General features: G+C 30.3%; 48 protein-coding genes, 1 pseudogene and 2 other annotated features (1 of these 51 running past the window's edge). Of the genes and pseudogenes, 9 read left to right on the top strand and 40 right to left on the bottom strand.

Translation table 11 applies throughout. The annotated features are described in order from the left end of the window. Positions 1–623: the 3' portion of an MGDG synthase family glycosyltransferase gene (locus tag CLCOS_RS00790; RefSeq protein WP_013236906.1), read on the top strand. Its footprint begins 616 nt before the window's first position; the window shows 623 of its 1,239 coding nt (coding positions 617–1,239); its start codon lies beyond the left edge, outside the window; the stop codon is at positions 621–623. A 116-nt stretch (positions 624–739) separates the two neighbouring features. Here the strand turns inward: CLCOS_RS00790 and spoIIR are convergent, their stop codons facing one another. The 11 genes from spoIIR to CLCOS_RS00735 all read right to left on the bottom strand — a co-directional run bounded on the left by spoIIR (position 740) and on the right by CLCOS_RS00735 (position 15,561). Continuing rightward, entirely contained in the window at positions 740–1,384 is a 645-nt protein-coding gene (gene spoIIR / locus CLCOS_RS00785) for a stage II sporulation protein R (RefSeq protein ID WP_013236905.1), read from the bottom strand. A gap of 84 nt (positions 1,385–1,468) precedes the next feature. After that, a complete protein-coding gene (locus CLCOS_RS00780) occupies positions 1,469–3,727 on the bottom strand; it encodes a Ger(x)C family spore germination protein (protein WP_063601735.1) in 2,259 nt (752 codons plus the stop codon). Between the two features lie 216 nt (positions 3,728–3,943). Next, the gene (locus CLCOS_RS00775; protein WP_063601734.1) at positions 3,944–5,401 is read right to left on the bottom strand and encodes a spore germination protein; all 1,458 of its coding nucleotides are present in this window, start codon (positions 5,399–5,401) and stop codon (positions 3,944–3,946) included. Between the two features lie 13 nt (positions 5,402–5,414). After that, positions 5,415–5,609, bottom strand: coding sequence for a CLC_0170 family protein (locus CLCOS_RS23055; RefSeq protein ID WP_063601733.1), 195 nt, complete (start codon positions 5,607–5,609; stop codon positions 5,415–5,417). A gap of 390 nt (positions 5,610–5,999) precedes the next feature. Further along, the gene (gene ispE / locus CLCOS_RS00765; protein WP_063601732.1) at positions 6,000–6,842 is read right to left on the bottom strand and encodes a 4-(cytidine 5'-diphospho)-2-C-methyl-D-erythritol kinase; all 843 of its coding nucleotides are present in this window, start codon (positions 6,840–6,842) and stop codon (positions 6,000–6,002) included. 104 nt (positions 6,843–6,946) lie between these two features. Then, positions 6,947–9,571 (bottom strand): cyanophycin synthetase, encoded by a 2,625-nt coding sequence (cphA, locus tag CLCOS_RS00760; RefSeq protein ID WP_063601731.1) that lies wholly within the window; start codon positions 9,569–9,571, stop codon positions 6,947–6,949. 309 nt (positions 9,572–9,880) lie between these two features. Continuing rightward, complete coding sequence (locus CLCOS_RS00755; protein WP_063601730.1) at positions 9,881–10,687, bottom strand: cyanophycinase; 807 nt, start codon at positions 10,685–10,687, stop codon at positions 9,881–9,883. 477 nt (positions 10,688–11,164) lie between these two features. Continuing rightward, positions 11,165–12,718 (bottom strand): DUF3794 and LysM peptidoglycan-binding domain-containing protein, encoded by a 1,554-nt coding sequence (locus CLCOS_RS00750; protein WP_063601729.1) that lies wholly within the window; start codon positions 12,716–12,718, stop codon positions 11,165–11,167. Positions 12,719–13,112: 394 nt separating this feature from the next. Then, entirely contained in the window at positions 13,113–13,349 is a 237-nt protein-coding gene (locus tag CLCOS_RS00745; RefSeq protein WP_029170030.1) for a Veg family protein, read from the bottom strand. A 208-nt stretch (positions 13,350–13,557) separates the two neighbouring features. Continuing rightward, on the bottom strand, positions 13,558–14,427 hold the full coding sequence (yabG, locus tag CLCOS_RS00740; protein ID WP_013236896.1) for a sporulation peptidase YabG: 870 nt from the start codon (positions 14,425–14,427) through the stop codon (positions 13,558–13,560). A 132-nt stretch (positions 14,428–14,559) separates the two neighbouring features. Continuing rightward, complete coding sequence (locus CLCOS_RS00735; protein WP_063601728.1) at positions 14,560–15,561, bottom strand: CotS family spore coat protein; 1,002 nt, start codon at positions 15,559–15,561, stop codon at positions 14,560–14,562. Positions 15,562–15,674: 113 nt separating this feature from the next. Here CLCOS_RS00735 and CLCOS_RS00730 point away from each other — a divergent pair, with 113 nt between their 5' ends. Then, on the top strand, positions 15,675–16,799 hold the full coding sequence (locus CLCOS_RS00730; RefSeq protein ID WP_063601727.1) for a glycosyltransferase family 4 protein: 1,125 nt from the start codon (positions 15,675–15,677) through the stop codon (positions 16,797–16,799). A gap of 106 nt (positions 16,800–16,905) precedes the next feature. On the opposite strand, the gene CLCOS_RS00725 is transcribed toward CLCOS_RS00730, so the two are convergent. From CLCOS_RS00725 to CLCOS_RS00710, 4 genes are read right to left on the bottom strand one after another with little or no spacing between them, the layout of a single operon-like run. Then, positions 16,906–17,928: a CotS family spore coat protein gene (locus CLCOS_RS00725; RefSeq protein WP_013236893.1), complete on the bottom strand. Its 1,023-nt coding sequence runs from the start codon at positions 17,926–17,928 to the stop codon at positions 16,906–16,908. A 20-nt stretch (positions 17,929–17,948) separates the two neighbouring features. Further along, a complete protein-coding gene (locus CLCOS_RS00720; protein WP_063601726.1) occupies positions 17,949–18,716 on the bottom strand; it encodes a hypothetical protein in 768 nt (255 codons plus the stop codon). Between the two features lie 37 nt (positions 18,717–18,753). Continuing rightward, on the bottom strand, positions 18,754–18,963 hold the full coding sequence (locus CLCOS_RS00715) for a hypothetical protein (protein WP_013236891.1): 210 nt from the start codon (positions 18,961–18,963) through the stop codon (positions 18,754–18,756). A 23-nt stretch (positions 18,964–18,986) separates the two neighbouring features. After that, positions 18,987–19,994, bottom strand: a complete 1,008-nt coding sequence (locus CLCOS_RS00710) for a CotS family spore coat protein (RefSeq protein ID WP_013236890.1) — start codon at positions 19,992–19,994, stop codon at positions 18,987–18,989. A gap of 187 nt (positions 19,995–20,181) precedes the next feature. Here CLCOS_RS00710 and CLCOS_RS00705 point away from each other — a divergent pair, with 187 nt between their 5' ends. Beyond that, positions 20,182–21,300: a glycosyltransferase family 4 protein gene (locus CLCOS_RS00705; RefSeq protein ID WP_063601725.1), complete on the top strand. Its 1,119-nt coding sequence runs from the start codon at positions 20,182–20,184 to the stop codon at positions 21,298–21,300. A gap of 148 nt (positions 21,301–21,448) precedes the next feature. On the opposite strand, the gene CLCOS_RS00700 is transcribed toward CLCOS_RS00705, so the two are convergent. The 3 genes from CLCOS_RS00700 to larC form a co-directional block, all read right to left on the bottom strand. Continuing rightward, positions 21,449–22,714, bottom strand: coding sequence for an ABC transporter substrate-binding protein (locus tag CLCOS_RS00700; protein WP_063601724.1), 1,266 nt, complete (start codon positions 22,712–22,714; stop codon positions 21,449–21,451). Between the two features lie 139 nt (positions 22,715–22,853). Then, positions 22,854–24,236, bottom strand: a complete 1,383-nt coding sequence (locus CLCOS_RS00695) for a radical SAM protein (protein WP_063601723.1) — start codon at positions 24,234–24,236, stop codon at positions 22,854–22,856. 330 nt (positions 24,237–24,566) lie between these two features. Continuing rightward, the gene (gene larC / locus CLCOS_RS00690) at positions 24,567–25,844 is read right to left on the bottom strand and encodes a nickel pincer cofactor biosynthesis protein LarC (protein WP_063601722.1); all 1,278 of its coding nucleotides are present in this window, start codon (positions 25,842–25,844) and stop codon (positions 24,567–24,569) included. A gap of 113 nt (positions 25,845–25,957) precedes the next feature. Between larC and CLCOS_RS00685 the strand changes: the two genes are divergently transcribed. Both CLCOS_RS00685 and CLCOS_RS00680 read left to right on the top strand, forming a co-directional pair. Further along, a complete protein-coding gene (locus CLCOS_RS00685; RefSeq protein ID WP_063601721.1) occupies positions 25,958–26,572 on the top strand; it encodes a DNA-3-methyladenine glycosylase in 615 nt (204 codons plus the stop codon). A gap of 21 nt (positions 26,573–26,593) precedes the next feature. Continuing rightward, on the top strand, positions 26,594–26,845 hold the full coding sequence (locus tag CLCOS_RS00680) for a GIY-YIG nuclease family protein (RefSeq protein WP_013236884.1): 252 nt from the start codon (positions 26,594–26,596) through the stop codon (positions 26,843–26,845). A 72-nt stretch (positions 26,846–26,917) separates the two neighbouring features. Here CLCOS_RS00680 and CLCOS_RS00675 read toward each other — a convergent pair whose 3' ends face one another. The 6 genes from CLCOS_RS00675 to CLCOS_RS00650 all read right to left on the bottom strand — a co-directional run bounded on the left by CLCOS_RS00675 (position 26,918) and on the right by CLCOS_RS00650 (position 39,637). Further along, positions 26,918–27,985, bottom strand: coding sequence for a mannose-1-phosphate guanylyltransferase (locus tag CLCOS_RS00675; RefSeq protein ID WP_063601720.1), 1,068 nt, complete (start codon positions 27,983–27,985; stop codon positions 26,918–26,920). 137 nt (positions 27,986–28,122) lie between these two features. Continuing rightward, a complete protein-coding gene (locus CLCOS_RS00670) occupies positions 28,123–32,208 on the bottom strand; it encodes an AAA domain-containing protein (RefSeq protein WP_063601719.1) in 4,086 nt (1,361 codons plus the stop codon). Positions 32,209–32,428: 220 nt separating this feature from the next. Next, on the bottom strand, positions 32,429–33,037 hold the full coding sequence (locus tag CLCOS_RS00665) for a DedA family protein (RefSeq protein ID WP_063601718.1): 609 nt from the start codon (positions 33,035–33,037) through the stop codon (positions 32,429–32,431). A 107-nt stretch (positions 33,038–33,144) separates the two neighbouring features. Continuing rightward, positions 33,145–34,143, bottom strand: coding sequence for a LacI family DNA-binding transcriptional regulator (locus tag CLCOS_RS00660; RefSeq protein WP_013236880.1), 999 nt, complete (start codon positions 34,141–34,143; stop codon positions 33,145–33,147). A 156-nt stretch (positions 34,144–34,299) separates the two neighbouring features. Beyond that, positions 34,300–37,407 (bottom strand): isoleucine--tRNA ligase, encoded by a 3,108-nt coding sequence (ileS, locus tag CLCOS_RS00655; RefSeq protein ID WP_063601717.1) that lies wholly within the window; start codon positions 37,405–37,407, stop codon positions 34,300–34,302. A 106-nt stretch (positions 37,408–37,513) separates the two neighbouring features. After that, positions 37,514–37,748: a binding site (T-box leader), on the bottom strand. Positions 37,749–37,825: 77 nt separating this feature from the next. Then, positions 37,826–39,637: an N-acetylmuramoyl-L-alanine amidase gene (locus tag CLCOS_RS00650; RefSeq protein WP_063601716.1), complete on the bottom strand. Its 1,812-nt coding sequence runs from the start codon at positions 39,635–39,637 to the stop codon at positions 37,826–37,828. A 153-nt stretch (positions 39,638–39,790) separates the two neighbouring features. Between CLCOS_RS00650 and CLCOS_RS00645 the strand changes: the two genes are divergently transcribed. Next, complete coding sequence (locus CLCOS_RS00645) at positions 39,791–40,423, top strand: MBL fold metallo-hydrolase (protein WP_063601715.1); 633 nt, start codon at positions 39,791–39,793, stop codon at positions 40,421–40,423. 487 nt (positions 40,424–40,910) lie between these two features. Here CLCOS_RS00645 and CLCOS_RS00640 read toward each other — a convergent pair whose 3' ends face one another. Genes CLCOS_RS00640 through CLCOS_RS00630 form a run of 3 tightly spaced genes read right to left on the bottom strand, consistent with a single transcriptional unit; the run spans position 40,911 to position 43,987 of the window. Next, a complete protein-coding gene (locus CLCOS_RS00640; protein ID WP_063601714.1) occupies positions 40,911–41,276 on the bottom strand; it encodes an ArsR/SmtB family transcription factor in 366 nt (121 codons plus the stop codon). 50 nt (positions 41,277–41,326) lie between these two features. Next, entirely contained in the window at positions 41,327–41,836 is a 510-nt protein-coding gene (gene nrdG / locus CLCOS_RS00635; protein ID WP_063601713.1) for an anaerobic ribonucleoside-triphosphate reductase activating protein, read from the bottom strand. Between the two features lie 45 nt (positions 41,837–41,881). Next, a complete protein-coding gene (locus CLCOS_RS00630; protein WP_063601712.1) occupies positions 41,882–43,987 on the bottom strand; it encodes an anaerobic ribonucleoside triphosphate reductase in 2,106 nt (701 codons plus the stop codon). Between the two features lie 235 nt (positions 43,988–44,222). Between CLCOS_RS00630 and CLCOS_RS00625 the strand changes: the two genes are divergently transcribed. Then, complete coding sequence (locus tag CLCOS_RS00625) at positions 44,223–44,408, top strand: hypothetical protein (RefSeq protein WP_063601711.1); 186 nt, start codon at positions 44,223–44,225, stop codon at positions 44,406–44,408. Positions 44,409–44,509: 101 nt separating this feature from the next. On the opposite strand, the gene CLCOS_RS00620 is transcribed toward CLCOS_RS00625, so the two are convergent. From CLCOS_RS00620 to CLCOS_RS00560, 13 genes and pseudogenes are all read right to left on the bottom strand, one after another. Then, on the bottom strand, positions 44,510–44,698 hold the full coding sequence (locus tag CLCOS_RS00620; RefSeq protein WP_013236872.1) for a ferredoxin: 189 nt from the start codon (positions 44,696–44,698) through the stop codon (positions 44,510–44,512). A 106-nt stretch (positions 44,699–44,804) separates the two neighbouring features. Then, positions 44,805–45,653: an Mrp/NBP35 family ATP-binding protein gene (locus CLCOS_RS00615; RefSeq protein ID WP_063601710.1), complete on the bottom strand. Its 849-nt coding sequence runs from the start codon at positions 45,651–45,653 to the stop codon at positions 44,805–44,807. A gap of 63 nt (positions 45,654–45,716) precedes the next feature. Beyond that, on the bottom strand, positions 45,717–46,574 hold the full coding sequence (locus tag CLCOS_RS00610; RefSeq protein ID WP_242866949.1) for a hypothetical protein: 858 nt from the start codon (positions 46,572–46,574) through the stop codon (positions 45,717–45,719). Positions 46,575–46,754: 180 nt separating this feature from the next. Then, positions 46,755–47,327, bottom strand: coding sequence for a hypothetical protein (locus tag CLCOS_RS00605; RefSeq protein WP_242866948.1), 573 nt, complete (start codon positions 47,325–47,327; stop codon positions 46,755–46,757). 27 nt (positions 47,328–47,354) lie between these two features. Continuing rightward, positions 47,355–48,659: a hypothetical protein gene (locus tag CLCOS_RS00600; protein ID WP_063601708.1), complete on the bottom strand. Its 1,305-nt coding sequence runs from the start codon at positions 48,657–48,659 to the stop codon at positions 47,355–47,357. Between the two features lie 98 nt (positions 48,660–48,757). Next, a complete protein-coding gene (gene rsmA / locus CLCOS_RS00595; protein ID WP_013236867.1) occupies positions 48,758–49,600 on the bottom strand; it encodes a 16S rRNA (adenine(1518)-N(6)/adenine(1519)-N(6))-dimethyltransferase RsmA in 843 nt (280 codons plus the stop codon). After that, complete coding sequence (gene rnmV / locus CLCOS_RS00590) at positions 49,593–50,156, bottom strand: ribonuclease M5 (RefSeq protein WP_063601707.1); 564 nt, start codon at positions 50,154–50,156, stop codon at positions 49,593–49,595. The genes rsmA and rnmV overlap by 8 nt, the downstream gene beginning before the upstream one ends. Positions 50,157–50,426: 270 nt before the next feature. Continuing rightward, positions 50,427–51,467, bottom strand: a complete 1,041-nt coding sequence (locus tag CLCOS_RS00585) for a 3D domain-containing protein (protein ID WP_013236865.1) — start codon at positions 51,465–51,467, stop codon at positions 50,427–50,429. Between the two features lie 325 nt (positions 51,468–51,792). Beyond that, the gene (locus tag CLCOS_RS00580; RefSeq protein ID WP_063601706.1) at positions 51,793–52,569 is read right to left on the bottom strand and encodes a TatD family hydrolase; all 777 of its coding nucleotides are present in this window, start codon (positions 52,567–52,569) and stop codon (positions 51,793–51,795) included. A 250-nt stretch (positions 52,570–52,819) separates the two neighbouring features. Continuing rightward, a pseudogene (gene metG / locus CLCOS_RS00575) lies at positions 52,820–54,757 on the bottom strand (methionine--tRNA ligase); the annotation flags it as partial. 85 nt (positions 54,758–54,842) lie between these two features. Then, positions 54,843–55,081: a binding site (T-box leader), on the bottom strand. Between the two features lie 22 nt (positions 55,082–55,103). After that, the gene (locus tag CLCOS_RS00570; protein WP_013236862.1) at positions 55,104–55,682 is read right to left on the bottom strand and encodes a uracil-DNA glycosylase; all 579 of its coding nucleotides are present in this window, start codon (positions 55,680–55,682) and stop codon (positions 55,104–55,106) included. Positions 55,683–55,775: 93 nt separating this feature from the next. Beyond that, the gene (locus CLCOS_RS00565; protein ID WP_013236861.1) at positions 55,776–56,294 is read right to left on the bottom strand and encodes a spore maturation protein; all 519 of its coding nucleotides are present in this window, start codon (positions 56,292–56,294) and stop codon (positions 55,776–55,778) included. A 25-nt stretch (positions 56,295–56,319) separates the two neighbouring features. Next, positions 56,320–56,895 carry a nucleoside recognition domain-containing protein gene (locus CLCOS_RS00560; protein WP_013236860.1) on the bottom strand — a complete coding sequence of 192 codons (576 nt, stop codon included), beginning with the start codon at positions 56,893–56,895 and terminating at the stop codon, positions 56,320–56,322. A 180-nt stretch (positions 56,896–57,075) separates the two neighbouring features. On the opposite strand from CLCOS_RS00560, the gene CLCOS_RS00555 reads away from it, so the two are divergent. Next, the gene (locus CLCOS_RS00555) at positions 57,076–57,318 is read left to right on the top strand and encodes a hypothetical protein (RefSeq protein ID WP_013236859.1); all 243 of its coding nucleotides are present in this window, start codon (positions 57,076–57,078) and stop codon (positions 57,316–57,318) included. A 12-nt stretch (positions 57,319–57,330) separates the two neighbouring features. Further along, positions 57,331–57,516, top strand: coding sequence for a hypothetical protein (locus CLCOS_RS00550; RefSeq protein WP_013236858.1), 186 nt, complete (start codon positions 57,331–57,333; stop codon positions 57,514–57,516). Positions 57,517–57,671: the final 155 nt, after the last annotated feature.

Raw genomic sequence — 57,671 nt, 5'->3', positions numbered from 1 at the left:
TACTAGTTATGGGTGGAAGTCTAGGACTTGGAAAAATAGTAGATATATATAAACAGCTAGCTAACATAAATGAAGATATTCAAATAATCATAATAACAGGGAAAAATAAAAAACTTTATGCAGAGCTTTCAAAGATTAAAGATTCTTCTTCAAAGGAAACTAGAATTATAGGTTTTACTGACCATGTAAATAAGTACATGCAAGCTTGCGACCTTCTTTTAACAAAACCAGGAGGACTTACTATTACTGAAGCCTTAATATGCAAAATACCACTTGGTATATTTTCTCCAATACCAGGTCAAGAAGAAAAAAATGCTCAATTTCTGCTAAGGCATAACTTGGCTGTAAACTTAACTGACATAGAAAAGTGTGGTGAAAACATAGAAAAACTTCTTCACTCTAAAGATGCACTAAAAAGCATGGTAGAAAATTGCAGTAAATTTTCTAAACCTTATGCTGGAAATGATATATTTAATTTAATAAATTGGCTTGTACAAAATAAATCAAATAAAAGTTCCTTTACAGAAGAAGATAAAATTTATGAAAAGAATAGTCCTAAAACTTTTTTTAAATCTGCAGAAAAATACTTTTTGAAAACAGCTTTAAAATTATTTGAATTATAAATTAACTTGTGTTAAATATAGATTTCGATTCATATATTACAAGTTAGGGCTAATTAAAGGTATGAAATTCTCAAGTTTTGAGAACTTACCATATTCAGCCCCCTTGTACACTAGATTTATATTCCCAACTTATTTAACACTTCTATTATTTTAAATCTAACTTTTATATTATTTTTGTCACTTATGTCAAATTTATTATTATTTACCATCTTATACTCCTCCGGTGTCAAAACCTTTTTCATTTCTTGCTCTGTCTTTTTGTATGATACTTGTCCTTTTGTAATATCTACGAAACATAATGGAGGAAACATAACACACCACCAGTTTTGACCTCGTCCTTTGCCTATAATCACCCTATAAGCCTCATACCTTCCCTGAGGAAGAGTTATATTTCCATAAGTCTTTATAGGAAAATTTACTTTGGATAAGGTACTTTTAACTTCATAGTTATAACCCTGTTCACTTATTACTCTACGGGCTACTTTTAATACATCCTTATCATTTTCCATTAAAACTTTTCTTGATTCGTCTATATTTTTACAGTCCTTTAGTTTAGGTTGTATATATTTCAATATTTCGTCTCTTACTTTTAGTTTAAGTGCCTGATCACTTTTTGAATCACTATTTGCTATAACATGAAATCTTATAATCCTAGATGCCATATCATCTTGTATATTGTCACTTTTTACTTTACATAAATAGGAACATACAGTAAATATACTTAAAACACATATACTAAATACTAATAAAAATTTCTTCATAATCTCATCCCCACTTTTTAATACCTATTGAATATTTCATTAGTAATTATTTACATATATCTCAATTATATTCACTGTATTTTATTATTTTACTACACCAATTCTCCTTATCTTAGTATCTACATTTACATTTACAACTGCATCCTTATAAGAATCCTCCCATTTATCTTTTACTTGCCTCCACATGAGAGGATGATATCTTTTTATATAATCCTTAAATCCTATAGGATCAATCTTAAGATCCCTTTGAGTAACTTTTATAGCGTCTTTACACTCCTGTGATATGGCCTTATTAAAACTTTGTTCAATATAGCTCAGTTTATCTACTGATAAAACCTTACCATTAGTATAATAATTTTTTATCTCACCTTCAATATTTAACTTTATATTAAATACCAAATTGCCTTTTTCTTGAGACACCTTTATTCTTCTATTGCTATCATTTATCCTTATATCTACAGGATGGCCTTCTAAATATATCATTCTTTTACCACTTTTTAATTTACCTTGTAATAATTGTATATTAGAAGTCTGAACTTGATTTAAATCACCCTCATATTTAAAATTTTTTATAGCTGCAGTACCTGCTATTTTTATATTCTTTTTGTCCTTATCCATTTCAACTTTTGGTATTATGCTATTTCCATTTTCACTCATACTAACTAGAAAATCATTTAAAGTTACAGTCTTAACTTCATTGTCCTTGGCATCTCCTTCAACTAATCCCAATATATAACCTTCTGTACTTTTTCCCATAGGTGTTTTAATTTTTATATATTTGTCTGAGCTGCCACTAGCTAAAACTATATACATATTTCTATTTAAAGAAGGCTCTCTTTGCAAATAATCTATGACTTCTTTTACTACATCAGGATATTCCATTAAACCTTTACCTAAAACAAGCAGCTTAGTTTGACTAAACTTCACAGTTCTACTGCTTTTAGACATTGCTGTATTTACAGCATCCTCCATTGAATATCCATCTACATCAACATATTTGTCTCCAGATATACCTCCTTTACCGGGTTCTAATTTACTCAAATCCGGTGTTCCAAAAGTTACATGAATTTTTTTTAGGTTTACAGACGTTAGAGGATCTGTTGACTTTACATTTTTTAATTCTTTAACCTTACCTATATCTTCTCCTGCATCCACTCCTATTACAGATACCAACTGAGTTCTTTCTATTTCAACTTTATCCCAACATCCAGTTAACACAGTACAAACTAAAAATATGCATATAAACTTACTTGCATTTAAGTTTCTTTTAGGTTTGCTGAACAAAAATATAATTAAAGGAAGCAATATTAAGCTGTACGCAGCTGCCACAGGCATTACTGTGTTAATTATATGATATAGCTCTGCTATATTTTCAGGATACATAGCTGTCAAATATATAAAGGGAGCTATTAAAGCTGAAGAGATCTTTATATCACCTAATCTAAACACGTCCTTCACTATATCTGAAGACAAGTAATATACATTAGAAAAATTGCAAAAGTAAAACATGATCCATACAGCCATTGCTATACCTTCCCATCTCTCTATAAAAGCTCCTCTTATATCTACAGATTTTATCATTGTTATAGTAGGCCATAATAAAGCTTTAGTTTGTTCTTCAGAAAAAATAGCTAGAGACAGTATAACTGTAACAACATAAAATAGCGTTACAAACAAGATGCTTTTTAAAGCTATTTTTTTTATACTTACTTTATTTTTTGCAAAAGGACCAACTAAATATATTATCTCTATGCCAATAAAACTATATATTGTATTTTTAAATGCTTTTAAATAATCATAAACATCACTGTTAATAAAGTTAGGGATACTATTGTTAAAATGTGCTTTATTTAAAGTGAACAAAAATATTAATCCCATTGATACGAACATTATCCAAAAAGAAACTTCATTAAATTTTATTAAATCTCCTAATTCATTTCTTATAAGATAGATTCCTGTAAATATCATTATAATTATTAGAAATTCCGAAGGAGTTTTTTCAAGTAAATACATTTTTATAACTTCTATAAATATCCTCATACCCATGGATATAAAAAATATATTATATGCAACAAATATAAGTGCCAAAATACTTCCAAATATCTTTCCAAAGCTATTTTGCAGTATTATACATAGCTTGTTATATCCATTTAACTTTATAACTTTATAGGCAATGTAAATTAAGAAATAAGCTACTATTCCTTCTACTATGGTTCCAATCCATCCATTTGAGCCTAAATAGTTTACCACTTCTTCGGGATATGAAAATGCTCCTACACCTATCATAGTTATTACTATAGTACTGAACATTCCAAATTCAGTTATAAAATTTTTTTGTGTCATGTAATAACCATCTCCTTACCAATTCACAGTTCGCAATTCATAATTTGCAGTACATATAAATTTCAATCTTCAAGTCTATATTTATCCGATGGCTACCATCCGTAATACCCCCCATCTTCTCATAAAGTGGGGGATAACGGCTGCTACACCCCTGGATAACGATTTCTTCTAAGTTTCAGATGGATAAAAAACTCCACCTGAACCCAAGAACTCTGTTTATCTTTGTCTTATTTTGTCTTGAGTTTTCATATATCGTGGTCTTCTTTTAAAAAAGCTAAAAGGCAATCTTAAGTACATATCCTTAAAATCATTAATGTTTTCATTTACCATTGGAGACAGATATGGTACTCCAAAACTCTTAAGTTTAACTAAATGTATCAATGTTAATATAAGTCCAATCATAATTCCATAAAGTCCAGCAATTGCGGATGCAATTATGAGTAAAAATCTAATCAACCTAAATGCAGCTGTCATCTCATAATTAGGAGTAGTAAAACTTGTTATAGCTGTGATTGCTACTATTATTATCATTATTGGGCTCACTATTCCAGCCTGAACTGCTGCCTGCCCTATAATAAGGCCTCCTACTATACCCGTAGTTGCACCTATGGCCTTTGGCAACCTGGCTATAGATTCTAAAAGCAATGCCAAACTTACCTCCATAATTATGGCCTCTACAAAAGCTGGAAAGGGTACTCCTTCTCTTGAAGCTGCAATAAAATATGCTAGTTTAGTAGGTATTATTCCTGTATGAAAAGAAGTAACAGCAACATAAAGAGCAGGCAATATAAGTGAAAGAATAATAGACATAAACCTTATTATTCTAATAGTAGATCCGTATATCCATCTTTCATAATAATCATCTGGTGACTGAAACAAATTGGGCATCGTAGTTGGAACTATAATTACAAAAGGGGAATTATCTACTATAATAGCAATTCTACCTTCATAAAGTGCAGATGCTACTACATCCGGTCTCTCAGTACTCTGAATTTGTGGAAAAAGGGACCACTTATTGTCTTCAATAAACTGTTCAACATATCCACTATCTAAAATTGCATCTATTTCAATCTTAGATAACCTTTCTTTAAGTTCCTTTAAAGCATTTGTATTTACTATGTCGCTTATGTACATTATTGCCAGATCAGTTTTAGATCTCACTCCAAATTCTTTCACCTCAATTTTAAATCTAGTATCTCGTATTCTTCTTCTTACAAGAGCTGTATTAAATCTTAAAGTTTCTGTAAATCCATCTCTTGATCCTCTTATTGCAGTTTCTCCGGAAGGTTCCGTTACTGATCTTGCAGGCCATAACCTGGTAGATATTATATAAAAATTTTTTAATTCTTCAACGAACATTATGGTTTCTCCAGATAAAACCAAATCAATTCCTTTTTTTAAGTCATCTAAATCTTTCATATCAGATACACTCATCATTTTATCTTTTATATTATCTACGCACTTTACATACCTTATTCTCGTCATTAACCCTCTGAGTAAATCATTTAGGAGCATTTTATCTGCCATTCCGTCTATATATACTATTGCACATTTCACAGCTCCTATATAAAATTTTCTAAAAATTATATCCGCATCATCTTTAAATAGGTCTTTTAAATATTTTATATTCTCATCTACACTAGTAGATATCTTACTTCTTACCTCTTCTTTCACTTTTATCACTTCCTTAAAAAGAATATATAGAAAAGGCGTATAAAACAACTGAAAAGACTATTAAAATTACGCCAATTATTTTAGATTTAAAAGCAGTTTTTATTAATCTATTTCTTTTAAACTTTTTTGAATCAATGAATGTCAAAATGATTCCTTCAATTACCATAAGTATAAAAAAATATTTGTCAAACAGATGAACTATTCTCACATTTTTCCCTCTTCTCTTTTGTCAACTTTGTATGAAGTAATTTTAAGTTATTTTTCGCCTAACAAAACTTATTTATTCATAAAATTGTTTTTGCTAATTTATTTAAAATCTATATAAAAATTCCTGTTTAGTTATAAGTTTTGTAACCAAACAGGAACTTTTTAAGTTAATGATTAAAAATGAATAGTAAATAAGAATTTTTCTCCACTACGATTTGAAAAATCTTAGGTTTAAAGCTTATTGAATCAAAGCTTCAATAGCACTATACTTTAGATTTTCTGGAGTTTTAACGGAAGAAAATCATCCATAACTCTTAATTATACTTTATCAATTATCAGCAAAATATCTAGAATATAAATCCAACTTCCAAATTATAGATTCTATATACCTTTAAATGGTTCTTGTAATAAACACCTCTCTATACCTAGTTTTCATATTATCATAACATTTCTGTGCTTTTAACATATCATCAAAAAAAGCAAAAATGCTTGGACCGCTTCCACTCATAAGTGAACCAACTGCTCCAAAATCTATCAAATCAGTTTTTATTTTTCTAAGCACGGGATATTTTTTTAAAGTTACATTTTCCAAAACATTTTTCATGTTTTTACTCAGCATCTCCAATTTTGATTCATTAACCGCATCTATTAAAATTTCTGTATTAGGATGCCTTTTTATTTTACTTATGTCTAAACTCTTATATACCTCTGCTGTGCTCACTCCAAAAGGTGGTTTAATTAATATGAGTATATGGTTTCTAAACGGCATGAGTGGTGTAACTTTCTCTCCTATCCCCTCACACAGGGCTGTACCTCCTATTATACAATAAGGAACATCTGCCCCTATATTTAAGCCTAATTGACTCAATTCTTTATCACTTACTTCAGGAGTATAAATATTTCTCATAGTCTTTAGTATAGCTGCAGCATCCGCACTTCCACCAGCAAGTCCAGCTGATACAGGTATATTTTTGCCTATGTTTATACTAATTCCATTCTTTATATTATATTTATCAATAAATAATTTTGCTGCTCTGTAAACCAAATTTCTCCTGTCACAGGGAATATATCTATTATTAGAGCATATCTGTATTCCAGTTTTGATCTCATCTATTTTTAAAACATCATATAAGTCTATATTCTGCATTATCATTTTCAAAAGATGATACCCATCTTTTCTTTTTCCCACCACGTCTAATGAGAGATTTATTTTAGCATAAGCTTTTACTAACATTTCAATCCTCCAAAGTAACTTAATAATATTAATGTATTTAAGATAGTATAATACTATTTTAAAATTAAAGCTATACTTTTAAAATTTAAAAGTATAGCTTTTTCCTATATCATAGCTAGTGAATTTAAATTTGATTTTTCTTTATTTAGCTTCTGATTTAACAGCTTTATTAGAGGATCTATTTCTTCAAAGAATATTATTATGAGATCTCCTTGTTTTGCAGTATCTATTGCTTTTTCTAATGCCTCTTTTTCATCTAAAATAACTTCTACCTTGTTCATGTCAAAGCCTGACTTCATGACGCCTACCTTTAGTATTTTTGCTATAGCTCCAATTTCTCTACCTCTTCTATCTTTATCTTCTTTAATGTATACATAATCAAAGTTCTTTCCCACAATACTTCCTATTTTTTCAACACTCTCATCTGTTCTATCACCTGGTACTCCAATTACTCCAACTAATCTATTATATTTTAAATTTTTAGCACCTCTTATAACAGCTTTATAACCTTCTATATTGTGTCCATAATCTAAAACTACTTTTATCCCATTTAAATCATACATATTAAACCTACCGGGGTTAAAAGAAAAATCTCCATAAAAAGTTTTAAACCCTTTCCTTATAATAGAATAGTCTATATTAAGCCCTACTGCAGCCGCACAAGCAGCCATAGCATTTTCTACATTATAGGTTAATTTTCCATCTAATGATATTCTTATATCTTCCACTTTAGCAATAGGTACTATTTTTTCTGTTTTTTCTACATACATAATATTATCTTTAATATATACTCCATACCCTCCACTATTTATGTTCTTTCTCAAAACTGGATTATCCTTATTTTTCGAAAACATAATTATAGTACTTTTTATTCTATTAATTATACTTATACTTACTAAGTCATCTGCATTTAAGACTACATATCCATCTTTTTTTACAGCTTCTCCTACAAGAGATTTCACATAAGCTAAATCCTTCATGGTATGTATTCCATCTATCCCTAGATGATCTTCAGTTATATTAGTTATAACTGCTACATCTGCCAGGTCATAAGCAAGACCCCTTTTTATTATGCCACCTCTTGCCGTTTCTAGCACTGCTGCCTCTACATCCCTATTTGCCAGAATCGTTTTAGCACTATAATATCCTGTAGTATCACCTTTACATATACACTTATTATTTACATATATTCCACCTGTAGTAGTCATTCCAACATTATATCCAGACTTTTCTAAAATATGTGCTATAAGTCTTGTAGTTGTAGTTTTCCCATTAGTTCCCGTAACTGAAACTACAGGTATTGGCTTATATTTATCAAACATCATATCTACTATAGCACTTGCTACATTTCTGCTCTTACCTTGGCTAGGATAATGGTGCATTCTAATACCTGGTGCTGCATTAACTTCTAATATAGCACCTCCACTTTTGTCTATAGGTTTACCTATGTCTTCACAGCATATATCTATACCACACACATCAAGTCCTATAGCCTTTGCTGCTCTTTCACAAATATTTATGTTATCTTGACATATTATATCAGTGCAATCTACTGCCTTCCCTCCTGTAGATAAATTTCCATTTTCTCTTATTATCAACTTTTTACCTTTAGGTAATATACTATCTAACTTATAGCTGTGTTTACTTACACAAGACCTTAATTCTTCATCTATTTTTATTGTAGTCAAAGGCTTCTCATGTCCATCTCCTCGCTTTGTGTCTTTATTTACATTTTTTATTAATTCAACTACAGTGCTTACTCCATCTCCTACAACGTAGGGAGGTATTTTTTCCGAAACAGCTATTACCTTTCCATTTATCACACATATCCTAAAATCTTTTCCCGTTATATTTTTTTCTATCATTATGTTATCATATTTTTTTGATAATATATGATAAGCATTTATAGCTTCCTTTTCACTTTTTATATTTATAAATACACCTTTTCCTTGATTACCATAACAGGGTTTTAAAACTATAGGATATCCTATCTCTTTAGCTTCTATAAGCAACTCTAAAGGGCTTCTTACAATTCCACCTTCTGCTACGGGAAGACATTGATTTTTAAGTATTTCTTTAGTCAATATTTTGTCACAGGATATATCTACAGCTACAGCTTTTGTATTATATGATATGGTGGCTTCTATAATTTTACTATGCTTTCCATACCCCAATTGAAATATACTATTGTCTCCAATTCTAGTTACAGGTATTCCTCTCTTTTTAGCTTCTGATATTACAGCTAAAGTACTTGATCCTATTTCTTCTCGTTTTAATACTTTCTTTAGATTTTCTATAGCTTCATTGAAATTATAATATGTTCCTTTTATAAGAGAATTTATTAAATTTACAGCTATCTTTCCCGCTGCTACTCCTGTATTTTTATATAAATACTCATATATTATATAATATTTGTCACCACTTATTTCCCTAGCTTTTCCATAGCAAGCATCTACTCCTAAATTATTTTCAATGGAAAGTATAATATGTTCGCATACATGAGCTAAGTAAGTGCCCTCTTCTAATCTTTTTCTAAAACCATGTTCTTCGTCAATTCCACACCTGTGTTCATTTAACTCAGGTATGATCTTTAACAATTTGTGATTAAACCCAGATATATCTTTAGTAGGGATTTCGCTGTACCCTTCTAAATCTACAGACATTTTTATGCATTTTTTATGAGCAAATATATTTCTTCCCTGAAAAATTCTAAAATTATCTATTCTCATCTTCGTATATATTGCCCGTTATGCAAGCATAGAACTTTTAAATTCATTTAAAGACTCTGCTTACTTCCCTATTCATAGTATCCGATTTTGCTTATTTGCTACTTTCGTTTGGTCCGATACTCCAAGGGCTTAAAATCCCGTTTAACTATAACGGTATCATCAGCACTTATCTTTACGTTAGGCATTGTTATTTTCTTTCGAATGCCCTATTTGCTGATTTAACGGTCTATTCGGACTCCTCCCTTTATATCTATTTGACCTTTTATTGGTTTTTATTATTTCATTAGTAGTGACAAAAATCAAAATTTACTAGATATTATAGGCTGATTTATTTAGTAAATTAAAATTATCTCCACATTTAAGAACATGCAATTTTACATCAAACATGGATAACACTTCATCTGGATGTTGTTCTGAAACATTACTGTAAGTTATATTAGAACCATCTATTATATATACTGCTCCAGAACCAACTACTGTAAATTCCCCATTTTCCTTGACTATAATGGCTGTGTCCTCATCGATTCCTATGCCTAAACTTTGAGGATTCTCTGCTATTCCTACAAGCAGTCTCCCTATCCTGCCTCTCTGTGCAAAATGTTGGTCTATAATAACCCCTTTCATAAATCCAAGTCCCGGAGCCATTTTTAGAGTACACTTTTTAGGAGACTCCTCATCAGGACCTGTTATTATCATAGTATCACTCATAACAGAAGCACCTGCGGAAGTTCCCACAAAAGTACATCCATTTTTATATAGCTCTTGGATTTTAGAATACAGTGGTGTTCCTCCTATTAAACTGGTTATTCTAAGCTGGTCACCTCCAGTAAAAAATATCATGGAAGCATCTTCTATTACAGTTATATTGCTTATATTAAATGCATCCTTTCTATCCTTAATATTTAATATTCTTATATTCTTTATACCTAATTCTTCGAATATTTTCTGATACTCATATCCTAATTCCTCTGGAATTTCAGAAGCAATAGTTGCAATTACAAGTATATCTTTACTTTTTTCCAATATCCCACAAACTTCTTTTAATATTTTTTTATCACCTTTTTTATCCTCTGCCCCTCCTATTATTATCAACTTTTCCTCTACTTTTTCTTTCAAACTTATACACCTTCTCCTGTGGATATTCTATATCTTTTCCTTATTTTTAATTATTATGCGTAAGGCAAAAAACTTCAGTACTTTGCTACTGAAGCATGTAAATTAAATTATTCATTTTTAACTTAGCTTTCACCTATACGGAACTTTGACTTAATATAAAAAAATTACGAAGCAACTTTTTTGAGAGGACAATTGACAGAGAACAGTGGACAATGAAGGTAAGTTTTCCTCCTTACATCAGAAAACTAATTTATTTTTAAGCTTGTTTTGCTAATGCAAAACATCGCTTAAGCAGGCTTTAAAATCTGTGATTTTCAGATAATTGCTTGCTCAGAAAGTACTTCTTAGAAACAAAAAAACGTGAGTTTCTTTTAAATTAAAGATTTTTCGTAGTGCAACGGAGAAAAATCCTCCTTCACTGTCCTCTGTCAATTGTCATCTGTCCTCTCAAAAATATTGCGACGCAATTTTTTTATATTATATAACAGCTCTTCCTGGTATAATAAGCTTTTCTCCAGCTTTTATAACATCAGGATCTTCTATGCTGTTTAGTTTCACTAAGTTTTCCACTGTAGTATAATACTTTTTAGCTATCTTCCACAGGGTGTCCCCTTGCTGGACTACATATATTGTTAAGCTGGATTTTTTATCCGGGAACTCTCCTTCTAAGGTATCTATATTTACTAAAAACTCCTTATGCGTAATATAGTTTACTCGAGCATAAACCTCTATAACTGCTTTTATTGCTATGGTGTCTACTTCTATTTCTCCCTCTATACTTTCTAAAGACACTTTTGCTATACACTGCATATCAATTTTACTTTCAGGTATATCCACACTGCAATTAAAAGGTATCTCCTCTTTAGACCTTCTTATTTGATTTTCTGAATCTTTATATAGTATCTTGGCATTTAAAACTCCTTCTACAATAACCTTATCTTCTACTATTTTCTTATCAGTTATGCACACATCTCCATAACACATAATTACTTCTGTAGGTTTAATTCCTTCATTTATTTCTATATTGGATTTAACCATACTTTGAGTAGTATTTTGTCCATGCATGACATTCAATTCATAATCTTCTTTTTCCATTTGCATAAGGGAAGATGGAGAATATGCATCTTCTATTATATCCATATCTTCTTTATACATAACCTTAGTATTGGATTTAACAAGTACTTCTAGCTCAACTATTCTGTTTTCTCCTAAGTCATCTTCTCGCATAGTATGTTCTACTTCATCAATGTTAAAATCAGTATGACTTTCCATAGAAGGATTAACTCCCTGCATTGGAAGTTCCTTATTTACAAACACATCTTTTTCTATGCATACAATGTCTCTTGTATCCTTTCCTCTATAGAGCATTCTAATAAGCACATAAGCTTCTACAGAAATTTTATCTTCTAACACCTTTATATCTTTTTTATGAACATTTATATTATATTCTAGTACACTTCCAATCTGCGGTTTGTCCACAGATATCTGAATTTCAGTTTTAGCAACTAAATCTCCTGAAACTGTACCTACTATTTTATCTACAGTAGCAGGATTTTTTAACATCTGTATGTCCTCAGATCCAGTTACATCTTTTATAACCTCAAATTCATACTTTTTATACACTTCTGCCTTTAATTTTATAATTCCTTCAATAGCTATTTTTCTCTCATTTGCTATAGTACAATTCATATGTTCCACATAACAATCTGAATCACATAACATCATATGTTCTGTGCCGGGTACCTCCACATAATTGGAAAATGTTCCTGTATAATTGACACTGTAAATGCCCATGTTTTCGCTTTCTTCTGCTAAGTAAAGCAAAGTATATTCTATTTTACCCTCTACAAATACTTTATCCTGCATCACTTCTTTATTAGTTATACTTGGTTTTGCATTAAGAATTAGAATTTCTTTAACATCCGGATTTGTATCAGGTATTACATATTCTGCTTTTATAACAGTATCCGAAAAATCTTCGGCTAGTAATTGTTCACATTCTATATTTTCTTTAATAAAATCTATGCTCATATTTATTACCTCCCCCATAAAAACCTACTATTTATTTATATAAATTTGAGGTAAAAAATATGCTACTATTGTAAAGATTTTTATGCTGTCTATTAATATTGACATTTAAAGAATTTTGACGTAATATTAAATTGGTTGTTAACCATATAACCTCTCATAAATTCTCAATACCCTTTTATACCATAGTTGAAAGATGGAATTAGCCATCTTTCTTCTTACCCTATAGAATTAAAAATAGTATATAGAATGATAATTATTTAAAATTATTATTCTATATACTATCCTTAATTCTACTAATTACCACTTAGAAAAGAGTAAAGGTAGTGGTTCCTGTAATTTGACTTGATTAATATTGCAAAAATAAATCGGTTATTTAATACCAATTTACGCCATTTTATACTGGGAAAACTAATTGAACTGTCTTAGTTAAAACATCTGAATAGCTATATGTCACTTTCCTTTGGGTGTCACTTTCTAATCTAATCACAAATATACTAGGATAAGCTTTTTCTATCGTTCCCTTATTAACAAAAACTTTTCTCCTACCTCCATTTGCTTTTAGGGTTACCTTATCTCCCACATGATTTTCAATATTTTTTCTTATAGAAGCTAATACATTAGATCCTTCTATCATTCCAAACACCCTCTTTCAACATTTTATATTATACTCCCTATCCGCTATTATGTCAATTAAACTTTTTAGTATATCAGTTAATAAATCGCTTTGTCAATATTAATTTTTTGTAAACAGAACCAGGATACTTCTATTTATAGCATTTTATATTGTTATTTCTTTAAGTCACTCATATATACAATAATATTTACTATTTTTATGATTTTTATACATAGAGTGATTTTGGAAATCCTTCTCTATACTTTCCTCTTGTTTGTAATCCTCCAATGCCATTAGTTCTTGTTATAGTATTTTCTAATGCCTCTTGAATGGATACAACTTTTTCTATATTGGTATACGCTATTTTTTCGCACAAAAATACTGGGTCCAAACAATGAATAAGTACTCTACTAGGTGAGCTCGCAAAATTAGCTCCTGAATCTAAAATTTTCTCGTAGCAGGACTGACATGCCCCTGCAAATATTACTAAATCATCATAGTTAGATTTGTAATTTCTGAGCTCGGATACTGTTTTCACAAAATACTTGGAATTTTTGTAGTTGTTTAAATCTGTATAGTCCTTAGTACCTTTAACTATAGCATCATGTCCTGTAATCACAACTATATCAGGCTTAATTTCCCTGGCTAATTCTACTACCTGACCAGGTTGATCTTTCTCTGGTATATTCTTCCCAACTACGTCTAATAAAAGCTGCTTATATACTTTAAGACATACATCTAAATATTCCGAATCTCCATCTATATGAAGTATCTTTCCTGGTCTTCCAAACGTCAATTCTTTACCTGATTTATGTGATAAAAATTTTGTTATATTATATTCTTGTCTGAACCCTCCCCTACTTGCTAAAATGTCTTTAATAGATCTATTAACTTGTCTACTAAATATCTTTTCACTTTCTGTAAGAGAATCTTCAGATACAGGTTCTAAATCATCTTCAGCTGAATCTGCAATTATTCTCAAATTTATTCCCTTTAGAATATATAGTTTTCCTTCTGCTTCTTCCTTCACATCTATTATTTTAAAAGTTATATCTCTATCGTAAGATTTCCTTACCACTACATCTCCTATTTTCATATTTTCATACATCCCCATATAAAAAGTCATGATATATATTATGAATACAATACATTTTAAGTGCAAAAAATAAGGACTATACCGGATTTAATTTAAAATTCCAGGTATAGCTCCTAGCCTTCTTTGATAATTTTACTTCTGGTTATATATTTTTTTAAATTTCTCAATAAAATCAATATATTTACCCTGCTCAGAAATTAATTCCTGAAGTTTATTATTATAAGTCTTTAAAGGCCAATTAACTTCGTTATAGTAGTATCTATTAGCCAACCTCCAAAATCTTTGAGGAAATAGCAAAAAAGCAAATATTACCCTGTATTCTTCTTCTTTAATAGGGCTAACTTCATTATATGAATTAATTATAAGCTCTGCATTAGCTATATCCCAGTCGGATCTTTTTAAAACCTTACCCATAAAAGACGAAATATCATAAGCCCTAACTTCCCTTTTACAATAGTCGAAGTCTATTACATTTACTTTATTATTATTGTCAATTACTATATTGTGATAGGTAAAATCGTGATGACAAAATCCTTCTTCTTTTTCTGTAATGTCACATAATTCATCATATTTAGAATCATTCAATACCTCTATGGCTTTTCTTCCAAAATCTTTATAAAACTGAACTTCTTTAGTATAATTTAAATCAAAATCTCCCTTGTTGCTTTTTTTCCTACCCATATCTCTCATTTTATCAAGAGCTTTAACCCTTTTTTCCATAAGGTGGTGCCACCTACCAAGATCTGTCTTCAATTTGCTGTTTTCCGGCGGCTCATATCCCTTGGAAGCTGCATGTAAACTTGCCAGGCACTTAGAGGCATTTATGACATCATCTCTATTTTTAAAATCACATTCCCTGCCGCTAATCCATTCGGAAAGAGTATATATATCTTCATTTACAAGTGCATATGGATTTCCATCTACATTATTGCAATACTTATCTACATATGGAAACCCGTTTTTTATAAGATGCTCCTTTGCTCCATAAACAAACAGAAGTTTTTGAGTCCCATAGTTTACCTTCTTTAAGCACTTCATTCCTTTGTCTGTTTTTAGAAGATATACTCCTTTGCTTGGCTTTATATTTTCAATTTTTACATCAAATTGTCTTTCTATTTCAAATTCTCGCATCATGTTAATCACCCCTATATATTTATATGAGGTCCTAAATTAATTTAGAAGAATATTAACATTTTGACCTTTATTTTAATATAATGAAATATACTAATTTAGAGAGGAATAACTTTATGAAAATAGGCATTGATGGACGTGCCGCAAAATGGTATAGAGGTACTGGTATAGGTACTTATACTTACCAACTACTAAATTGTTTAAATAATATTGATAATATAAATAATTATTTACTTTTCATGCCGGAGGGATTTAGAGACAATATAAATTTTAAAAAAAACTTTAGACTAGACACGCTCCCTCAAGACAATAATCACAATTTTTGGCAAGAAGTCAATGTACCGAATACAATAAAAGATACTAATATACAATTGTATCATGTTCCTCAAAATGGAGTTGGACTTCCAATTTATAAAAATTGTAAATTTGTCATAACACTTCACGATGTAATTCCCTATAGAATGCCTTCAACCGTAAGTGATAGATATCTCAAAGTTTTTTCAGACTATATACCTAAAGCAATACCCCAATGTGATGGGATTATTACGGTTTCAAATTTTTCTAAAAAAGACATCATGAAGGCCTTTGATTTCCCAGAAGACAAAATATATGTCACCCCTCTAGCCAGTGAAGAGATATATAAACCCCTGGATAAAAGAATAAGCAAATATGTTGCTAAAAGATATTACTCTATAACTGGAGATTATATACTATACGTAGGTGGATTTAGCCCAAGGAAAAATATACTCGGGCTTATAGAAAGCTTTAGTAAATTAGTATCTTCATATAAAAGTCCTTTAAACTTGGTTATCGCCGGTAACAAAGGAATATCCTACAGCATATATAAGAATCGTGCTGAAGAATTAAATATATCGGACAAAGTTATATTCCCAGGGTTTATATCTATGGATCATCTTCCATATATATATAATGGGGCTGAATTATTTGTATATCCTTCTTTTTACGAGGGATTTGGTCTTCCTCCAATAGAGGCTATGGCCTGTGGAATACCTGTAATAGTATCAAATACAACTTCCCTTCCTGAAGTAGTTGAAAATGGTGCTCTTCTCGTAGACCCTACAGACCAAACTAATTTATATGAATCCATGTTAACCGTACTTTCAGATAACGACCTTAGAACTAAATTAATATCCTCAGGTATGAAAAGAGCTTCTGAACTAAGTTGGGGGAAAACTACCCAAAATACCTTGGATGCATACAACAAAATTCTGAGAAAATAATCAATTTAAAATTGTAAGAAACCGCATATATCTTTGAAATACATAGATTCTAAGGATATATGCGGTTTCTTACATACTTTATTTATTTTTTTAATATATTATTCACCTAATTTAGGATTTTATCTCTAAATTCCTGTAAAAATTCTTTTCTATCTTCTTTATATCTAGTTTTCCTCTTCAATCTATCTAAAAATACTTCTTCTTCCCACTCCTTACGCTTACTATAATAATCTCTTGCTATAGTGTAAAAATCATTAGGGAAATCTAGCATAGCATATAGTACCTCAAGTTCCCTACGACTTAAATTATTTTTATTGCAATAACTATTTATTATAGAATTAGTTTTATCTATGTCAAAGGCAAAATTTTTAATAACTTTGTTTATGAAGTTACAAAGATCATGAACTTTAAGGTCTATGATGGCATAATCAAAATCTATAAAATACGCTTGATTTTCATTTATTAATATATTATGATACGCTAAATCATGGTGGCATACTACTACTTTATCCTCTTCACTACACAATTTATAATAATGAGATTGTTGAAGTAATATTATGCTTTTTTCTATTTCCTCTATATAGTAACTCCAATTTTTTATAAATATTTCATCAAACTCTGTCTTTTTCTCATGAATATTTGCTATATTTTTAAAAAATTCCATTTCCTGAATTCTTCTCTTAAAAGAATCAATCAATTTTCCATTATTACTCTTGTTATATATACCTGTCTTAAATCCTTCAGAAGCAAGATGAAATTCACCTAAGCCTTCTGCTGCAATATTCAGTTCTATAGGATTGCTAAAGTTACATTCCGTTCCATTTACTGTATCCATTATACAGTACATATCTCCATCCCAAATAGTATATATTTCTCCTGCTTTATTCTTCACAAAATTTATTATTCTAGGAAATTTTGTTCTCACATAATTTAAAACATTATATATAAACTTCAGCTCATCTAGGGTATAATCTACCTTTTTTAAAATTTTTTCCCCTTTGTCTGTGGAAATCATATATACACTTCTAACCGGTACAACATCATATACTTTTAAATCAAATCTATCAAAAAGCTTTGTACACAAATCATACTTGGTTAAATATTTTTTTTCACCATATCTGTCTACCAATTCTGCCTCCCCCTTACCATCTAAAATTTAATTAGACTCTCTCCATCTTCATTCATGGCTTTATTTAGTTTAAGTACATATTCTTCTTCTGTCCAATTTTTTGTACCATATATATATTTGCTGCAGCATTTCATAACCTCATTAGGATAAGAAATCATTGACAAAATAAACTGCACACTACTACTTTTTAAATGTTCGTACTTACAAAATTCCATTATAATTTCATAAAAGTCTGCATTTATGCCTTTCCTTTTTATTCTGTTTAAAAAATATACTGCATCCATCTCTACCATGTTATAGCAGCATCCTTGTATATCTATAACTTCTATATCTCTTTTTTTCCTCAGATTATTAAAATATGTGTTTCTGAGACACATTTCCACCCTTTTCATGCTTCTACTTATTAAATCTGTATAACTGTTTTTATCCAGGTTATCCATACAGCTTTCTGCTCTTATTAAATATTTTTTTCCTATTTGATTTAGTTTTTCCTGAAATATAGTCTTGTTTTGTAACTTCTCTACTCTATCTAAATATTTTTTCAATTTCTTCGTATAAACTCTATACTGTTCTACTTCCTTTCCTATATTGTTATATAGTCGTTTATTCATAATACCACTGTATTTTAAAGTTCTTCTATGAAATTCACTAATTATAAACATTTGTTCTTTTATGTTATCTATAGATATATCCTTGTACTTTATTGTATTATCAAATTCTTTTACTTTAAATATTTTTTTCGATTCTAAATAATTAACAAAGCATGATTCAACATCCTCAAAGTACACTTTTAAACCACCTCTTTGTTTTGCCTGTGAGATTGCCCTATCTATGCATTTTTTTCATTTCCTTTAACATCTTTTTCCTCTTTTTCTCTAATTTCATAACTTCCTTTTTTCTTTTATTCATTTTTTCTAGCTGTTTTACAGTTTTCTTTAAACTATCCACTTTACTTTCATAATATCCTAAATCCTTATTTTCAAATTCATCTATATTTTTATTATGAGACTTCTTATGAGACTTCTTATGTGACATTAGATGTTCCTCCTTTTAAAATCTTAATTATATTTGCTCTTCTTAAACTCATCTATGAATTCCAGTCTTTCTCTTGTGTCACCTAAAATTCTCTTTAACTTTTTTATAAATGCCTCTTCTCCCCAAGGCTGTTTTTCCCAATAATACTGTATTCCGAGCTGCCAATACCCTTGAGGGAACTCCATAAAAGCTGACATAATAGGTATATGCTCTGTTTTTACAACATTTATAGTACTATATGCATCAACTATAAAAGACGCATTATTCATATTCCATTTGCCGTTTTTCATCCTTCTTATAAGCAAACTAGCCAAATCATGAAGATGAGTATCTAATATACAGTAATCAAAATCTATAATATTTATTTCTCCTTCAGTATCTATTAAAATATTATGGTTGGCATAATCATGATGACAAAATCCATTATTCAAGATTTCTTGTTTCATTTCATCCAAATACCTGGTTTTTTTTAAATCTTTTATAGACTTTTCTGCAATACTTATTTCCTTTTCCATAGAATTTAGATACAATATATCAAATTCTTCCTTATGATCTTTTTTTAATATTCTTTTTTTAAAATCTAATATTTCGCTTTCTCTAGTTTTAAAAGTATCTATCCATTTAAACCATCCTATCCTAGGATTCATATTTTTTAGCACCTTAAAATTACAACTTTTTTTATGAAGTTCTGCTAATTTAGAAGTTGCAACTAAAACATCCAACGGATTTTCAAAATTGCACTGTCTAGAATCAACCCATCTACATAAATAGGCATGACCCCCTTCTATTTCTACATAATCTTTTCCCTGCTTAGTTTTAATTATTTCAGGTATGCTTTTAAAACTTTTATTTTGGAGATGCTTTATGGCAGAAATTATAAATAAGAAATGTCCAAAATCGTAATTTATTACCTTTAAGCAATATTTATTGTATTTTGTATGAACCTTATATATACTTTTAACTTTTTCTATAAATTCAATATGGAGATCATAAGCATCTTCAACATATTTTTTTACTTCTAATATATCCAAAAGCCTTTTCCTCCAAAAATTACTATATATGTAGTATATGAATAAAGATATCCGTGTGTGCTAAATTGAAATGTCCTCTTAATTATTCATCTACAATTTGTATTCACCTTTTTATATTAGTATTAATATTATATAATATAACACTTTAACCATTTTAGAATTACTAGACTGTGGAGGTATAAAATCAATGAAAATTGCCATTGACGGAAGAGGAATCAATTGGTATAAAGGTACCGGTATAGGCACTTATACAGCTAAAATCCTAAAATATATGCTTAAAAAGCATACAGAGAATTTTTATAATATATACTGGTCCGGGAGCAATTACGAAAAATTTTTATATAAAAATACTAAAATATTAATGAGCTCTAAAAAACACCATAGATTCTTTGAAGAATATTATTTTCCAGAAAACTTAAAAAAGGAAGCTGTAGATATATACCACATTCCCCAAAACGGTATTGGCATATCAAAAAATATAACCTGCAAAAAGGTAGTTACCATTCACGATTTAATACCATATATACTTCCTGAGACTGTAGGTAAAGGATATTTGTCAAAATTTTTAAAAGAGCTTCCTAATATTGTTGAACTGGCAGATGGAATAATAACTGTATCTAATTGTTCAAAAAAAGATATTCTGAAATTCTTTCCTATAGATGAAAATAAAATATTCGTAACTCCTTTAGCTGCAGATAAAAAATATAAGCCTTTGGAAAAAGATAAATGCCAATACAACATAAAGAATAAATATAACATAAAAAATTCTTTTATTCTCTATATAGGTGGTTTTAGCTCCAGAAAAAACGTATCTTCACTAATTACTGCTTTTTCTAAAATTCATAAAAACTTGGATAAAAATTATGATTTAGTTATTATAGGTTCCAGTAAAGATGAATTATGTAAATTGAGAAACTTGAGTACAGATTTGAATATAGATAATAACATTAAGTTTACAGGATTTGTAGAAGAAAATATGCTTCCTATTTTTTATAATGCCTGTGATGTATTTATATATCCATCTTTATATGAAGGTTTTGGACTACCTCCTCTAGAAGCAATGAGCTGTGGTACCCCTGTAATAACCTCACGTATTTCATCTATTCCTGAAATAGTAGAAGATGGTGGTATACTTATAGATCCATTTGATTTAAAAAGCCTTATGTATTCCATGGAAGCATTACTTAATGATGAAAATATAAGAAATGAGTTAAGTGCAAAAGCCTTAAAGCAATCATCAAAATACTCTTGGGAAAAATCTTCTGAAAAAACTATTGAAGTTTATAAGAAAATTTTAGACATGTAAATCTTTCCAAACCCTTTAATAAAATAAAACCTTCTAACTACTGACGCTCCTAGTTAGAAGGTTTTATTTATGTTAAAAAATCCCTATGATTAATCCCCTATATTCATATTATACATCATTTTGCTAATTTTGTAAACGTTTCATGTAATTATTTTAAAATTGATTCCAACCTTTCTATTATAGATTTATAATTTTCACTTTTAATGTTTGTTTGATTTAAAACTCCTCTTATTTTTTCTCTTATATCAGGAAAATTTTTTGTATAATTTATACTAAATGATCCTTGTTCTACACTCCCAAAAAGATTCCATATTGTACTATCAAAATACGTTATGTTTTTATTTAAATCTACAAAATTGTAAGCATCTGTGCTAACTGGGAATCTGCCATATTTATTTAATAAATCCATTTGAAGCTTTCCATCTGTAAGTGCAAATTTTACAAACTCCTCTGACAAATTTGATTCAGAAGTATTTTTATTTATAACTAAATTAATTCCACCTAAAGACACATCCCTATTACCTCCATCTTCAAAGGCAGGTAATTTCATTACACCCCACTTACCTTTAGACTGTGGAAACTTGTTCATTAAAGTTACAGCATAAGTAGGATCTGCAATAAAGGATACTATCTTGCTTAGCTGTGCTTTGTTTATAACTTCGTCTTTAGAAGAAATTTCTTGTATAAGTCCTTCTCCATAAAGGATCTTTGATATTTCGATAACTCTAGCCCACTTTTGCGATTTAAAATCTGATTTCCCAGATTGGTTAAAATAAGATGTTCCCAATTGATTTGAGAGCAGTAGATAAATATCATTATTGTCTTCTGAAGAATTTGCAATAAATATCTTTCCAGTATCTTTACTTATTTTCCTTCCTGCTTCTATATAATCACTCCAGCTTTTAATCGTATTTACGTCTATGCCTTCTTTATCAAATATATCTTTTCTATATAGCAAGGCTTTAGGGTAAGTGTCCCAAGGTAAAGCATAAATTTTCCCTTTTATAGTATCGTTATAAATCTTATTGGTTAATAATTCATCTTTGTATCCCTTTACCGAATCTGTCATATCTAAAAATTTTTCTGGATTTTTGATTATAATGTGCTTTATACTGCTATCATTTATTGTAGTTATGTCTGCTTCATACTGCGGTCCATTAAATATCGCTTCAACATTGTTATCTGTATCCTTTACCGTAATAACATTTATATTAACTTTCTTATGCAATTTTTCAAATGCCTCTGCTGCAAGTTCAAATTGAGGTCCATGTTCTACATCCGTAACAATTTTAATATTTCCTTTAAGTACTCTTTCATTATTTTCGCTATCCTGTTTTTTATTACAGGAAACTACCATTAAACATAACGTTACTAACATTATTAGAAGCAATGTTATCCTTATATATCTTTTCATAAAAATTCTCCTATTGATTTCAATCTAATATGTATATTTTATAATAATACCAATTATCTTTCAACTTCAGTGATTAATCACAAATTTCTGATTAAAGTAAAATATCCAGAGAATAAATCTCTCTGGATATTTTAAAGGTTTAGCCTTTAGACATTTTATAATTTCCTTCAGAATTAAAATCTTTTTTCCAAGCCTTTTCTGCATAAGGCTTGTATTCATTTGATACTTTATCAAGTTGTTTTTGAAATTCTAGATCTTCAAGCATCATTCTTGCACCTTCGTCTGTAGGCTTTGCGCCTGTCTTTTTAGCAATTTCCCTAATTTCATTAGTATTGTCAATCATCATGCAAGGCAATAGCAAATTCTTATTATATGGTTGTCTATTTCTTAATTCCTTAAAAAAATCTGACTTAAATACATCTACAAGCTTTTTGCCTTTTAAATTATCTACTGCAAAATGAGCAAATATACAAGGTTCCACTTCTTCCTTGGAATTTATGTGACAATAGTATTTTCCTGCAATACATCCTCCAACATAAGGTGCATCATTAAAAAAGTCAATAGTAAAATACGGCTTCGTATTTCTTATTTCTCTTATTTTTTCTCCTAAGCGTATTCTCTGCTCTGGAGTAAGCATTACATTTACATCAGGTTCTTTACCTACAGGCATAAATAAGAAATACCACCCCATTTTTGCTCCCTTTTCAACAAGCATGTCTATAAATTTACTTGATGTAACTGTATCTATGTTATACCTACTGGTTGCAGTAGATACTCCAAATAAAACTCCTCGTTCTTTCAAAAGATCCATTGCATGCATAACTTTTTTAAATATACCTTTTCCTCTTCTTCTATCTGTCTCTTCTTCAAAACCCTCCACAGAAAACATAGGAATTACATTTCCCAGCTGTTTTATCTTATCCGCTAATTTCTCATCAAAAAGGGTGCCATTTGAAAATGGTGTAAATATACAATCATTATATTTTTTGTATATATCAAGCATATAGTCATTTATAAACGGTTCTCCACCAAGAATTATAAAATAATAAATTCCAAGTTTTCTAGCTTCACCAATAATTCTATCTACTTCCTCTTTGGGAATATCATCCTCTTTACTATAACTTGAAGCATAACATCCTGTACACCTTAAATTACATCTCATAGATGGACTCATCAATATTGTAAATGGTGTCTTTATACCTGTATCTTGAAAAAACTGTTCTCTTTTTGGCATTCCATACCAAACTGCATTTGAGAAAAAATTGGTAAAAAGTTTATCCATACACTTTTTATTGGAATTTTTAATAATGCCTATAACAAGTTTATGAATTGCTTGATTAGTTTCATATAATTCCTGAACTCTTTCTACTCTAGCTAAATTCTCTTCGTCTTTTTTTACTGTTTTCTTAATCAAAGCAAACAGCTTATCAAGGCTTTCTTCTGGGTCTCTATTCAGCAATTCTACACCGGCTTTAGCTAATGCATTCTTAGTTGCCTTTTCTAATATTCCAGTTACCTTCATCTGCCATTCCTCCTGATAAATAATAATATGAAAAATAAGTCTTTAAAAAATAGCCATCTCCTTCTCATTTATGGGAAAATACACAATAATACAAAAAAATGAATCTCTATTAAACAATATGAATTATTCAAATTACATACCATAATTATACCTTTTAGCAGTTATTTGTCAATAAAATAACATTAGATGCATTTATTAGCATAACAACATTTAATAAAATTAATATAATCTAAAGCAATATTATATTAATTTTATATGCAAATATTCAATAATTCCCACTCAATATTGCACAATTCATTTTATCCTGTAATTTTTCATCTAAACACTTTTTCATTTAAATGTTTTAGACATAACCTCCCTATATATTTCATCTATTCTTATTTTATTTTTTAAAGCAAGTTTTTTACAATCCTCATATTCAATTTTGCTTTTTATTTTTTTGCCTTTGTAATAAGCATTTTTTACATTTACTTGACCATACTTTGTAACTACCTTTGTAAAATCTCTATATAACATATTTCTTTCTACTTTATATTTTCTAAATCCCAAGGTAGTAGTTTCTGTTAAAATAATATCTCTAATCTCTTCTTCTGCTCCATCCTTATAAAGCACACTCAATTTTACTGCCGGCCTTCCCTTCTTCATTATTATGGGAGTCAAGTACGCATCTAAAGCTCCTACTTGTAACAATTTATCTATTATATATTGATATTTTTCAGGATTCATATCATCTATATTGCATTCTATAACTTGTGCCTCTTCTTTAATACATCCTACTTCATCTTTAAAGCTAGATTTATCCATGTTTCTTCTATCTAATATATATTCAGTTTTCTCATCTTTATTCCAATAACAATTCTTATGGTTATTCTTTTCATAAGATATAGGTTCTCCTATAAAAACTCTCAAAACATTTGGAATATCATCATTATCCTTACTTCCTATTCCATATCCTATTTTTGTTACTTTAAAATTTCTATCCGAAGTAAAATTTGAACATAGATAAGATAAAATAGCTGCACCTGTTGGTGTAGTGGCTTCAAAATTCACTTTAGATTCTATAGGAACGTTTTTTAATATCTCTGCTGTAGCAGGTGCTGGCACAGGTAATATACCATGAGCACACTTTACAAACCCACTACCAACTTCCACCTTAGAAGCTTCCACTTTATCCACATCCAAATAATCAAAACATATAGCAGCTCCAACAATGTCCACTATAGAATCCACTGCCCCAACTTCATGAAAGTGAACCTCATTTATAGGTTTACTGTGCACCTTTGCTTCAGCTTGTGCTACTTTTTTAAAAATTCCCTTACTTATTTCCCTAACCCTAGAACTTAGACTACTTGAACTTATCATGTTTTCTATATATTCTAAATTTCTATGATGATGTGCACATACAGAATTATTTTTCAAAACTACGTCTACTTTAGTCCCTGAAATGCCATTTTTTATATCCTTCTTAATATTAATCTCATAACCATCTATATTAAGCTTTGCTAATTCAAAAGTTAAATAATCCTTATCTACTCCAGCATCTATTAAAGCACCTAAATTCATATCCCCACTTATTCCAGAAAAGCAATCATAATAAAGTATTTTCATAATTTTAATCTCTCCCACTCTATAAGGGTTTTCTAGTTGAAAATCCCTATAACATAATTATTAGTCTTATATGATATAATAATATCATATAAGACTAAGGGAGGTTGCATAATTTGTCTAACAAATTAGATAGAGATTTTTACGGAAGGGATACCTTATCAGTTGCAAAAAGTCTCTTAGGTAAAGTATTAGTTCATGAAATAGACGGTAAAAAATTGTCTGGGAAAATAGTGGAAACAGAAGCTTATAAAGGAATTATAGATAAAGCTGCTCATGCCTATGGAAACAGACGTACTAAACGAACAGAAGCCCTGTATGGCCCTTGTGGTTTTTCCTACGTATTTATAATATATGGAATGTACTATTGCTTCAATGTAGTAACTGAAAGAGAAGGTATTCCTGAAGGCGTACTTATAAGAGCATTAGAACCTCTCACTTGTTTAGAAGACATGTCCTTGAACAGATATGCAAAAGAATACAGCCTATTAAATAAACGTCAAATTAAGAATTTAACCAACGGCCCTGGTAAACTATGCAAGGCACTTCTCATAGATAAAAGTCAAAATAGAAAAGATCTTTGTAAAAGTGACCTATACATCGAAGGAAATAATATTGAAAATATCAGCATAAAAAGCTCTAAACGTATAGGTGTAGATTATGCAGAAGAAGCTGCAGATTACCTCTGGAGGTTTTATATAAAAGATAATGCTTACGTATCTGTAAAATAAGCTTATGAAAGAGATTAAAAAATGAATTATGTATATATATTAAAATGTAGTGATGGAACACTTTATACAGGTTACACCAATAATTTAGACAAAAGAATATCCACTCATAACAAAGGAAAGGGAGCCAAATATACTAGAGGAAGGCTTCCAGTAAAGCTAATTTATTTTGAAGAGTATATACTAAAAGGTGAAGCCTTACATAGAGAATTTATTATAAAAAAAATGAGTCGACAAAATAAGCTAAATTTAATAAAAAATTGTCAGCAACTTTGATATTTTACAAACTCACTGACATTATCTTTTAGATGGAAACTGCCTCTATATTCCATAATTACAATTTCTTCATTAAATGTATTTTTTTAAGTTACTTTTATTCTTTAAAATATCTACTAGATATTTTACCTCCTGATCTCTATTTTTGTCCATAATTAAAAGCACATCTTTAGAATCTATTACTATCAAATCCTTAACCCCAAATACTATTATAAGTTTATCACCTCCAAATACAGTACAACTTTCGCTAGACTCTATTACAGTATTCCCCTTTACATTATTACCCTTTACATCCTTAAGAAACCTTCCTAACGCAGTAAAAGTACCTATGTCATCCCATAAAAATTCGCATTTAATGACATAAGCTTTTCTGGTTTTTTGCATTATTCCAAAATCTACAGATATCCCATCTATACGTTTATATTGTTCCTGTATTACCTTCTCCTCCTGTTTTGTATCCAGGTTTTTATATATAAGAGCCATACTCTTATACATTTTAGGAAGGTACTTCTGCATTTCTCTTAAAAAAACATCCACCTTCCACACAAACATACCACTGTTCCATAAATAGGTTCCTTTTAATATCAAATCTTTTGCGACTTCTATATTGGGCTTTTCTAAAAATCTTTCTACTTTAAAAGCATTAACTCCTATATTTATTTTTTCGCCCATTTCAATATAGCCATATCCTGTTTCAGGTCTTATGGGTTTAACTCCAATCGTTACAAGTCCTTTTTTCTTTTCTGCAATCTCAACCGCTTTATTTATGGTATCTATAAATAATTTTTGACTTTCTATATAATGATCTGAAGGCAAAATTATCATAGTAGCTAGAGGATCCTTTTTTAACAATTTCACCGCCGAAAATCCTATACAGGTGGCTGTTTCCTTATTTTCTGGTTCTGCAAATATATTATTTCTACTTATATCCGGAAGTTCCGCTTGAACTCTATCTATATATTCCTCATTAGTAACTACATATATATTATTTGTATCAACTAAAGGCTTAATTCTATCTACAGTATTTCTTAAAAAACTCTTATTATTTACAATTTTTAAAAATTGTTTTGGATTTTTAGCTCTAGATAATGGAAATAATCTTGTTCCTTTACCTCCTGCAAGAATTAGTGCATACAACAATAAATTCACTCCAAATAATACTTGCTATGTTTTATACTATGTATAAATTATTGTAATTGTGAAATACTGTTTAAAATATTATTTCATTACAAGACTAAAAATATAGTGCCTTAAAAACATTTTTAAGGCACTATATTTTATACAACTTGAAGATTTTTATTCTGAATTTCTTCTAGCTTGTACTGTTCAATACCTATATTATTTAGCTTACTCCAAAGTTTTTCCATAACCCTTTCCGGGTTATAATAAAATTCACCTTCTCTTATCTTATAAAATATCCAACCTAATCTTTCTAAATCTAATTGAATTTCCATAATCTCCTTAGAGCTGTAATTTTTCTGAGACAGTTCACTATCACATATAATTGCAACCCTATTTCTCACGTCCTCCACAACAAAGTCTATTTTGTACTTACCTATTTTTACCTCAGGCACAATTTTATATCCCTTGTTTTTTATAATGCCATACACGTCTTTTTGAAATCTAGATTGAAATGCATATTCCATACTTTTATTTTTAACACTACACTTATTATAATTTAGGAAGTAATTTAAGAGAGAATAACGCACACATTCCTCATTTAAATCTTCTAAGTCTATTGAATGAAATAGCCACATCTGATTCCTAGCCCTACTTGCCGCTACATTAAATCTCCTTATGTCATTTTCTTTAGTAAGTGGAGCAAATTTTACATCCTTTGAAATAACCATAGATAAAAACATTATATCCCGTTCATCACCCTGGAAAGAGTAAGCATCTCCACATATGAGCTTTCTATTTATCATCTCTTCTACACCTATTTTTTCTCTAAGCATATTTTCTATAAGATGCCCTTGAGGTTCCCCAAGTAAAGATATAACACCCATAGACATATTAGAATATCTTTTATCCCTACAGCAGGAAACAACCTTATCTACTAAACATTCAGCTTCCTTAACATTTATAGGCTTAGATGCATCTCTAGCCCCGCCATTTACTTTAACAGTATTTATCGCTGGATAAAACTTTTCACATATTTTAGGATATCTAAGAGGTACTATTTCACCTGAATAGCTTAAATCATTACTGAAGTTTATTATTTCTGGTACGCATCTGAAATGTTCCTTCAACATTAATCTACTTGGAAATACCCTAAGTGCTGTATCATACAAACTAACTTGAAGATCAAACCACTCTTTTTGAGGTATATTTTCCAAGTACTTCTCTATTAAGTCATGCACCACATTCTGATCAATGCCTATAGTTTCTGGACTTATTTGTTTGTCATCACCTACTATAACTGCTCTCTTAGCCCTCATAAGTGCACACAATGAGAATATATCGCTCTGACTACTTTCATCAAATATTATTACATCAAACATATTTTTAGATAACTTTATGTTTTCAATAACCCTATTTAAAGGCATAATCCATACAGGTATAACTTTTTTACATTTTTCCATTTCTTTTTGAGCTATCTTCCTATACTGAGGCACCATCTTACCTCTGCCTTTGCCAATTCTTTTTACTGCCTGGGCCCAAGAAAATAAGCTTCTTTTTTCACTTTCCTTAGTTTTAATTATCTGATTATACCAAGTCTTCTTTGATACTATATCTTTTATAAGCACCTTCTCCCTATTTTTTTCATTTTCTATAAGGTCACCTATATTATCATCATTGAAATCATAGGTGCTCTGTAATAAACTATTCCATTTAGCCCACTTCCATGCTTGTCCCCAACTGTTAAACTTTTCCTTATCGTAAGCCCAGTTATCCAATATATTTATGCAAGTTTTGGGACATACTTTTTTCATTTTTCCTATTAACTCATCTATTTTAAGTGATTTATTTTTTACACACTTAATTTCTTCAAATTCATTTAATACCCTCTTAACTTCATCTATATTCAAATTGTCCACAGCTTTATAGAGATCTCTCAACTTTTCCGTAGTTTTTATCAACTTTTTCAATATCTCTATATAGGCTTTGTCTTCATTATATTTATTCATATTCTTTATAAAATTTACGCATTTAATTAAATAATCATAGGTCTCTTTCTTATGCCAATCAATATTTTGTGGAACTGATATTTTCCCAAGAGCCCTTAAGATCTCTCTTTTATACTCCATATCCCAATTTATTATAACATCCAAATAATTTAAATTTTGTTCAATAGCAATAAACTCACTTTCCCTTAAATTAGAGTTTATTGTTTCTCCACCGTAATCTTCCATTACATTATTCCACATAGTCTTTAATGCAGCAAAAATCCTCTCCTGCTGGGTATAGAGTTTAACTATTAAGGCTTGATCCGTATTTTTTAATAAGGCACCATTTACTTTACAATATTCCAGTATATATTTGCATTCAGGATGAAAAATCATAAATACTTTTCCTACTTTTCCCTTTTCATTAAATGCATCAAATAAAATATCAAAGTCTTCTATAAACTTATTTTTGCTTACATTTTCAGGAATCTCTATTTTGCAATTTCTAATCTGATTGTTAATCCTACTCAAGCTCAACATGTACTCGCTGCTTTTGCACAACAAGTCTCTAAATGTTTGCTTTGATATCTTACTATTGTGATAATCTTGAAATACATTCCACCATATATTTTTTTCCTGGAGTTTGGTAATTTTACTTTTACATATATTTGCAAGCTCTAAAACTTTTTCATAGTTGCATTTATTATCGTTAGGTATATGCCACCCTTCTACAGTTTTAATATAATTTTCATATTGGCCATTTAATCTTTTATACTCTGAAATTTTATTATATATTTCATTAAAGTCAGGTAATTTATTTATTATGTTTTTAATGCTATCAAACTTACACTTTTTATCCTTATCTAAATCCCCTAACAGATATATTAACAAGTTGAATTCCTTATCTGACAGCGGCATTACTTGATCAATTTTTATTCTATCTTTCATCCAACTATATTTGTCTTTATTGTCTTTCACCCACTTTGCTATATATACAATGTCATACTCTTTTCCCTCATAATTTATACTTTTCTTTTCCCTCTCTCGAATCTTTTTTAATTTTTCATACAGAAGCTCCTCATTTCTCCTGCAAAAGCTTAATTCTTTTTCTAAACTTTTAACTTCTTCATCCATAATTTCTGGATCCATAGAGAGGTTGTCCGTTATTTTTCTTACAGCTTTGTTAAGGTCATTTAACGAATTGATATCGTTTCCCAAAACACTTATACATAAAGGTCTTATTTCTTCAGGTATTTTTTCTGTCAATACTTTAAGTGCTCTACTTGTTTGACTAGTTACAAGTATCTTTTTACCATTTGCCAATAAGTGACATATCAAATTCACTATAGTATGACTTTTTCCCGTTCCAGGTGGTCCTTGTACAACTACTCCATAATTTTCACATATTTTCTTTACTATGCTTTTTTGTTCTAAATTTGCAGGAAGCGGGAATAACAAATTATCCGACACATCCTTCCACTCGCTTTTATCAGCTCCACTGTAATCTGACCCATCTTCATCAACCAAAGCTTTAATGGTCTCAGGTATCTCATATCCATTATCTATTTCATCAATTATATTAGCTATTTCAACCTGCCATAATTTCATACTATTCTTTCTTACCAATATAACGGAGGAATTATAAATAACAGGAAACTGCTCAAAATCAATTTTCTTTTTTAAAACCTTACTCTGACTCAACTTACCCTTAACATTTATGTGGGAAATTAAATTTAAAAATACTGACTTACTTTTTTCTATATTTCTCGGATCTAAATTCAAACGACTTACTTCATCTCCAAGGGAAATAATATCAGACATATTACATTCTTTCAGGCCTTCAAAAATGGAAGTCTCTAACCTAGTCTTACCTGAAGGTATTAATATAAATGAGCCCTTTGCCTTATTAAATTCTATTTTCATTCTAGTAGTCAAAACAGGGTGAAGTATTTTTTCCTTATCTATATTCCATGCAATTAAACCATGTCCAAAAACTATCTCAAAATTCTCTCCATTTTTTTCACTTTCCTGGTATAGATTAAAAAACTCCTGATACAGCTTTCCACACTTTTTATTCACCTCAATCCAATTTTCATTGGTAATAGTTTTACTAACAATACATCCAGCCATATGGGAAAATTCTTCTTCCCAGTACAACTTATCATAATCATAAACATTTCTTACGGATTTTTCATTTAGTTTTTTTAATCTTAGCAAATAAGAAAATATCTCTTTTATCTTTTCCCTGTATTCCATAATCCCCCTCCTAATAGTGGTTAACTAATTAATGTATTTACTTTTATGTTAAATTATACCATCATAGGGGAAATACTTCAAAAAAATCGTTAAACAAAATTCAAATATATGTGACGGCATTTTTTTCAATGATTTTATGTACCTTATGAAATACAAATTTCAGCCAAAAAAATTCAGTGAAATATATTTTCACTGAATTTTTTTACTTATTAAATTCCGTCTAAGAATTTTTCCTATTTATTTTTTTATACACTAACTTATACAATACAAATATAATTATAAAAACAACTAATGCTATGTCTGCAAAATGAAACCATTGTCGTATAATTGTCCATTTCTCTCCCATTTTATAACCTGCATATCCTAAAATAATACTCCATATAGAAGATCCAAGTAAAGTGTAAATTATAAATTTTTTAACTTCCATTTTACTTATCCCTGCAGGAAGAGAGATAAAAGTTCTGATTATAGGTAATAGTCGAGAAAAAAACACTATTTTTTCTCCATATTTGCTAAAATAATAATCGCTTTTTTCAATATGGGACCTAGATAATCTGAGTTTTTCCGCGTATTTTTCAACTAAAGGTCTTCCACCTATTTTTCCAATATAATATGCACCTAAAGAACCTATTGTTCCTCCCAATGTACCAACTATTATAACAAGAGGTAAACTTAGTCTTCCCGTATAACTTAGGTATCCCCCAAATGGCAGTATAGCTTCACTTGGAATAGGTATACAGGCACTCTCAAGAGCCATAGCTGCAAATGTGCCTATATACCCCGTTTTATCTAAGACAAAAATAACTATTTCAATTATTTTTTCTACCATTACGTTTTCCTTTCCCTATAATATATATTTTTTTGATTATAATTATATATTATCATTTAATACTTTTGTATTAAATTTTTATAAATAAATTTTTGTCCTAAATAAAATTATTTTTTGCAAGAATCCCTTTCAATCAATTTATGTGACAATACATAGTTCTTTTTTTCAAGTTCTTGCTTATTTATTAATTTTATGAGCATCCTCATTCCAACAGACCCCATGTCATAAGTGGGTTGCGCTACAGTTGTTAGCTTAGGATAAAATATGGAGGCAGAATATATATTGCCAAATCCCATTACATCCACGTCTTCAGGTACCCTAATATTATTATCTCTAAGTGCATTTATAGCTCCCATAGCCACTTCATCACTGGTGCAAAATACTGAATCTACTTTAGTTTTACTAAGTATTTCACTCATTCCTTTGTAACCATCTTTTGCTTTAACATTTCCAAAATAAACCTTACTTTTGTCCAACTTCAGGTTATTTTCCTCAAGAACCTTTCTATACCCCTTGTACCTTACGGCACTAGCATTTGCCATATCTGGATTTTCACCTATGTAAGCTATATTCTTATTCCCATTTTTTATTAAATAAGTTACACCTTCATATGCAGCTTTTTCATTATCAATAGTTACGCTAGGTATACTTTCTTTTTCATTTGTGGTCTCTACTAAAACCATTGGAAGCTGAAGTTGTTTTATGAGATCCAATATTTTTGGTTCTAAGGAATTACTCATATATAAAACTCCATCTACCATCTTCTCTTTCAGAACCTTTAAATATTCCATTTCTTTTTCTATATCTAAATCAGTATTACATAACATTATATTATAATCATATATATTTGCTACATCTTCAGCTCCTCTTACAATCTCAGGATAAAACTGATTAGATATATCCGGGATTATTATCCCTATAGTTCTTGTTCTTTGAGTTTTAAGACTTCTTGCTACTATATTGGGCCTATAACCTAGTTTTTCAATAGCTGTTAAAACCTTTTTTTTAGTTTCTTCATTTACAACGTCTACATCATTAAGTACTCTAGATACTGTAGCTATTGAAACTCCTGCCTCTCTAGCAACGTCTTTAATTGATGCTGCCACCTTATCACCTACCAATTACTTTTTTAATAATTATACTTATAAAATTAACTTATTACAAGCTAATTTACAATATTTCATATATCCAATTAAAACTAATCACTAACTTTAAAATAAATATATATTTAAAATTAGTGATTAGCATATTTACTAATTGCTTTATTTATTTACTACTTCCATTGCAATATCTAGTTTTTCTCCATTAATGTTACAATTATTATATTCTCTATTGGCATTATAAATAACATCCATAGAAAGAGTTTCTTTTTTTATTCTTTCATCAAACTTTTTCACTACCGCTTCAAGTTTTTCATTACCTGAAATGTATAGATTTATCTTATCTGCAACTTCGAAGCCACTTTCTTTTCTCATATTTTGAACTTTGCTTAAAATCTCTCTCAAATTTCCTTCTTCTCTAAGTTCTTCTGTAATTGCGGTTTCTAAAACAATTCCAGTGCTTCCTTCTCCTGCAAATGCAAATCCCTCTAAGCCTTCCATTGTAATAAGTAAGTTATCTGAATTTAACTCTATTTCTGACTCTGATATATTTATCTTTACGGTTTCCTTGTCATTTATCTTTTGTGCCAATTCCATTTGATTCATGGATGATATTTCATTCTTTATTTTTGGTATTAATTTACCATATTTTTTACCTAATACAGGTAAATTTGGTTTTATACTAAAGTTGACATACTTTGATAAATCTGCATTAAAAACTATATTTTTAATATTCAATTCATCCTTTATTATATCTCCATAATATTCAGGAAGAGTATTTACACTTATAAGCATTTCAGAAAGAGGCTGCCTATTTTTTATATTAGCACTGTTTCTAGCACTTCTTCCAAGTTTAACTATCTTATAAGCTTCTTCCATATCTTTCTCAAGTTTATCATCTACTGCACTTGAATCATATTCTGGCCATTTACATAAATGAACACTTTCTACTGCATTCTTATCAAGATTTACTACAAGGTTTTGATAAATTTCTTCTGTCATAAATGGTACAAATGGTGCAGCTACCAAACATAAAGTATTTAGTACTTTATATAATGTTAAATATGCTCCTATTTTATCATCTGTTAACTTTTGACTCCAGAATCTTGACCTATTTCTTCTTACATACCAGTTTGAAAGTTCATCTACAAAGTTTCCTATATTCTGAGCAGCTTGAGTAATTCTATAATTATCTAAGTGATCTTCAGTTTGCTTTATAAGAGAATTCAATCTGGAGATTATCCACTTATCCATTACATTCTCACTTACAAAATCTTTATAATCCATAGGGTTAAAATTATCTAAATCGGCATAAAGCACATAAAAAGAATATACATTCCATAGGGTACCTAAGAATTTTCTCTGACTATCCTGTACTGCTTCTTCATAAAATCTAGATGGAAGCCATGGTGCACTTTCAGTATAGAAATACCATCTAGCTGCATCTGCTCCTTCATTTTCCAAAATAGTAGAAGGACTTAGAACATTTCCTTTATGCTTTGACATTTTTAATCCGTGTTTATCCAAAACGTGTCCCAGAACCACACAATTTTCAAATGGACTTCTATCAAACATTACAGTAGATATAGCCATAAGAGTATAGAACCATCCTCTAGTCTGGTCTACTGCCTCAGATATAAATTGTGCAGGGAAGTTTTTCTCAAAAACTTCTTTATTCTCAAAAGGATAATGATGCTGTGCAAAAGGCATTGAACCTGAATCAAACCAGCAATCAATTACTTCTGATACTCTCTTCATTTCTTTTCCACAATGAGGACACTTTAACTTAACTCTATCTATATAAGGTTTATGAAGTTCTATGTCATCTGGTACATTTATTCCTTTTTCCTTTAATTCTTCAATACTTCCTATGCACTCTCTATGACCACATTCACATTCCCATATTGGAAGAGGTGTACCCCAATATCTTTCTCTGCTAAGTCCCCAATCTATTACTCCTTCAACAAAGTTTCCAAATCTACCAGTTCTTATATTATCAGGATACCAGTTTGTATCATTAGTATTTTTAACTAGTTTATCTCTCATTTGAGACATTCTTATAAACCAAGTATCTCTTGGATAATATAAAAGTGGAGTATCACATCTCCAGCAGAATGGATAGGAGTGAGTAAATTTTTCTGCCTTATAAAGTATTCCTTTTTCTTTTAAATATTCTATTATTTTAGGATCAGCATCTTTTACGAAAAGACCTTTCCATGGAGTAACTTCTTCTTTATATCTTCCTTGAGTATCTACAGAATTTGTCATAGGAATATTATATTTTTTTCCTGTAATACTATCATCTTCACCAAAAGCAGGCGCTGTATGAACTATTCCAGTACCTTCTGTTAAGGTTACATAGTCTGCATGAACAACATAATGTGCTTTTCCTTCAAAGGATGCGAAATTAAAGATTGGTTCATAATCAAGTCCAACTAATTCTTCTCCCTTGAACCTTCTTAAGACTTCATATTCTCCCTCTAGCTTTTCTAACATAGCTTCTGCTAGTATTAAATGTTGTTCTTGATTAAGAACTTCTACATAGTCATAGCTTTTATTTACAGCTAATGCCATATTATTAGGAAGTGTCCAAGGTGTAGTTGTCCATGCAATTATGTATTTATCTTGACCCTTAATTTTAAATTTAACATATACTGATGTCTCTTTTACATCTTTATATCCTTGAGAAACTTCATGGGAAGAAAGTGCAGTTCCACATCTAGGACAATATGGCACTATTTTATGACCTTTATATAAAAGATCTTTTTCCCATATTTTTTTAAGTGCCCACCATTCTGATTCTATGTAATCATTGTGATATGTTACATATGGATTATCCATGTCTACCCAGAATCCTAACCTATCAGACATTTCTTTCCATTGGCTTACATAAGTAAATACACTATTCTTACATTTCTTTATAAAATCCTCTACACCGTATTTTTCAATTTGTGGTTTTCCAGAAATTCCAAGACTCTTTTCAACTTCTAGTTCAACAGGAAGCCCATGTGTATCCCAACCTGCTTTTCTCAATACTTTATATCCCCTCATAACCTTATATCTTGGTATAAGATCTTTCATAACTCTAGTTAGAACGTGTCCTATATGAGGTTTGCCATTTGCAGTTGGAGGTCCATCGTAAAAAGTAAAGTATTCACCATCCTCATTTTCTTTAAAACTTTTTTCAACTACTTTTTTATCTTGCCATAATTTTAAAACATCCTTTTCCATCTGTACAAAACTTTTATCACTATCAATTTTTTTATACATGGATATAACCCCTTTCTATTCTCATTGTTAAGTTTTTACTATTTTTCAATGTTTATACACCATATAATTTTTAAACTAAAAAATACGCAATAAAAAAACTTCATCCAAATAGGACGAAGTTTAACTCGCTGTACCACCTATGGGTAATAAATTTAAGTACTACCATACTCTATTCTGTAACGTAGAATTACGTAAGAATTTACTAAAGTGATTATAAAAATACTGTTCAATTCTTCAACTCCCAGGTGATTTTCTTTAAGCTTTTCTATGGGTTTTCAGCACTCTCCCACTCTCTGTAAATAGAAGCAAACTTAAATACTTTTCCTGTTCAATGTTTTTCAATTACTACCTATATAATTTCCTTTTATTATATTATATGAATTTTCTATTGTCAATTTTTTTAGACAATTTTTTTGTATTATATTCCTAAAACCTGTAATATAGCACTTGCTATAGCCTGTGCAGCTTTACTTCTACCCCCATCAGTTCCTAATATTCCCGCATCATTTTTATTTGTAAGAAACCCTAGTTCTGTTAAAACCGTTGGCGCAGTAGTATGTTTTGCTATATAAAGCCAGCTTCCATCTTTAAGTCCCCTGCTATAGGTTCCAAGAGCACTAGACAAACTTTCTTGTATAGCCTCTGCCATTTTCTCTCCCTTTACACTTCCTGTATAATACAGTGTTTCAGTTCCTTCTGCCGCTGGATCATCAAAAGCATTGGTATGAATTGAAATCATATAGGTTGCACCTGCATTGTTTGCAGTGTCACATCGTCTTTGAAGACTTTCCGTAACAGTTAAAGGGGTTGTTTTTCGCTCATCTGTAGTCCTAGTATAAATTACTTTGATTCCCTTGGACTCCAGTATTTTCCCAACTTTTAAGCCAACACTTAAAGTTACATCATCCTCTTGAAATCCATTTCCATTTGAACCTACATCACTACCTATGCCATGACCAGGATCTATAACTATTACAGGTGCACCTTCCGCTGGTGTTACTGGTATTGGATCTATTTGTTTTGCTTTTACAGTTAAAGTAAATGTTACCGTTTTGCTGTATCCTGCTGCAGTTCCCTTGTATGTAAATATACCTACTTTAGAAGTATCAACGGTGTTTGAATTCCATACAATACTTACTTTTTTACTAGTTCCATCACTCATAGTAGCTTGTACACTAGTTGGTAAAGAATATTTACTTCCTACAATTATACTATCTGATAAGTTAGATATTGAACTTACGTTTACTGTATTTTCTTCCTGAAGAGATGGTAAAGATTTTAAAATTCCATTTGCAATAGCTGATGCACTTTTATTTTGGAAATCTTCACTTCCAATTAATTGGCTTTCCTTAGGATTAGTCATGAATCCAAGTTCAACCATAACAGCTGGTGCTGTAGTTCCCATCAGTATTTTATGCTGGGCTGTCCCTTCTTTAATTCCTCTGTTAGACAGTCCTGTATAACTTATTAAGTCACTTTGAATATTATTTGCCGTATTTTTAGCAGAATCATTTGAAGCTCTATAATAAGTTTCTATTCCATTCACCGAGGCACTTCCCGTATAACAATTAACATGCAGGCTGACAAACAAATTTGATTTTGCGTTATTTGCTATGTCAAAACGAGCTTGTAAATTTGTACTATCATTCCAAGTTACATTATCATCTTTCCTAGTGTAAACCACGTTTACTCCATTTTGCTCTAATATTTTTCCAGTTTTTAGTGCCACAGACAAATCTACATCTTTTTCTTTCAATCCTGCTTCACTTACATTTCCTGCATCAGTTCCTCCATGGCCAGCATCAATTGTAACAGTATACTTGTTATTAGCACTTTGATTATATTTTACTCCAAATTGCACCTTAGCTTCGCTGGACAGATTTTTCCCATTTACAGCTTTTACTCCACTTTTTACAATTAAATTATAGGTTTTACCATATGTATACTGGCTTTTAGGGGTAACTACTACTCCCATCCCATCCTTTTCAACCTGCAAATATATAGGAACAGCATTTCCTGTACTATCTGTTACCACTATGTTTGAACCATTTACTGTACTTTGGTCTAATTTCATGTTGAACTTTATATTCCAAGATTTATTGGTTTCCACATCATTTCCTATAGTAATTCCGCTATAATTAATTGCATGTACAGTATTTCCTTTTGCAAACACAATTAATACAAATATAAGACTTAATAATATCATCATAGAAATTCTTGTAATCTTCAAATAATGACCCCCATTCAGCAGAATAATTGCATTAGTGTAACATATACTATTATAATTATATTATAAAAAATAAGAATTTTGTAATTAAAAATTGTTATTTTAACATATTAATTCAAAATAACCAAAACATATTTTACAAAGGGGCGATATTCTATGAAAATAAGATGGTTGGGTCATTCAAGTTTCCTATTTGAAGATTCAAAAGGTAGAAAACTTTTAACAGATCCTTTTGACAAAACTGTAGGCTATAAGGTTTTTGAAGGAGATGTTGATGTAGTTACAATAAGCCACAATCATTTTGACCACTGTTATACGGAAAAAATAAACTACAAACATATTATAAATAAAATAGGCGCTTTTAACCTATGTGACATACCTATTTATGGCATACCTTCTTATCACGATAAAGTTAAAGGTGCAAAACGAGGTGAAAATATAATATTTATCATTGAAATGGATGATTATAGGATATGTCATCTTGGAGATGTTGGATATGTATTATCTCCAGAAGAGATAAAAAGTTTAGGATCCATAGATGTGCTTTTGATTCCCATAGGAGGAAATTTTACTATAGATGGAAAAGAGGCTGCTGAACTTGCAAAATCCATCAATAGCCACATAATAATTCCAATGCATTATAAAACTTCTCAGTTAACTTTTGAATTAGATGGATTAGAAAAATTTCTTAAATATATGAAAAATACAGAAAGAATTGAAAGCAATACATTAACTCTAGATCACAAACCTGAAGATTTTAATCTAGTTAAAATTCTTAACTTTAAGTAACTTACTAATATCAAGTGATTCTTAGTTTCAGGTGGAGTCTGCTTATAAGGAATACCTTTTCTCCATCTAAATCTTATTAACAGTACTCTTAGTGTCTTTAGCACTTAGAATATATTATTCTTTAGGTGGGAAGACCTTATCCAGGCGTGCAGCAGTGCTTATCCCCCATCGCATACAGGAGTATACTTACAAAGTTCATTACTGAAAAAACTTTTTATAAGATTTTATAACTAAAAAATCAACTTATACGCAGGCATATTTTTACAATAGAGAAGCTCTTTTAAATATTTTGTATATAAGTCTTAGGTAAAAATTTTTAAAAAATCTAGAACTTTTGAACTGTTTGAGGTACGAGTTTTCAAAAGTTCTCAGTATTTTTTTAAATTTTTCCCTTAGACTTATCAAAATATTTAACTGAGCTGAAGATTGTAAAAAATATCCGAAGTATAAGTTGATTTTTTGCTTATAAGCCTTATATAACTACACTCTAATTATGTTCTACATGCTCTAATCCTGCATTAATCAACTTATTTATATGTTCATCATCTAGGGAATAATACACCGACTTTCCCTCTCTTCTAAACTTAACTAGCCTTGCAGTCTTTAAAATTCTAAGTTGATGAGATATTGCGGACTGACTCATTTGAAGTATTTCTGTAATATCACAAACACATAATTCCTTTTTAAATAATGCATATATAATCTTAATTCTTGTATAATCCCCCAACACTTTAAAAAGTGCTGATAAATCCATAAAAGTCTTTTCATCCAACATACTTTTTCTGACACATTCTATGCAATCCTTGTGAATTTCAGTACAAGAGCAAACTTCAATTTCCGAATTGTTATTCATATTATCAACTCCTCGTCATGAAGTATTATAATATATTTAGCTAAAGTTTTTCAACTAAAAGTCAATACTACTACATCATTGGAATCTAAACTTTTCTTTACATCAATAATTCTCTGATTACTGGATCCTTTAAATTTTAATTTTGTATCTTTTTTGTTCTCTTCAAATTTTCCATCCACTAGCACATCTACATTATTTAAAAGACATTTCTTTGCCATATCCGAGCCATTAACTATAGATTCAAAAGTGTACCCTGTATAACACCATATATTTAAATTTAATTCTTTAATTTTATCAGCCATGTATGCAAATTCTTCAGGTTGTTCAAATGGGTCACCACCTGAAAATGTAACTCCACTTACCATAGGATTATCTTTAATATCACAAACCAGTTTATCTATATCTTTTAGCTGACCGCCTTTGAAATCATGGGTAGATGGGTTAAAACATCCTTTACAATTATGTCTACATCCCTGGGCAAAAAATACCCGTCTCATTCCAGGGCCATTAACTAGGCTCTCATATGCAATACCTGCCAATCTAATTTTTTTGCAACCCATTGATTTTTCCTCCTTCTTATGCATGGCTTAATTAACTACTGAGCTTTAGCAATATACATGTTTGTTACTTCCCTGGGATATTCTATCCCTTCTTTCTGCTGTCTTACCTTCTCCAAATCTTTCATCTAAAGATAGATATCCTGTAACCCTTGATATACCCTGTATATTGTTGCTTCCACATTTAGGGCAGACATCTTCCCCGTGCATATAGGTTCCACATTCTTTACAATATCTTATGTGAAAGTTTATCCCTATATAACTTATATTTGTATTATCGTAGGCATAGTCAATTATACTTTTAACAACCTCTTCCGATGGATAATCATCAACTTCTATATAACTTATGTGACCTCCATTACAAAGTTTGTGATAAGGAGCCTCTATATCAATTTTGTCTTTTATAGATATTGGATATCCTACAGGTATATGGTAGGAATTAGTATAATACTCTTTGTCTGTAACTCCAGGTATTTCTCCAAATATCTTCTTATCATGTACTATAAACTTTCCACTTAAGCCTTCAGCTGGTGTAGCATAGCAACTCCAATTTAAATGTGTTTCCTCTATAAGTTTATCTGTATAATTTCTTATATATGTAATTATCTTTATCCCAAGTTCCCTTGAACTCTCATCCTCACCATGATGTTTCCCAGTTAATGCAATTAATGTTTCAGCAAGTCCTATAAACCCAATAGCCCAAGTACCTTGCTTCAATATTGGTTCTATCGAATCTTCTGACTTTAAGTTTTCCGCACCTTTCATAAGTTTCTGACCTGCTACAAAAGGTAAATCTTTAACTCTGAGCCTCTTTAGAATACCATATCTATGCATTAAAGATTCCTTTGCTAACTCTAACTTTCCTTGTAATAATCCAAAAAATTTACTTACATTTCCCTTAGATAAAATTCCAAGCCTAGGTAAATTAATAGTAACAGGAGCTATATTACCTCTACCTTTTACCCCTGGATCTCCATTTACATTTGAACAGACATATGTACGGCATCCCATAGTTGCAGGTATTACACCTTTATCATAATATGCTTTATTAAAATCAGCATCTAAATTCATAAAAGTAGGATTCATTCTCTTTGAAGCTACCCTACATGCAATTTTAAATAAATAATAATAAGGATCTTCCTGATTCTTATTTACACCTTTTTTAACTCTAAATATTATATTAGGAAATATAGGTTGTTCTCCTCTTCCAAGTCCTTTTTCATATTCCGTCAAAAATACCTCACATACAAGAGCTGCATCCTTTGAGGTTGGTATACCTATATTTAGTGAGCTAAAAGGTACCTGTGATCCTGCCCTAGAGTGCATGGTATTAAGATTGTAGATTATTCCCTGCATGGCCTGTTCTATACTTCTTCTTAATTTCTTTTCAGAGATATCTTTTATTTTTTCCTCTTCTACTCCCATTTCCCTGAGGTTCTTTAATATTTCCTTTCTTGTAGGTTCAACAAAAATGGCCATATCATTATCAAAGTCTGGGTGAGACTGTCCACCAAACATATCATTTTGTGCTGACTGCAGTAATATACAAGAAAGTTCTGCAGCAGATTCTATTCTCTTAGGAGTCCTTATATTTCCATATCCTGTATTAAATCCATCTAAAAGCATTTCCTTTGTTGGTATATGAAGACAATTTACAGTTAAGTTATAAGAATCTAAATCATGATAATATATGTCACCATTTTCATGAGCCTTAGCTAAATGTTTAGGCATAGTAGCTAAATTATGCCACTTATTAGACTCACTGGCAATCCTCAAGAGCTTGGCACTAAAGTTATTTCCAACATTTGCATTGTCCCTGTCTGTTTGAACTCCTATTTTATCAATAGCCTTCATAAGATCAGACTTTATTTCCCTTATATCATTTCGTTCTCTTCTATAATTTGAATAAGCTAGTCCAATTTTAACATAGCCTTTCCTCATAAGTACTTCTTCAACTATATTTTGTATATCTTCTACATTTACTTCCTTAAGATTAAGATTTTCTATATTTTCTGTAACCTTTTGAGTTAAATCAATAAATTCACTTTCTTTTAAATCAAAACCTATTTCATCACAAGATCCTTTTATGGCATTGGTTATCTTAATGGAATCAAAGGGAACCCTTCTACCATCTCTTTTCACAACATGTAGCATATACTTTCCTCCCAACTACTATATATTGTATAAACGACTTGATTATTATACCTTGCCATATATAAAAAAGCAATTTATAAATTGAGCTTTATTTTTACTTTAAACCTATAAAAACCTATAAATCACACTTTTTAATTGAAATGCATCAAATACCTATAAGATAAAATTTCTAGGAATAATATTTAAAAATGCAGATAAAAATAACATATATAATCTTATCTTTAGGAGGACTTTCATGATCGGAAAAATAATTGATATGAATATTACAGACGCACTTGTAAGTTTTCAGGATGGTACTACTGCTAATGTGGGAGCTACTCATTTACCACCCGATTCTAAAATAGGTGATAGAATAAATATCCATCCAATATCTGAAATTACATTAAATGACAAGTATAAACAGCATCCAGTTTTGTTTTAACCCTAATTGATATGCTGTGTGAAAAACTGTGGTACATTATTATCACAAATAGTTTTTGAAAGTTTAGGGGATTATGTAATTTTTTACACAATCCCCTTTTCTTAATTTACCTTAATAGCGCAAACAGGACAACTGTCCTCTGCATCTTTCGCAGCGTCCTCTGTTTCTCCTGGGACATTATCTTCAATTGCCTTAGCTTTTTCGTCATCATCCATCTGAAAAACCTCCGGACATATACTTGGACATAGCCCACATCCTATACAAGTGTCTTTATCAACTACAGCTTTCATACTATTTCCCTGTTATTAATAACAAGTTTTCACTCCTCGCTATATAATTAGTTACTTTAAAGTACACTTTATATTATCCCAAAAATAATGCTTATTATAATAATTTCTACTTTAATTTTTTTATAAAGTTATTAAGTAAATCATTATATTCCAATGATTTTGATATGTATTCTTCTGCCTTCTTAGCTTCCATATTTTTTACCAAATCAGAATTTATGGGCATTTCAGCAAGAAGTTCTAATCCAAGATAATCAGCTTGTTCTTTCGCTGAATTTTCACTAAATAGCCTTACTTTTTCACCACATTTTCCACATTTAACATAGGACATATTCTCTACTACACCTAATATATTTACATTTAGGTCTTCTGCCATTATAACAACCTTTTTTACTATCATAGATACCATATCCTGAGGAGTAGATACTATTATAACACCTTCCATTGGAATTTCCTGCATTACAGTAAGAGCTACATCTCCAGTACCTGGAGGCATATCTATAAGCAAATAATCTAATTCTCCCCAACTTGTATCTGAATACATCTGTTTTAACACTCCTGTTATCATAGGTGCTCTCCATATAACAGGTTGTTCTTCCTCTTCTGTCAAAAGATTTAAGGATATAACTTTTATTCCCGAAGAAGATTCTACTGGAGAAAACTTTATTTCTTCACTTTCCCCCACTTGTAGTATATCCGCCCTTTTATCGTTTATTCCAAAAAATCTAGGCATAGATGGACCTGTTATATCTCCATCAAGTACTCCCACCTTATATCCAGAGTTTCTTAATTTTGATGCCATTATTCCCGTAACTGTAGACTTACCTACTCCACCTTTTCCACTCATAATACCTATTATATGCTTTACATTCCCATACTTAGGCAATATGTATTTACATCCACCTTTATCCTCTTTACTGCACTTTGATTTACTTGAACAACCATCACAATTACTCAAATCATTTCTCCTCCTTTTATATAGTTAATCCACATTAAATTTTAATCAACATTTCCTATATTTTTAAAAACCATTAGGCTTATTTTCCGATATGCTCTTGTTCCATCCGCCACTGCTGTATGTATCCTGTACATAATAAACCTTCTCACTTTGATTTTGTCTGTCAAAAAGTGTAACAGTCATTTTATACAATGTGGATTTATAACCTTCTGTCTTTATTGTTGCCCACACATCATAATTATCTTCATCATTATTCCCAATGTTCGCATTTTTAAATTTACTAGTAAGATCTGATTTAAATTCTTCCTGTTCAGTGGAAAGTATAAATCTTTGTGCCTCTATATCATCTTTTAAATTTATTCCTATTTTCTTAGTTTTATCCTTTTCACTAAAATATTTATTTAACGTATCCATTATGGACCCATAGTACACAGATTTAAAGTCACTTGGCGGCATCCTTGTATTCCAAAAATTATTTATCATATCGTTGTCTATTCTATTTGATACTATATATACTTGACCTTTGCTATAGAGATTTCCTAAATCTTTCTTATCAAGTCCTGCTATATAACTAAACTTGTGAACTTTATTGTTCCCTTCATCTATTTCGAATACATAATCAGGATCCAATGATGATTTTTTTGATACTTTTTTAGCAGAAGATAGTATATCGTACAAATTTTTAATGGTACTTTGATCAGTAACTACAAATTTAAATCCCTGATCCCTTGTATTTTGAATAATTATCTGTTTAACTTTTCCCTGCTGTTTCATATATTCAAAATCCGAATTTTTTAAACCTGCCTTAACTTTTAATTGATCCAATTTACTACACCCACACAATAAGGTTACAGGTATTAAAATGCAGGATATTATAAATATATTTAATCTTTTTTTGGTAATCTTGTCCAATGTTTTCACCCACTGCAGAATTTTTAAGAATTTAATATGCAAAAATTATATTTACAAATACATTCTAGTATACAGCGAGGGATTCTCACCCCTTTCTATCTTAATGAAATCTATGATTATTATACCATAATTAGTATAAAAAAATCCCCTTTCATATAATAAACCTGAAGGGGATAAACCTTATATTTTCTAATTATATTCTAAAGTTTTAACAATAACCTCAAATATAGTAGGCATGTTTTCTTTGAAATTTGATTCTTTTACAAAAAAAGAAAATCTGCAAAATTGTTTTCCTTCTTCTGTAAAGTATTCTATACACTTATAACTATCTCCGATTTCCTTTGTAATTGTATACTTAAGTAAATATCCTTTTCTGCCATTCATACAAATTTGTTTTATAGAATACTCTTTGTACAAATTTTGTTTTTCGGATATACTCTTGCTATTTTGTAAAAATAATTTTAAGTCACCTTTTAAATTCCATACTTCTACAAAACCATTTATGGCATTGTCATCACTCTTAAAATCACTATGATATAATATTTCATCTCCAAATGTGTCCTGATTTCTACAGGTCCATCGTGATGGCAGCTTATATAGTAACCTGCCTTCCAGACCTTTATATTGAGTAAGAGATTCCATATTATTTTGAATAAGAGCTGTAAACTTTAACCTCATATCAAAATTTTTTTCAAGTCCTAAAAGCACTATCATAAGTCCTATTATAATTATAGTAACCCCAATTTTTTTTTTATCTATCACTATTAATCTCATAATAAGTGACCAATATTACTTTCTAACAGGTATTACTATAGTATTTGCTCTAAAGTCATAAAACATAAGCCAATGGCCCATCGTGTCTTTATCCTTTAGGGGTATCCATGTAACAAATCCAGATTTTCCTCCGTAAGGCTGATCCTTTCTGCTTTTAGTTCCCGGAATTCCATATATCAAATATTTTACCCTGTCATTTTTATCACATTTATAACCTGCTAGATAATAATTATATTTTTTTATATATGGATAATATCCTACCATAGGATAATATATATAAGAATATTTATTATAATCAGTTATATTATACATATCATCCATAGAACTTACAGGTACCTTATTCCATACACACCTTTTTAATTCCTTATTTATATCTTTTATTTCTTTAAAGCCACTCATAAGTTGTGTAAAAAACTTTCCTTCTGGACCTTTAGGATAACTTCTAGATACATTATCTTTTTCACATTCTCTCTGACATCTATTTAAGTTTAATTTTTTATGGCATCGTAGTCGGGATTCATCCACATATATTGAGCTATCATTATTTCTATCTTCTTTAGAATTTATGTTTCTGTCTTCATTTTTTCCTGTATCATTAGATTTTGAGTTATCTTCGATAATCTCTTCTTCCATCACTTCAGCATCTACTTGAACTTCCTTATTTTGTTCTTCACTTTCCGATTTATTAACTTCCTCAGATTCCTCTTGCTCTTCTTCTTGTTCTTCTCTATACGAATCTTTTTCTTCTATTTCTATATTTTCTTTAACTTCTTCTTCGTCTTCTTTGGCTTTCTCTATAATATCCTCATACTGATCAAACACACTCTTTGTTTCAGTTTTTTCAGATTTTTCTATTTCACTTACTTCGGTTTCTTCTAAATCTTTATTTTTATTTTGAGATACGGGAAATGCTTTCCACTCAGGTATTTCCGTACTTGCAAACCCGCTCATTACAGATATTATGTTATCATCCACCATTCTCACTATAGCAGCTCCTGACACCTTATCCATAGCTATACCACTTCCTGCTACATCATTTGCAGCATATTCATAACTTATATCTGCTCTTCCATAATCATCTATGTTCATTTCACCAATTTTGATTATATTTTTTATATCTTTTTTATTACATATTAACATCATGTAATAGGGTGTTTTTTCTTTTTTTAAATTTTGTACATAATAAGATATTTTACACTTATCATTTTTCATCTCCAACTTTGCATATCCTGAAGCAATTTTGTCAGAAGCTAAAGAGTATCCTTTTTCATCTTCTTGTAATATTATAAAATATCTACTATAACTCTTTTTTTGTGCCAACTTCTATACCTCCATATATTATATTCATTATAATATATGAGATAACTTTCAAAAAGTGAACAAATAGTTTTAACTTATCTTCAAAAACATGTCGCATTTTAATGTATACATATGTCATATATACAATCAGATAGTCTTCCAAACTCTTCTATAGATAGCGTTTCGCCCCTTCTCTTTTCATCAATTTCAGCTTTTTTAAAAGCAGCTTCCATATCTTCTTTAGGAACTTTTAAGGTCTTTACAGCATTCCAGAGAGTTTTTCTTCTCATATTAAATGAACATCTTACTACCTTAAAAAATAATTTTTTATCTTTCACCTTAACTCTAGGTTCATCAAGTTTGGTTAACTTTATAACTATAGATTCCACTTTCGGCCTTGGAATAAACGATAAAGGACTTACTTTTCTTATTACTTCAACATCGCAATAATATTGCACTAGAATCGAAAGTGCTCCATATTGTTTGCAATTAGGTTCTGATGAGATTCTCTCACCCACTTCTTTTTGTATCATTATAGTAAGAGTTTTAAAATTGTAGTTTTCATTCAGCAGTCGTGTAATAATAGGAGTTGTAACATAGTAAGGTAAATTTGCAACAATTTTCACATTTTTTTCATCATCTATTATTTTATTAAAATCTATTTTAAGCGCATCTTTATGTATCAACTCAAAATTTTTAAAGTCCTTTAGTTCTTCCTTTAAAATTGGAATTAAATCTGAATCCAATTCAATAGCACATACTTTACCTGCTTTTTTTAAAAGTTCTCTTGTTAAAGTTCCCACTCCAGGTCCTATTTCTATAATAAAATCCTCTTTACTTATATCAGCACTATTTACTATGTCATCCAATACTGTATTGTCTATTAAAAAATTTTGCCCTAAACTTTTTGAAAATTTAAATCCATATTTTTTTACTACATCTGCAGTAGATAAATCATTCATTGTACTTCTCCTTGTCTATTATATTATTTACTTTACTTATAGCCTTTTTAAATTCCTCTTTTGTTATTCCATAATCATTTAGTCTATTTAAAAACTGAGAAGTATTACAATATCCTATTCCAAGTTCTTTTCCCATCATATCCCTCTTCGCCTTGGAATTTGATTTTCCTGTCAAACCAAAGAACACCATATCACTTATTTCAAATTCCTCTCTTTTTTCCTTTACCTCATACTTGGCATTTTTTAAAGCCTTTATTATAGTTTCTGGGGAAGCATTTTCAACCCCAATATCTCCATTTTTTATACCATCTTTCTGAGATATATAAGCATGCTTTATTCCCTTTACCCTTTTAGATATAATCTGTCTTATTTTATTTCCTGCAAAATCTGGATCCGTAAGCACTATGACGCCCTGTCTTTTTTGAGCTTCTTTTATTTTATCTATAATTTTTTTATTTATTCCAAAACCCCCTACAGCTATAAGCTGAGCATCAACCGCCATTTTAACTGCAGTTATATCATCTCTTCCTTCAACCACTATTACTTCCTTAATCATAAATGTCCTCCTATTTTATTAAATCTATTAGGCATTTGAAATAAAATAACAAGTCAAAGATGCGACGAATATTTTTTATCAGACAAGGAGGCAGGTTCCGCAGATAGTGAATCCTATCTAAGGGTTCTACCGACGCAGTATGATAAAAAATAGGCTAGCATACTGACTAGTTATTTCTTTGAAAATGCCTTATTATAGATAATAGATACCTTATACTTATACTCGAAAGTATTTTCATAAAATTAAAAGAAAAAATAGGAGCATATGCTCCTACCTAATTACATAAACATTAACCCATCTTACACCCCAGTTGTCTACTTCTGAGCTAGAATCAAAAAATAAATCTAATCTATTTCCCTTGATAGCTCCACCTGTATCTTCTGCTATAGCATAACCATAACCTTCTATATAAAGCTTCGTACCAAGTGGTATTACTCTAGGATCAACTGCTACTGAGCTATAATCTCCATTATTTCTCCTGGCTACAGTGCCAGATGCAGTTATACCAAATGCTGGATCTCCAGGATTCTTACCTGTACTGGCATAATCTGCAGTATATGCAGTTGCCCTCATTTGCAGTGATTCAACATAGTTAAGATTAGTTCCTCTAGACGGAGTATAATTAGTCAATGTTCCTATGGCTATAACTTTTTGTACCGGCTGCTTTTTTATGATTTCGCTAATTACTTTTTTCGAAACCTCTTTACCATTTTGGTATACAACCCTAGTCACAGTCTCCTTCTCTCCATTTTGTCCTTCTTGCACAACCTTTTTAGTTCCATTTTCAACCTGCTCGTCACTTTTCAAAATTGTGTCATAGTTTATAGGTCTGTCCTCTTTTATGTCTTTTGTTTTAACCCTAGTCACTACTACATTCATTCCTTTTTTCAACTCATGCTTCCTGGATGGATATACTATATCAAGTTTTGAAATTCCTATCTTTTCTGCCTTTAACATATCTTCAACATTATCCTCGGCAGACTCTAAATTCAACTTTTTATTGTCAGCTTCTACTTTAACTTTTACTACTCTTTTGATTTTCAACGTGGTGTTATTCTCCACCCTACTGTCTAGACTAGGCTTCACTTTATCCTTAGGCCCTATGCTAATTCCACTATTATCAAGAACTTTTCTATAGGTACTACAAAACGTGGTAATCTTCTTACTTCTTCCATCTACTGAAACAACTATTGTCTTTCTTGTACTAAATATTACTCCGATTAAAACAGATAAAATTACAACTGCAATAATTTCTACTCTAAGGCCAATTGGAAAATATTTTTTCAAGTAAGTCTTAAACTTTTCCACCATAAAAATACCTCCTCTGGGCGAGAGCGACATACTCCATTATAAATGGAACCCAAAATCATGTCAAATATCACTCTGCATTAAGACTGTTATAAAATGTTAAATGCAGCCTTGTGCATAAAACTATAAATAAAATAATTATTTATGATTCCGATATTATACTTCATGAGTAAATAACTCGCATTAAATCTACTAATTAGAGTTCCCTACTCAACTTACAGTCTATGCTATTTTTTGGTGGTTTAAAGTGCCTATTATATAAATTATGCTGTTAAATGTTTTTTTATTACTAAAAATAGATTTAATAAAACCTCTCTTTAATTTTACACTATTTTACCATATTAAGCAACTGTTTCATGTTAAAAATTGTTAATTGGCTTATTTTACTATCCTCTACGCCTTTGATTTTAGCTATTTTAGCTATAATAAATTTTATATATTCAGATCTATTTCTCTTTCCTCTAAAAGGAACCGGAGCCATATAGGGACAATCTGTCTCAACTAAAATTCTATCAAAGGGTACTTCCCTTGCAACTTCAACAACTTTCTTTGCATTTTTGAAAGTTACTACCCCTGTAAATCCTATGTAATATCCTAATTTTAAAAATTCCCTTACAATTTCAACACTTCCAGAAAAACAATGTATTTCTCCAATAACATTCTTAAACTGTTTTACTATATTTAAAGTATCTTCATGAGCTTCCCTATCGTGTATAATTACTGGTAATTTTAATTCATCCGCTAATTTCATCTGCTTTATAAATACAGCTTTTTGTACTTCTTTCGGAGGATTTTCTTTGTAATAATAGTCAAGCCCTATCTCCCCAATTGCCTTTACTTTTTTATTTTTAGCTAAAATTTTTAATTCTTCTAATATATCATCAGTAAATATGTCTGAATATTCAGGATGCACTCCTACTGCTGCATAAAACATATCATGTTTATCCGCTAATTTAACAGATGCTCTAGCTCCTTCAATAGAAGACCCACAATTTAATACTCCAACTATATTGTTTTTTTTCAACTCTTCTATTACTTTGTCCCTATCTTCGTCAAATTCTTCATCATCATAATGCGCATGGGCATCAAATATGTTCAGTTCCATATGATTTTCTCCTAACCTAATTTTAAATTTTTTTAAAGAACAAAGTTCAAAGTTCAAATATCAAATAAGGATAATTTTCTTTCTAACATCAGAAAATATTTAAATTATAGATTTCCTGAGGTACGAGGGAAATTATCTTTATCTGTTCTTTGCTATTTGAACTTTGTTATTTTCAAAAGCTTTGCTTTGCAACTTTTTATATTAAATCAAAATTTCTTATGTTCCAAAGTTGAATTACATAAAATTCACATTACCTTACTGTGCTTCCACTTGGGATCTCATCAGAAAGTGATAGTATGGATAATTTACTATCATCATCTGAAGCTGCAGATAATATCATTCCTTCTGAAATTTCGCCTTTCAATTTTACAGGTTTTAAATTTGCTACAAATACTACATATTTGCCCACAAGCTCTTCTGGCTTATAATACTTTGCAATTCCTGAAACTACCTGCCTCTGTTCCTTTCCCATTTGAAGTTGAAATTTAAGTAGTTTATTGGATCCTTTTATGTTTTCACATTTTAAAACTTTAGCAACTCTTAAATCTATTTTATCAAAATCATCTATAGTTATTTGTTTTTTTAAAGATTTTTCATTGGAATTCTGTGCTGCTTTTTTTTCTTCTTTTAATTTATTTAACTCCTCTATTTTTTTATCTACATCTATTCTAGGAAATAATAGTTCTCCCTTGCTTATCTTTGTTCCAGCCTTGGTTCCATTAAAAGAAGTTATACTATCCCAGGAAACAACGTTTGTATTAAGTTGTTTATACATTTTAGCACTTGTTTCAGGTAAATATGGAGAAACACATATAGATATTATTCTAAGTGACTCTAAAAGATTGTAAAGCACTGTTCCAAGCCTATCTTTTTTAGACTCATCTTTAGCTAATATCCATGGTGTAGTTTCATCTATATATTTATTTGATCTAGTTATAAGATCCCATATATTATCTAAAGCTTCTGGTATTCTTAAATCATTCATATTCTTTTCTACTTTTTCAGGAGTTTCTAATGCTAACTTTATAAGTTCATCATCAATTTGCTCTTTTTTTGTTGGTTCTTGTACTACTCCATCAAAATATTTTTCAACCATAGCACAAGTTCTAGATAACAAGTTTCCCAAATCATTAGCTAAATCTGCATTAATTCTTTTTATAAATATTTCATTATTAAACAATCCATCTGAACCAAATGGTATTTCTCTCAATAGATAATATCTAACAGCATCTGCACCAAAATTATCTACTAAAACTACAGGATCTACTACATTTCCCTTCGACTTTGACATTTTTCCCCCATCTACCAAAAGCCATCCATGTCCGAATACCTTTTTAGGAACAGAAAGTCCCAATGCCATAAGCATTATAGGCCAATAAATCGTATGAAATCTCAGTATGTCTTTACCAACTAGATGTACATCTGCCGGCCAATACTTATTATACAATTCTTCATTTTTACTGCCATATCCAAGAGCTGTTATATAATTTGCAAGAGCATCTATCCAAACATATATCACGTGTTTTTCATCAAAAGTTACAGGTATTCCCCAATTAAAAGATGTCCTAGAAACACACAAATCCTGGAGTCCAGGCCTTAAGAAGTTATTTAACATTTCATTTTTTCTAGATTCAGGCTGTATAAAGTCAGGATGATCCTCAATATACTTTATAAGTTTAGGCGCATATTTTGACATTTTAAAGAAATATGCTTCTTCTTTAGTTTTTTCTACTGGCCTTCCACAATCAGGACACTTACCGTCTGCTGCTTGGGTTTCTGTCCAAAAGGATTCACAAGGTGTACAATATAACCCTTCATAACTTCCCTTATATATATCACCTTGATCATACAATTTCTTAAATATTTTTTGAACTGCCTTAACATGGTAGTCCTCTGTAGTTCGTATAAACTTGTCATAGCTTATATTCATCATATCCCACAACTTTTTAATTCCAGCCACTATTTCGTCTACATATTCTATAGGAGTAACACCCTTTGCTTCAGCTAACCTCTGAATCTTCTGTCCATGTTCATCTGTTCCTGTCAAAAGCATAACATCATAACCTGTAAGCCTTTTAAATCTTGCAAGAGCATCTGCTGCTACAGTAGTATAGGTGTTTCCTATATGAAGTTTTGCAGATGGATAATAAATTGGCGTAGTAATATAATAAGTTTTCTTGGTCATGTTTTTCTCTCCCTTTTTCTTCTAGTTTTATTGTATTTCTAATTATTTTTTCATATAAAAAAACCCCCATATGGAAAAATTTTTTCCACATAGAGGCGTAAATTACGCTTTACCACTCTACTTTACTTTTACTTCACAATAAAAGCATCATTAAGTAACTATTCATTACCTTGTAATGTAACGGTTACTACCGTACCACTCTACTATTATTTCAAGCGATATACTCTAGAGCCATATTCATAAATTTCATTGCATTCGGCTCTCACCAAAATCTGCCGACTCTCTTTGTGCAAACTAATTTACTACTCTTTCCTTCACAGTATTTAACAATATAATATGTCATATAATTTTATGTGTCAACATTTTTTGTTTGAAAAATTTCTTCATTTTTCTCTTTTATACTTTTTAAATCTTCCCAAAATGCAGCTTTTTTATTCGCATCTCTCAAAACTGCTGAAGGATGAAAAGTTGCAGTCATATAAAAGCCTTTTCTTTCAATCCACTTTCCCCTATCTCTTGTAATTCTCCATTCCTTTCCCAATATACATCCCATGGCAGTTGCACCAAGACAAACTATTATTTTGGGCCTTACAAGTGCTACTTGATTTCTTAAATAAGGAATACAAGCTTTTTCTTCTTCTTCATAAGGTGTCCTATTGTTCTTGGGTCTGCACTTGCAAATATTACATATGTAGTAATCTCTTTCTCTATGTAAATCCAGAGCAAGAAGAGCTTTCGTCAAAAGCTGACCTGCCCTACCTACAAAAGGTATTCCCGTTCTATCCTCATCTGCTCCTGGTGCTTCTCCTATAAACATGATATGTGCCTTAGGATTTCCATCTCCAAAAACCATATTAGTTCTGTTATCTCCTAAACTACATTTAGAACAACTTAAACATTCTTCATAGAGCTCTTTCCACCTTAACAACTTAACTCACATCCCGAATAATTATGAATTATACTATATATTATACAACTAATTATTATAAGGTAAAATATAAAATTTCATACCAATTTTCAATTAAAACATAATTCTAGTTACTATAACTGCTGTGATTATTGCAGTTATATCTGCCATTACTGCTGCCCAGAGGGTATGCCTTATTTTTTTTATACCAACCGCTCCAAAATAAACTGTAAGAGTATAAAATATGGTTTCCGTAGAACCCATAATTATAGAAGAAATTCTACCTATGTAACTATCTGGTCCAAATTTGCTTAAAGTTTCAGCAAATATTCCAAGAGCTCCACTGCCTGATAATGGCTTTACAAGCACAAGAGGTACTACTTCAGGAGGAAGTCCTATAAATTTTACTACAGGCTTTACAAATCCTATAAAGTAATCTAAAGCTTTAGATTCTCTAAAAACTCCTACTGCTATTATCATAGCTAGTAGGTATGGAAATATCTTAATACATATATCTATCCCTTCCTTGGCTCCTTCTACAAAACATTCATATACTCTAACTTTTTTCATTTGACCATAGGTAACCATAAATATAATAATTATTGGTATTATAGCTTTTATTATGTACTTCACACTACTCTACTCCTTTTAAATAAAGTTAAAAATACCTCTGGAGAATTTTACAACATACTACTCCTACTACTGCAGATATAGTAGTTGTAATTATGGCTGGTATTATTGTTTCTGCAGGATTTTTAGATCCCATTGCCGCTCTTATGGATATAACTGTAGTTGGAACAAGCTGTATGCAAGCTGCATTTAAAACTAAAAAAAGCGCCATATCATCACTTGCTTCTTCTTTCTTTTTATTGAGATTACTAAGCTGATCCATAGCTTTTATTCCAAAAGGAGTGGCTGCATTAGATAATCCCATCATATTAGCAGTTAAGTTCATAACTATTGGTCCTATAGCTCTTTCATCTTTAGAGGCATCCTTAAACAAAACTTTCAAAATGGGTCTCATTAAACTTGCTATTTTATTCATAAGGCCACTTTTCTCTGCTATTTTCATTACTCCACACCAGAGACACATTATTCCCAAAAGACTTATCATAAGTTTTACTGAAGCATCTGAAGAAGCTATAATAGACTTAGACACTGCCTCTCCCCTTCCAGATAATATTCCAAACCCTATTCCAAAAGCTAAAATAAAAAACCATATAATGTTTATCACAATATAACCACTCCCCCTATAATCCAAAATATACAAATATTTATCATATAACTAATATATGATAATAAGAATATAAAATTACCTATAAGCAGATGGATTTTATAGAGATGAAATCATTGAAAATCCCCTTTAATAGTGTTACCATTTATGTTGTGATAATTTTTAAATTGGAGGTTAATAATGACCATTAGAGATATAATGAAATATATAGAAAGTGAATATCTAGTTATAAATGATACTCCCTGTGAAATATGTGGAGGAGAATATTTAGCTGAAAATTCAAATGTATCCATAGTTGATGGTATCCCCTACGATATTTGTAATTGTGTATGTTCAGAATGCGGCCATGAAAAAACTTTTCAATTTTGTGCACCATTTGTAGAAGATGAAGATTTATCAAAAATAAAAAATATATTAAATTAAGGAGAATTATTAATGAAAGAAAACACTTTAAATTTGGCTCAACGAGATATCGACGAAGCTCTGTCAGTTATTGAAAGTTTGGAAAAGGCCATAGTAAGCGACAGCTCACAGAATCAGGTATTGAAAGACAAATTTCATCTTCTTTACGACAAAGTAAACGAATTGGAAAATATACTAAAAAGTGAAGGAATTATTTAAATAAAAAAACACTATCTAATCATCATTGTGAACCGACCCCCAAAAGTTAGACCTAAAATCTAACGATTGGAGGTTGGTTTTTTATTGGCAAAATATAGTTTTGAATTTAAAAAGAAAGTAATTGAAGCTTATCAGCGTGGTGAAGGTGGTTATTC

Source organism: Clostridium coskatii, from assembly GCF_001675205.1.
GTDB classification, from domain to species: domain Bacteria; phylum Bacillota; class Clostridia; order Clostridiales; family Clostridiaceae; genus Clostridium_B; species Clostridium_B ljungdahlii.
The sequence above is the reverse complement of the archived record's forward strand: the minus strand, read 5'-3'. Positions and strand labels throughout refer to the sequence as shown.

Excerpts from the sequence above, each read along its gene's own strand:
- spoIIR (WP_013236905.1), bottom strand. The coding sequence starts at position 1,384 with ATGAAGAAATTTTTATTAGTATTTAGTATATGTGTTTTAAGTATATTT.
- CLCOS_RS00780 (WP_063601735.1), bottom strand. The coding sequence starts at position 3,727 with ATGACACAAAAAAATTTTATAACTGAATTTGGAATGTTCAGTACTATA.
- ispE (WP_063601732.1), bottom strand. The coding sequence starts at position 6,842 with ATGTTAGTAAAAGCTTATGCTAAAATAAATCTCTCATTAGACGTGGTG.
- cphA (WP_063601731.1), bottom strand. The coding sequence starts at position 9,571 with ATGAGAATAGATAATTTTAGAATTTTTCAGGGAAGAAATATATTTGCT.
- CLCOS_RS00750 (WP_063601729.1), bottom strand. The coding sequence starts at position 12,718 with ATGAGCATAGATTTTATTAAAGAAAATATAGAATGTGAACAATTACTA.
- yabG (WP_013236896.1), bottom strand. The coding sequence starts at position 14,427 with ATGAAAATAGGAGATGTAGTGGTAAGGAAATCTTACGATAGAGATATA.
- CLCOS_RS00735 (WP_063601728.1), bottom strand. The coding sequence starts at position 15,561 with ATGATGCGAGAATTTGAAATAGAAAGACAATTTGATGTAAAAATTGAA.
- CLCOS_RS00730 (WP_063601727.1), top strand. The coding sequence starts at position 15,675 with ATGAAAATAGGCATTGATGGACGTGCCGCAAAATGGTATAGAGGTACT.
- CLCOS_RS00715 (WP_013236891.1), bottom strand. The coding sequence starts at position 18,963 with ATGTCACATAAGAAGTCTCATAAGAAGTCTCATAATAAAAATATAGAT.
- CLCOS_RS00705 (WP_063601725.1), top strand. The coding sequence starts at position 20,182 with ATGAAAATTGCCATTGACGGAAGAGGAATCAATTGGTATAAAGGTACC.
- CLCOS_RS00700 (WP_063601724.1), bottom strand. The coding sequence starts at position 22,714 with ATGAAAAGATATATAAGGATAACATTGCTTCTAATAATGTTAGTAACG.
- CLCOS_RS00695 (WP_063601723.1), bottom strand. The coding sequence starts at position 24,236 with ATGAAGGTAACTGGAATATTAGAAAAGGCAACTAAGAATGCATTAGCT.
- larC (WP_063601722.1), bottom strand. The coding sequence starts at position 25,844 with ATGAAAATACTTTATTATGATTGCTTTTCTGGAATAAGTGGGGATATG.
- CLCOS_RS00680 (WP_013236884.1), top strand. The coding sequence starts at position 26,594 with ATGAATTATGTATATATATTAAAATGTAGTGATGGAACACTTTATACA.
- CLCOS_RS00670 (WP_063601719.1), bottom strand. The coding sequence starts at position 32,208 with ATGGAATACAGGGAAAAGATAAAAGAGATATTTTCTTATTTGCTAAGA.
- CLCOS_RS00665 (WP_063601718.1), bottom strand. The coding sequence starts at position 33,037 with ATGGTAGAAAAAATAATTGAAATAGTTATTTTTGTCTTAGATAAAACG.
- ileS (WP_063601717.1), bottom strand. The coding sequence starts at position 37,407 with ATGTATAAAAAAATTGATAGTGATAAAAGTTTTGTACAGATGGAAAAG.
- CLCOS_RS00645 (WP_063601715.1), top strand. The coding sequence starts at position 39,791 with ATGAAAATAAGATGGTTGGGTCATTCAAGTTTCCTATTTGAAGATTCA.
- CLCOS_RS00640 (WP_063601714.1), bottom strand. The coding sequence starts at position 41,276 with ATGAATAACAATTCGGAAATTGAAGTTTGCTCTTGTACTGAAATTCAC.
- nrdG (WP_063601713.1), bottom strand. The coding sequence starts at position 41,836 with ATGGGTTGCAAAAAAATTAGATTGGCAGGTATTGCATATGAGAGCCTA.
- CLCOS_RS00630 (WP_063601712.1), bottom strand. The coding sequence starts at position 43,987 with ATGCTACATGTTGTGAAAAGAGATGGTAGAAGGGTTCCCTTTGATTCC.
- CLCOS_RS00625 (WP_063601711.1), top strand. The coding sequence starts at position 44,223 with ATGATCGGAAAAATAATTGATATGAATATTACAGACGCACTTGTAAGT.
- CLCOS_RS00620 (WP_013236872.1), bottom strand. The coding sequence starts at position 44,698 with ATGAAAGCTGTAGTTGATAAAGACACTTGTATAGGATGTGGGCTATGT.
- rsmA (WP_013236867.1), bottom strand. The coding sequence starts at position 49,600 with ATGAATGATTTATCTACTGCAGATGTAGTAAAAAAATATGGATTTAAA.
- rnmV (WP_063601707.1), bottom strand. The coding sequence starts at position 50,156 with ATGATTAAGGAAGTAATAGTGGTTGAAGGAAGAGATGATATAACTGCA.
- CLCOS_RS00585 (WP_013236865.1), bottom strand. The coding sequence starts at position 51,467 with ATGGTGGAAAAGTTTAAGACTTACTTGAAAAAATATTTTCCAATTGGC.
- CLCOS_RS00580 (WP_063601706.1), bottom strand. The coding sequence starts at position 52,569 with ATGGAACTGAACATATTTGATGCCCATGCGCATTATGATGATGAAGAA.
- CLCOS_RS00555 (WP_013236859.1), top strand. The coding sequence starts at position 57,076 with ATGACCATTAGAGATATAATGAAATATATAGAAAGTGAATATCTAGTT.
- CLCOS_RS00550 (WP_013236858.1), top strand. The coding sequence starts at position 57,331 with ATGAAAGAAAACACTTTAAATTTGGCTCAACGAGATATCGACGAAGCT.